This window comes from Cellulomonas sp. GbtcB1 (assembly GCF_019091725.1).
GTDB lineage: Bacteria > Actinomycetota > Actinomycetes > Actinomycetales > Cellulomonadaceae > Cellulomonas.
The window spans coordinates 1-45,200 of record NZ_JAGXJG010000032.1 but is presented as its reverse complement, the minus strand read 5'-3'; the positions used below and the strand labels follow the sequence as shown (position 1 = coordinate 45,200).

The following is a 45,200-nucleotide window of genomic DNA, read 5'->3' as shown; positions in this document are numbered from 1 at the left end:
GCACCGCCCGCCGCGCCGGCGTGCCCGGCCGCGCCCGCGCCGACCCCGGCACCCGCACCAGCGGCGGCACCAGTCCCGCCAGCGGCGCCCGCACCGGCAGTCGCCGCCCCGCCCTGCGCCGGGGTCGTCGTGTCGTCCGCTGCGCGCTTCTGGTCGTCGGTCATCGGGCTGCTTCCCGTCGGAGGTGCGGTGGTGGTGCCGGAGCCGGTCCCGGTCGCGGCGGCCGCCGCGGCGGGCGGCTGCCCCGGGAGGGCGGGCCAGCGCCCGGCGTCGGCGGCACGGAAGATCTCGTCGGCGCGGACGGCGCGCCAGGGCTCGAGCTCGCGGACGAGCTCGCCGGGGCTGTGCGGCCCGTCGTCGTGCGGCCCGAGCGTGACGGCGCAGAGCGTGTCGAGGTCGGCGGGCACGCTCGGGACCAGGTCGACGGGCGGGAGCGGCGCGCCGTCGTGCTCGGGCGCGAGCGGCAGGCCGGCGTCCAGCTCGACCGCCTCGCGCGCGGGCGCCGTCCCGGCGGCGGACCACTCGGCGAAGCTCGGCAGGGACCCGGTCCCCGCGGCGGACACAGCGGGCCACCGGCCGGTGAGGGCGGCGTAGAGCACGCGCACCAGCCCGACCGCGTCGGCGCGGCTCATCGCGTGCGCGGTGCCGCCGGACGCGCCGACCAGCTCCCCGTCGACCGCGAGGCCCTCGAGGACGACGCGCCCGCCCGCCGTCAGCACGACGGCGTCGGGGCGGAGCGCGAGGTGGTGCACGCCGCGGCGGCGCGCGGCCTCGAGCGCGGCGGCGACCTCGCCCACGACGGCGCGCGCCTGGTCCGCCGGGAGGGGGGCCCGGCCGGCGAGCGACGCGAGGCTGCGGCCGTCCACGGCGGCGGTCACGACGTAGCCGGTGCCCTCGGCCTGGCCGACGTCGAGGATCCGGGCGAGGCGGGGCTCGACGACGAGCGCGGCGCGGCGCGCGGCGTCCAGCACCGCCGCGGTCCGTGCGCCGGACACGAGCGTCACGGTCACGGGCCGCGCGAGGATCTGGTCGGTCGCGGTCCAGCGCTCGGCGGACGGCAGGTCGGTGGGGCGGCGCTCGTCCAGCCGGTACCGACCGGCGACGGTGCCGCCGAGCCGGCCGAGCGCGGGGGCGTCGGGGCGTCCGGGGTCGCCGGGGCGGGCCTGCACCACTCGTCCTCCGTCCGGTCGTCGGTGTGCGTCGAGCCCGGCCGGGTGGGGCCGAGGCTCCCCGTCATGCTAGACGGGCGGGCGGGTCCCGCGTCCGATGCGCGGCCGCCCGCGCACCCTTCCGTGGGGGTGCGCCCGACGGCTCACGCGCGCCCGAGCCGCCGCAGCACCGGGGCGGCGAGCGACCGCAGCTCGCGCACGCGCAGCAGGAGCAGGACGCCGACGTACACGGCCGACATGACCACGGCGCCGAGCACGCAGGCCAGCACGGCGCGACCCCAGGTGTCGACCGGGCCGAGCAGGGCGAGCAGGCCGAGGCCCGCACCCGCGGCGAGCACCGCGCCGACCCCCGCCTTGAGGTGGAGGGCCAGCACGCGCCGCCCGTCGAACCCGCCGAGCCGCCGGTGCACGGACACGAGCGCCACGGCCGCGCCGACCGCGTAGGACACCGCCATCGAGAGGCACGCCGCGGCGACCCAGTACCGGTCGTCGAGCGTGGCCCGCCCGAGCTCCGTGCCGCCGACGACCACGACCGCCATCAGCACCTGCACCGGCACCATCGACCGGGCGTCCTCGTAGGCGTAGTACACGCGCTGGCACAGCGACCAGACGCCGAACGCCACCAGGCCGAGCACGAGCGCCACCACCGTCGTCGCGAGCGCGTGCACCTCGCCGTCCGGCGACTCCGGGAACAGCGCCCGGCCGAGCGGGAACGCGAGGACCGCGATGCCCGTGGTGGCGAGCACGGTGAACACGCCGACCGTGCGCAGGCCCAGGGACAGGTCCGACCGGACCGCCGCGGTGTCGCCGGCCGCGGCGCGGCCCGACAGCCGGGTGAACAGCGCGGTCGCGAGCGACACGGTCACCAGCGAGTGCGGCAGCATGAAGATGAGGAAGGCCCGGTCGTAGACCGCGTTGCCCGCCGCGCCCTCCGTCGCCACGGAGCTCGCGACGACGCTGATCCGCCAGACGCCGACCTGCCCGATCAGCAGCCCGAGGAACGTCCAGGTGGCGACCCGCCCGGCGCTGCCCAGGCCGGACCCGCGCAGACCCCACCGGGGCCGGTACCGGAAACCGCTGCGGTACAGCGGGACGAGGAGCACCAGCGCCTGCACGACGATGCCCAGGGTGGCGGCGCCGCCGAGCAGCGCGGTCTGGCCGGCGGTCCAGGATCCGGCGTCGGCGCCGTCGCTGTTCCGCCCGAACACCTGCGCGAGCACGAGCAGCCCGGCGATGAACACGACGTTGTTCACGACCGGCGCCCACATGTACGGCCCGAAGGAGCCCCGCGCGTTGAGCACCTGACCCAGCAGCGAGTAGAGCCCGTAGAAGAACACCTGCGGGATGCACCAGAACGCGAGCGCGGTCGCGACGCGGGTGACCTCGGGGTCCGGGAACGAGGAGTAGAACGCCACGAAGAGGGGAGCGGCCGCGGTGAGCACGACCGTGAGCCCGCCGAGCAGCACGATGCCGACGGTGAGCAGGCGGTCGACGTACTGCTGCCCGTCGGCGCGCTGGTACGCGCGGACGACCTGCGGGACCAGCACCGCGTTGAGCACGCCGCCGGCGATCAGCAGGTACAGCGTGTTCGGGAGCTTGTTCGCGACCGAGAACGCGTTCGCGATGTGCCCGGTGACGCCGATGGCCCAGCCGAGCAGGGCGGTGTTGACGACGCCGAGCACGCGGGACGCCGCGGTGCCCGACGCCATGATGAGCGAGGACCGGCCGAGGCCCGGTGTGCGGACGGCGGTCCCGGCCGGGGCGCCGGTCCCGGCGTCCGTGCCGCCGCCGGCCGTCGCGCCGGCCGCGGTGCCGTCCGGGTCACCGGCGACCGGTCCGGTGGCGGGCGAGGTCATGGCTGGTCCTGTCGGTCGGGGGGCGCGGCCGCGGAGCGGTCGGCGGGGGTGTGCTCGGGCGCGGGCGCCGGGCCGCCCGGCGGGGGCGTCGCGTCGCGGCCGGACGTCGCGTCCCGGACCACCCGGGCCCCGCGCCGCGAGGTCTGGCCGCGGCGCACGGTCCGCCAGATGCCGAAGGCCAGCACCAGGGCGAGCAGCACGCCGACGACGATGCCGCCGACGCTCTCGATGGTCGGCGCGACCCGCGCGGAGAACTGCTGCGGCGTCGCGAGCTGGCGACCCGTCTCGGACACCAGCGACACGTCGACCGTCACGTCGCAGTTGGCGCTGGCACGCAGCGTCATCGTCACGGTGGTGTCGGCGTTCGGCGCGACCTCGGTGACCGGCGACCGCGCGGTGTCCAGGCAGGCCTTCTGCGGGCGCAGCTCGACCCGGACGCGCGCCGGCTGGTCCAGCTCGTTGCTCACCGCGACGCTGATCTGCGCGGAGCTGGAGATGACGGTGAACTGCTCGTTGAGCAGCACGTCGAGCCCGGACTGCCGCTGCTGCGACTCGGCGATGGCGTCGTTGATCGCGGCCGCCCGGCCGTCGGGGTCGTCGCGCCACGCGACCGCCAGCGGGGCGACGAGGTCGGCGTCCAGGCCGCGGAGCAGCGCGGCCGGGTCGGGGACGACCGCCGCGAACTCGCCCGCGGAGCGCCACTGCGCGGCCAGCGCGTTCACCCAGGCGGGGGTGAGCTCCGTGTCGGTGCGCTGCGACTCGGGCAGCGCGGCGCGCTCGGCGTCGTCCCCGTCCGCGCGGCCCGCGGCGTGCGCCGTGAGCATCTCGGCGACCGTGGCCGTCTCGACCCACGGCGCGGACCCCAGCGCGGCGAGCTGCGCCTGGGTGATCGCGGTCGAGGGCTGCCAGTCCCGCGGCGTCGCCGCGAGGACGTAGGTGCTGCGGGCGTCGTCGGACCGGGCCAGCACGGCGGTCTCCGCGAGCACGCGCTGCGCGGCGGTCGCGGGGGTGACGCCGGGCTGGGACGTCGCGGGGTCGGACAGCAGGTCGGACAGGGTCGGGTCCGGGACCAGGGCCGTCACGGAGCCGCCGGGGGTGTCGACGGTGGTGGGGGAGCTCGGGGACTCGGAGCCGCGCGCGGGCATCGCGTCGGGACCGACGACGAGGGGCGTGCCCGGGTCGGACTGCGCCGCGCGGGCCGCGGTCACCTGGTCCGGCACGTCGTCCGCCGCCCAGAGGACCGGGTCGGCGTCGGCCCACAGGTCGGCCCCGGACGTCGACGCGACGCCGCGGGCGAGGGCGAGCAGGTCGGCGGTGCCGTCGGCGGCGCCCGCATGGGCCACCGCGGCGAGGTCGGGGTCCGCCCACGGGAGCCGCAGGACCTCGCGGTCCTCGGCCGCACCGGTCAGCGCCGTGAGCCAGGCCTGGTCCGCCCGGGTCCCGGCCGCGGCGCCGTCCACCAGCGCCGGGTCGACCGCCCAGGACACGAACGGGTGGTCGGCCGTGGCCTGCAGCAGCTTGCTGAGCCGGCCGCCCGCGGCGGTGAGGGCGGTGAGGCGGTCGTCGCTGCCCGCCGTGTCGTCGCCCTGCTCGGTGGCGCCGTCGTCGGCGGACGGGGACGCGGACGGCGACGGGCTCGGGGCGGCGCCCGCGGTGTCGCCGGCCGCGTCGCCGGCCGCCTCGTCGCCGGCGTCGTCCACCGACGGGTCGGTCGCGGGCCCGACCACGGCGGACAGCACGCCGACGTGCGCGCTGGGCAGGTCGTCCGCGGAGTCCCACAGCAGGTAGCTGCGGTCCAGCCCGACGCGGCTGCGCCCGTCGCCGACGTCGAGCGTGAGCCCGCGCGGGCCCCACGCGTCGTCGGTGCGGAGCAGTCCGACGTCGGCGGCCGGCACCGTCACCTGCACCGTCGTGGTGGCGCCGGGCTCGAGCGGGGTGTCGAGCGTCGTCACGGCGGCGACGTCCCCGATCGGGCTGGAGTCCCCGGCGTCGGCCCAGGCGGAGACCTGCTCGCGCGTGGACATCCGGTAGCGGTAGATGCGCACCGACGCGCGGGGCTGCTCGACGACCTCGTCGCCGTCGTTGCGCAGCGTGGCGGTGACCGTGAGGTCCTCGCCGGGCTCGAGCACCTGGGGCGCGACGGCCGTGATCGCGACGGACACGGGCAGGTCGTCCGTCGAGGGGGCGGCGGGAGCCGGAACTCCAGCCGGGACCGCGGTCGACCCGAGTGCGGGCGCGCCGGACAGCGCGACCACGCAGGCGGCCAGGACCGCCGCCGTGACCGCTCGTGCGCGCCCCGCCGTGCCGCGCAGCCTCATGCCTCGCCGACGAGGACCACGTGCGCGGCCTCGGCCAGTCGTCGCTCGTTGGGGTAGGCCAGGCGCCCGGGCAGGTCCACCACCGGTACCCACGCCACGTCCTCCGCCTCGCCGTCCGGATCACCCTCGACGGTCAGCTCGCCGCCGACCGCCCCGAGGAGATAGTGGTGCACCATCTTGTGCACGCGGCGGTCGTCGCCGGTGAACCAGTAGTCGATCACGCCGAGCCGGCGCACGATCCGGCCGACGATGCCGGTCTCCTCGGCGATCTCGCGGACCGCGGCCTGCTCCGGCGTCTCCTCGCCCTCGAGGTGCCCCTTCGGCAGGCACCACTCGAGCCGGCCCGCCCGGTTGCGGCGCGCGATCACGGCCGCGACGTGCAGGCCGGCGTCGAGGCGCACGACCAGCCCGCCCGCGGAGGTCTCCTCGACGACGGGCAGGTGCGGGTGCCGCGTGCGCGTCGACCGGGGGTCGATCCGCAGCGCGTGACCGCCCGGCGGCGCGGGGACGCCCTGCGGGGGCAGGGCGCGCGCGTGCTCAGGCATGCAGGCCACTGTAACGACTCCGTCACGGCCGCCGGACGGACTCGGCGTGGAGGACCTGTGCGCGCCGACCGGCGGCGGAGCGTCCCGGGACCTCGGCGTCGGCGGGCGGCGGCCCGGATCTGGCAGGCTTGGGCGTCGTGCCGTCCGACGACCTGACCCCCCGCACCGCGCCCGACCCCACCCCGGCCGCGGGGACCGGTGCCGCCCCGGCGGGCGCGGGCTCCGCCGTCGACGCCGACGCGCTGCTCGCGCTGCAGAAGCGCGCGCTCGGCGTGATCGCGGGTCTCGCGCCGGCGGCGCTGGAGCTCGGCGACCTCTTCCAGGCGGCGGGGCACGAGCTCGCCCTGGTGGGCGGCCCGGTGCGGGACGCGTTCCTCGGCCGGCCGAGCGCCGACCTCGACTTCACGACCTCCGCCACCCCCGACGAGACGGAGCGGATCCTCGCGGCGTGGGGCGACGCGCACTGGGACATCGGGCGGGCGTTCGGCACCATCGGCGCGCGGCGGCACGGGCGCCGCGGCGCGGAGGACGTGGTCGTCGAGGTGACCACCTACCGCACCGACGCGTACGACCCGTCCTCGCGGAAGCCGGAGGTCGCGTTCGGGGACTCGCTCGACGGCGACCTGTCCCGCCGCGACTTCACCGTGAACTCCATGGCGATCCGGCTGCCGGAGCTCACCTTCGTCGACCCGTTCGACGGTCTGCGCGACCTGGCGCGCGGCGTGCTGCGCACCCCTGTCGACCCCCGGCAGTCCTTCGACGACGACCCGCTGCGCATGCTGCGGGCCGCACGGTTCGCCGCGCAGCTCGGGTTCCACGTGGAACCGGCGACGCTCGCGGCCGCGACGGACATGGCGGACCGGCTCGCGATCGTGTCCGCGGAGCGGGTCCGTGACGAGCTGGTCAAGCTGCTGATGTCCCGCCAGCCGCGACCCGGCCTGCGCGTCCTCGTCGACACCGGCCTCGCGGAGCACGTGCTCCCGGAGCTGCCGGCCCTGCGGCTCGAGATCGACGAGCACCACCGGCACAAGGACGTCTACGAGCACTCGCTCACCGTGCTCGACAAGGCGATCGCGCTGGAGACCGGTCCCGACGGCCCGGTGCCCGGCCCGGACCTCGTGCTGCGCCTCGCCGCGCTGCTGCACGACATCGGCAAGCCCGCGACCCGCCGGTTCGAGTCCGGCGGCGGCGTCTCGTTCCACCACCACGAGGTCGTCGGCGCCAAGCTCGTCGCGAAGCGCCTCCGCGCGCTGCACTTCGACAAGGCGACGGTGCAGGCCGTCGCGCGCCTCACCGAGCTGCACCTGCGGTTCCACGGGTACGGCGAGGGCGCCTGGACCGACTCGGCTGTCCGGCGCTACGTCACCGACGCCGGACCGCTGCTGGAGCGGCTGCACCGGCTGACCCGGTCCGACTGCACCACGCGGAACGTCCGCAAGGCGCGCCGGCTCTCCGAGGCCTACGACGACCTCGAGGAGCGGATCGCCCGGCTGGCCGAGGAGGAGGAGCTCGCCGCGATCCGCCCGGACCTCGACGGCACCCAGATCATGGCGGTGCTCGGCATCGGGCCCGGCCGCGAGGTCGGCGAGGCGTACAAGCACCTGCTCGAGCTGCGCATGGAGCACGGCCCGCTGGGGGAGGAGCGCGCCCGCGCCGAGCTCGAGTCGTGGTGGGCGGCCCGCCAGGCCTGACCGGGCGGGGGTCAGGCGGTGACCGGGACCTCGGCGGGCTCGGTGGCGCGGGTGCGGTAGACCACGGCCGCCGCGAGGTAGGCGACCGCGATCAGCGCGAACACCCCGCGCGACCAGCCGGTGTCCGGCAGCGCGACCGCGGCCAGCGCCGCCGCGCCGACGAACGCGGCGTTGTAGAGGACGTCGTAGAGCGCGAACGCCCGGCCCCGGAACTCGTCGGCGGTGTCCCGCTGCACGATGGTGTCGACCGCGATCTTGGCGCCCTGCGCCGCGAGGCCGAGCACGAACGAGCCGGCCAGCACCGCGGGGTAGGCCACCGTGATCGCGAGCAGCACCTGCGTCGCGGCCGCCAGGACCAGGCAGATCGAGATCCAGCCCTGCGGCCCGACGAGCGGCGACACGATCGGCGTCGCGACGATCGCCAGCGCGAAGCCGACCCCGGTCACCGCGGCCACCGTGCTGAAGGTGACCAGCCCGGCGCGGGCGTCGGCGGGGTCGGACAGCAGGTTGCGCGAGATGAGCAGGCTCGCGATGAACACCGCGCCGTAGAGGAACCGGTGCACCGCCATGACGCCGAGCGCCCGCGCCGGCGTGCCGCGGCGGACCAGGTAGCGGGCGCCGCCGACGAGACCGCGGGCGAGCGTGCCGAGCGCGCGGCGGACCTCGGACGCGTCGGCCCGGGCGTCCGGCCCCAGCAGGTCCTTGCCGAGCCGGGTCGCCACGAGCGAGGCCGTCGTCATCAGCACGGCGGCCGCGACCAGCGACGCCACGTCGCGGGTGGTGCCCGACGGCAGGACGAGCCCGAGCAGGAACCCGATGCCCCAGCCGACGCCCGACGACACCGTGCCCAGGGTCGGGGTGATCGAGTTGGCGGTGAGCAGCAGCGGCCCCGCGACGACCCGCGGCTGGGACGCCGACAGCGCCGACAGCAGGAACCGGTTGACCGAGAGCGTGACGAGCGCCAGGACGTACACCGCGGGCCCGACGCCGGCCGTCGCCATCACCAGCGCCGTCAGCAGCGTGAGACCGGTGCGCACCAGGTTGCCCACCAGCAGCACCTGGCGACGGCGCCAGCGGTCGAGCAGCACGCCCGCCCAGGGGCCGACGACGGTGAACGGCAGCAGCAGGACCGCGAACGCCGCCGCGACGCCGGTCGCGGTGGTGGCGTTCTCGGGCGAGAAGAAGAACAGCGTCGCCAGCCCCGCCTGGAACAGGCCGTCGGAGCACTGGCTGACCAGGCGGACCGTGAGCAGCCGCCGGAAGTCCACCAGGGGCCAGAGCTGCTTCAGATCGGAGACCACCTGCACCGGGTCAGGCTATCCGGGCGCCCGACCTAGACTCGACGGAGCCCCGGACCCGAGGAGACGCATGACCACCGACCCCCAGGACGCCGCCCCGCTGCCCGAGGGCTGGCACCTGATCCCGCCGGAGACGCTCGGCACGCCCGGCATCGCGTTCGCCGCCGCGCACGAGACCCCCGACGCGGGGTTCACGGCCAACGTCACGGTCGGCGTGCAACGCTCGGACGACCCCGGGCTGGTCGTCGCGCTCGGTGCGGAGGCGGTGCGGGCGATCGAGGCCACCGAGCAGGAGGTGGTGGTCGTGCGTCGCGAGCAGCAGGGCGAGTCCGCGGTCGCCCAGGAGGTGCACTTCACCACCACGGTCGACGGCGGCGCGGTGCCGATGACGCAGGTGCAGGAGTTCGCGGCCGTGCCCGTGGTAGACGGCGGCCCCGACCGCGTGTGGACGGTGTCGGCCACAGCGACCCGGGCGCAGGCGGAGGCGCTCGCGGACGGGCTGGCGACGCTGCTCGACCAGCTCCGCGCGGAGATCGCGGGGGGCTGAGGCACCCGAAGGGCCCGGCACCGTGGGGTGCCGGGCCCTTCGTCGTGGTCGCCCTGGAAGCAGCGCGCCGTACTTCTGGTCGCGCCGATCCCGCGTTCCGCTACGGGCGGATCAGCGCTCGATCTCGCCGCGGATGAACTTCTCCACGAGCTCCCGGCCGTGCTGGTCCTCGTGCTGGACCGGCGGGGACTTCATGAAGTAGGTCGACGCCGACAGGATCGGGCCGCCGATGCCGCGGTCCTTGGCGATCTTCGCGGCGCGGACGGCGTCGATGATGATGCCGGCCGAGTTCGGGGAGTCCCAGACCTCGAGCTTGTACTCGAGGTTCAGCGGCACCTCGCCGAACGCGCGACCCTCGAGGCGGACGTACGCCCACTTGCGGTCGTCGAGCCAGGCGACGTAGTCCGACGGGCCGATGTGGACGTTGCGGTCGTCCTTCTTGCCGGCCAGCGGGCCGTCCTCGAGGTTCGAGGTCACGGCCTGCGTCTTCGAGATCTTCTTGGACTCCAGGCGCTCGCGCTCGAGCATGTTCTTGAAGTCCATGTTGCCGCCGACGTTCAGCTGGTACGTGCGGTCCAGGATGACGCCGCGGTCCTCGAACAGACGGGCCAGCACGCGGTGCGTGATGGTCGCGCCGACCTGGGACTTGATGTCGTCGCCGACGATCGGCACGCCGGCCGCCTCGAACTTCGCCGCCCACTCCGGGTCGGAGGCGATGAACACCGGCAGCGCGTTGACGAACGCCACGCCCGCGTCGATGCAGGCCTGCGCGTAGAACTTGTCGGCCTCTTCGGAGCCCACCGGGAGGTAGGAGACGAGGACGTCCACCTTCGCGTCCTTGAGCGCCTGGACGACGTCGACCGGCTCCGCGTCGGACTCCTCGATCGTCTGCGCGTAGTACTTGCCGACGCCGTCGAGGGTCGGGCCGCGCTGGACGGTCACGCCGAGCGGCGGGACGTCGGCGATCTTGATGGTGTTGTTCTCCGACGCGACGATCGCCTCGGACAGGTCGAAGCCGACCTTCTTGGCGTCGACGTCGAACGCCAGCACGAACTCCAGGTCGGAGACGTGGTAGTCGCCGAACTGCACGTGCATGAGGCCGGGCACCTTGGTGCTCGGGTCGGCGTCGGCGTAGTAGTGCACGCCCTGGACAAGCGACGAGGCGCAGTTGCCCACGCCCGCGATCGCAACGCGGATGGCGGTCATCCTCGCTCCTTCTGAGGGGTTGGTGCCGCGACGATGGAGTCATCCTCGACAGCGTTCGTGCGGGCGTCGGCCGGCCGGCCGACGCCGCGGGGACGGGCGCCGCGGTTGCTGCGCTCGTGGTCGATGAGGTCGTCGAGCCAGCGGACCTCGCGCTCGACCTGCTCGAGCCCGTGGCGCTGCAGCTCGAGGGTGTACTCGTCCATGCGGACGCGGGTGCGGGACACGGAGTCCTTGATCAGCTCCAGGCGCTCCGTCATCCGGGTGCGCCGGCCCTCGAGGATCCGCAGCCGGGTCTCGGCGTCGGTCTGCCCGAAGAACGCGAACCGGAACCCGAAGTTCTCGTCCTCCCACGCGGCGGGGCCGGAGGAGGCCAGCACGTGCTGGAACTGCTCCTTGCCCTCGGCCGTGAGCTGGTAGACGATCCGGGCCCGCTTGCCGGCCAACCCGTGGGCCGGGGCCTGCTGCGGGTCGGAGCCCGCGATGAGGCCGCGCGCCACCAGCGACTTGAGCGCCGGGTACAGCGACCCGTAGGACAGCGCGCGGAACGAGCCGAGCAGGAGGTTGAGCCGCTTGCGCAGCTCGTACCCGTGCATCGGGGAGTCGTGCAGCAGCCCGAGGATGGCCGACTCGAGCACGTCGGAACGTCCGCGCACCGTGGCCTCCTTTCCCGCTGTCCGCGCACCGATGTATCGAACTGATACATCGGGGAGGGTAGGACGAAGCGGGTGATCCGGGCAACACCTCGGGCTCGTCCGGCGTGGCGGGGCGGTGCACGGCGGTTCGGCGCGCAGGTCACGTGCCCGGCGGGCGCGCGGCTGCCAGGATGCTCATCGGGCCGGGAAGCCGGGCGGGGGGCCTCGTGGCGATCGTGTGCAGGTCGCCGGGAGGGGTCGTCCGCCCGCGGGCGGCAGGCGACCGCTCGCGCATACTGATCCGGGCCCGGACGGCTCCCTGCCGCCGGCCCTCCCCCCAGCAGTCCACAGGAAGGCAGTGCCGTGGCAGGCTCGAACCGACGGTCCGCGACGACCGCCGCGCGCGGGACCGCCGCGTCCGGCGGACGGCGGCGGATCATCGACTACCCCCGGCGGGGCTACCGCGGTCTGCACCGCTGGCTGCCCTCGTGGCGGTTCGTCGTCGGGTCCGTCATCGGCTTCGTCTTCCTGTGCCTCGGGCTCGGGGTCGCGGCCTACGCGCTCACCGACGTGCCGGCGCCGGACGACTTCGCGGAGGAGCAGGCGTCCACCGTCTACTTCGCCGACGGGACCACCGAGATCGGGTCGTACGACGGCCCGAACCGGACGCTCGTGGACTACGAGTCGCTCCCCGCGCACGTCGGCGAGGCCGTCGTGTCGTCCGAGGACCGCACGTTCTTCGAGAACTCCGGCGTCTCGCTGACCGGCATGGCCCGCGCCCTCCTCAACAACGTCCGCGGCGGTGCGACGCAGGGCGGGTCGACCCTGACGCAGCAGTACGTCGAGCGCTACTACGTCGGCGAGACGACGACGAGCTACGTCGGCAAGGCCAAGGAGGCCCTGCTCGCGATCAAGATCGCGCAGACCGAGACCAAGGAGCAGATCCTCGGCCGGTACCTCAACACCATCTACTTCGGCCGCGGCGCGTACGGCATCGAGGCTGCCGCCCAGGCCTACTTCGGCAAGCCCGCCGCCGAGCTCTCGGTGTCCGAGGCCGCGCTGCTGTCCGGCATCATCCCGTCGCCCGGCAACTGGGACCCCGCGGTCAGCCAGGACAAGGCGGAGCAGCGGTGGAACGGCGTCCTCGACGGCATGGTGCGCGACGGCTACCTGACCCAGGCCGACCGCGACGCCCAGACGTTCCCGCCCACCGTCGCCTACTCGCGCAGCGACCGGCTCGGCGGGACCAACGGCTACCTGCTCACCTACGTCCAGCAGGAGCTGGTCGCCACCGGCACCATCACCGAGGACATGCTCGAGCGCCGCGGCCTGAAGATCGTCACGACGATCGAGCCCCAGGTCCAGCAGGACGCCGTGGACTCGGTCATCAGGCTGCTCGACCCGAGCGACAACATGTACGAGCACGCCAACGGCGAGGTCCCGTCGCCCAACCTCAAGGTCGGGGTCGTGTCCGTCGACCCCGCGACCGGCGGCATCGTGTCGATGTACGGCGGCCGCGACTTCCTGGCCGACCAGGTCAACCGGGCGACCAAGGGCAACCAGCAGGCCGGGTCGACCTTCAAGCCGTTCACCCTCATCGCCGCGCTCGAGAACGGCATCCCGCTCACGAAGTCCTACCCCGGGTACTCCCCGCAGGAGTTCGGGACCTGGAAGGTCAACAACTTCGGGTTCGAGGACTTCGGGACGATCGACCTGGTCAAGGCGACCGAGCAGTCGGTGAACACCGTGTACGCCCAGCTGAACCTCGAGGTCGGACCGGAGAAGACCGCCGACGTCGCCCAGCGGGCCGGTGTGAAGTCGCCCGTCAACAGCGAGCCGTCGAACGTGCTGGGGACCGACGCGGTGACCACGCTCGACATGGCCACCGCCTACGCGACCATCGCCGCGCAGGGCGTCTACCACAAGCCGTACATGGTGGCCGAGGCGACGTACCCGGACGGCGACGTGGCGTACACCGGGCAGACCCAGCCGGTGCAGAAGTTCGAGGCCGACGTCATGGCGGACACCACGTACGCGATGACGCAGGTGGTCGAGAAGGGCTCGGGCCGGGCCTACGTGAACCCGCTCGACCGGCCCATCGCGGGCAAGACCGGCACGTCGAACGACAACAAGTCCGCCTGGTTCGTCGGCTTCACCCCCCAGCTCGCCACCGCGGTGTCCCTCAGCCAGGTCGGCGACAACGGCAGCGACCCCGTGACGATCACGCCCTGGGGAGAGGACGCGTCCGGCCGCTCGCTGACGATCAACGACCGCGGCATCACCGGCGCCACCTGGCCGGCGGCGGTGTGGGCCGACTACATGGGCAAGGTCTTCCAGATCGAGAAGTACGCCGCGGTGGTCGACTTCCCCGAGCGCGCGAACGTCAACCGCGCCGCCGTGCCGACCTCCGAGCCGACCACGTCCGCGCCCGTCGAGACCCAGGCGCCCGAGCCGGAGCAGCCGACCACCGTCGCGGTGCCGTCAGGCCTCACCGGGCAGCTGTCCGGCGACGCGCAGGCCGCGCTCCAGAACGCCGGACTCGTCCCGTCGGTCGCGGAGGAGTTCAACGCGGCCGCGGCCGGCACCGTCCTGGGCGTGAGCCCGGGGGAGGGGTCGCAGGTGGCCCCGGGGTCGACCGTCACCCTCCGGGTGTCCAAGGGACCCCAGCCGGCGCCCCAGCCGACCGAGCAGCCGACCGAGCAGGCCGGCAACAACGGCCAGGGCGGGAACAACGGCCAGGCCGGGGGCAACGCCGTGAACCCGAACCCCAACGGCTGAGCCGGACCGCGAAGACCCACGCCGTCCACCCGGACGGGCGGCCCCGAGGGGTCGTGCGACCGGGTAGACTGGTGTGCTGCTGTGCCCGCTCGACCGTCGCCATCGACGGACGGGCCGGGGGCAGCGACGCAACGACACCCTCCTGCCACGGAACGACCGTGGCCGCCGAGACCAGAGGAGGTGGGTATGAGCCTGCGTCAGTACGAGATCATGATCATCCTCGACCCCAGCATCGACGAGCGCACCGTCGCCCCGTCGCTCGACAAGTACCTGTCGGTCGTCAAGACCGATGGCGGCTCCGTCGACAACGTGGACATCTGGGGCCGTCGCCGCCTGGCGTACGACATCAAGAAGAAGTCCGAGGGCATCTACGCCGTCGTCGACTTCTCCTCGACGTCGGACACCGCCAAGGAGCTGGACCGTCAGCTGGGCCTGAACGAGGTCGTCCTGCGCACGAAGGTCCTCCGCAAGGAGTCCTGACGCGTCAGACCGCGCGCGTACCGTGCGGGACACCCCTTCGAGCAACGACGAGAACGAGGAGCTGGCATGGCTGGTGACACCACCATCACGGTGATCGGGAACCTGACCGCCGACCCGGAGCTGCGGTTCACGCCGTCCGGCGCCGCGGTCGCGAACTTCACCGTGGCGTCCACGCCGCGCACGTTCGACCGCCAGAGCAACGAGTGGAAGGACGGCGACACGCTGTTCCTCCGCTGCTCGATCTGGCGGGAGGCGGCGGAGAACGTCGCCGAGTCGCTCACCAAGGGCACCCGCGTGATCGTCAGCGGCCGGCTCGTCCAGCGGTCCTACGAGACCCGCGAGGGCGAGAAGCGCACCGTCTACGAGCTGCAGGTCGACGAGGTCGGCCCCTCGCTCCGCTACGCCTCGGCCAAGGTCACCCGGACCCAGCGGTCCGGCGGTGGCGGCGGCGGGTTCGGCGGCGGCGGTGGCGGCGGCTTCAACGGCGGTGGCGGCGGCGGTGGCGGGTTCAACGGCGGCGGCCAGTCCGCGCAGCAGGACGACCCGTGGGCCACGCCCGCGGGCGGCGGCGGCGCGGGTGGCTACTCCGACGAGCCCCCGTTCTGATCGAGCACCGCTGACCGCCAGGTCGGCACCGGCGCCGCGCGCGCCATCACGAACATCCCATCCCGGGGCATGGCAACGCCCCGGGCTCCGTACGTAGAACAAGGAGCACCACGATGGCCAAGGCCGTTGTCCGGAAGCCCAAGAAGAAGCAGAACCCGCTCAAGGCGGCGAAGATCGAGTCGGTCGACTACAAGGACACCGCCCTGCTGCGGAAGTTCATCTCCGACCGCGGGAAGATCCGCGCCCGCCGCGTGACCGGCGTGTCCGTCCAGGAGCAGCGCGCGATCGCGCGGGCCGTGAAGAACGCCCGCGAGATGGCGCTCCTGCCGTACTCGTCGTCGGCTCGCTGAGAAGGAGCAACAAGATGGCCAAGCTCATCCTGACCCACGAGGTCACGGGCCTCGGCGCTCCCGGCGACGTCGTCGACGTCAAGGACGGGTACGCCCGCAACTACCTCGTCCCGCGTGGTCTCGCGACCGCGTGGAGCAAGGGCGCGGAGAAGGAGATCACGGCGATCCGCCGTGCTCGCAAGACCCGCGAGATCGCGACCCTCGACGAGGCGCGCGCCGTGCGCGACTCGCTGCAGGGCAACCCGGTCACCGTGGCGGCGAAGTCCGGCGACGCCGGCCGCCTCTTCGGCGCGGTCACGACCGCCGAGATCGCCGACGCGGTCAAGGCCGCCGGCGGCCCGTCGATCGACCGTCGCAAGATCGAGGTCGCGCAGCCGATCAAGGCGACCGGCGAGTACGCGGTGCAGGTCCGCCTGCACCCGGAGGTCTCCGCGAAGCTGACCGTCAAGGTCGTCGCGGCCTGACGCCACGCGCCAGCGCGTACCGCGCCCCTGTCCCCGGTCCCCGGGGCGGGGGCGCGGTCGTTCCCGGGGTCGCAGGAGGATCTCCGTCCCGCGGCGGAGGCGACCCGGGGTGCGCGCCGCCTACCGTCGAGGCATGGCCGATCAGCCCGAGCCCTCGAGCCCGCCGCAGCCGGAGCCCGCGTCCGACGACGCGCAGGCCCGGGTCGCCTACCTGCCCATCGGGCTCGTGTTCCTGGTGCTCGGGTTCTCCGGGCTGTTCAACGACAGCCTGCGGTACGGGGCGATCGCGTTCCTGCCCGTCGGGTTCGTGTTCCTGATCCTGGCGCTGCAGGGGCGGTCTGAGGGCGACGCCGAGAGCGGTGAGGGCCAGGGCGCGAGCGACGCGGACCGCCCGCCGGTCGGCTGACGCCGACGACGCCGGCGACGCCCACGACGCGCGCGACGCTGGCGGAGCCCGGTTCGGTGGTCGTCGCCGAGTTCGGTGGCTGGAACCACCGAACTCGGCTGCATGCACCGAAATCAGCGAGCCGCGGCTCGGGGCGCCGCGGCTCGGGCTCGGGCGCGGGGCGGCGTGCGGCGGCGGCGCTGAGGGACCGCCCCCCGGGTCAGGCCCGGGCGAGCGGCCCTGCCTGCGGGACGCCCAGCGACGCCAGGAGCGCCTCGACGCGCCCGCGGATCTCGTCCCGCACGCCGCGCACCATCGCCAGGTCCCGGCCGGCCGGGTCCTCGAGCACCCAGTCCTCGTACCGCGTCCCGGGGTAGTACGGGCACGCGTCGCCGCAGCCCATCGTCACCACGACGTCGGACGCCTGCACGGCCTCGGGGGTGAGGACCTTGGGCTGCTCGGTCGTCAGGTCGATCCCGAGCTCGGCCATCGCCTCGACGGCCACCGGGTTGACCCGGTCCGCGGGCGCGGACCCGGCGGAGCGCACCTCGACCGCGCCGCCGGACAGCGACGTGAGCAGGCCCGCGGCCATCTGCGAGCGGCCCGCGTTGTGCACGCACACGAACAGGACGCTGGGGCGGTGGTCGGTCATCGGTTCTCCTCGGTCGTCGGCGCGGCGGCCGGCTTGGTGGCGCGCACGAGGGCGCCGTGCATGCCGTCGGCGACGGCGTGGGTCAGGGTCACGTCGGCCTCCACGAACCCGGACGCCGCCAGGAGCGCGACGTACTCGCTCTGGGAGAGTGCGCCCGCGATGCAGCCGACGTACGAGCCCCGCTTGGCTCGCTGCTCGGGCGTGAGCCGGTCCTCCGCCACGACGTCGGAGATGCCGAGTCGGCCACCCGGTGCGAGCACGCGGAACGCCTCGGCCAGCACCCGCGGCTTGTCGGGCGAGAGGTTGACGACGCAGTTCGAGATCACGACGTCGACCGAGGCGTCCGGGAGCGGCAGGTCCTCGATGGTGCCGCGGTGGAACGCCACGTTGGTCGCGCCGGCGCGTGCGGCGTTGTCCCGGGCGAGCTCGAGCATCTCGTCCGTCATGTCCACCCCGTGGGCGAACCCGGTCGGGCCGACGCGTCGGGCGGACAGCAGCACGTCGATCCCGCCGCCGGACCCGAGGTCGAGCACGCGCTCGCCGGGGCGGAGGTCGGCGACCGCCACGGGGTTGCCGCAGCCGAGCGAGGCGAGCTGCGCCTCGACCGGGATGCCCGCCAGCGCCGTCGCGTCGTAGAGGGAGGCGCCGAACCGGGTCGTCTCGGCGTCGGCGCCGCAGGTTCCGCCGCAGCAGTCCTGGGCGGGAGCCGCGGTCGCCGCGCGGGTCACCGACGTGGCGGCCTCCGCGTACCGGCGGCGGACCTCGTCGCGCACATCGCCCATCGTCGTCTCCTCGAATCGAAGGTTGTCGATGCGATCGTGACGCGCGCCGCGTCCGCTGTCAACCATCGACAGTCGTCGATGTCTGCGGCACGATGGGGCGATGGCCACCGCGACGCCCGCCCTCCTGCCGCTCGCCTCCGACGGCTGCTGCACCGCGGGCGGCGCACCCGCGCTCGACGACGTCGGGGCGCACGACCTCGCGCGCCGGCTGAAGGCACTCGCCGACCCCACCCGGCTCCGGCTCCTGTCGATGATCGCCGCGCACGACGGGGGAGAGGCGTGCGTGTGCGATCTCACCGAGCCCGTCGGGCTCTCCCAGCCGACCGTCTCGCACCACCTGAAGCAGCTCGTGGACGCGGGCCTGGTGACCCGGGACAAGCGCGGGGTCTGGGCCTACTACGCGCTCCGCCCGGGCGCGCTGGACGAGGTCACGGGCGCCCTCGCGGCGGCGGTCCCGGGACGCTGACCCGGAGCGCACCACCCGGGCTCCTCAGGCCCCGGTGACCATCCACGTGTCCCGCCGCGCACGCAGCCCGGTCGTCACGGCCCGCGCGAGCATGAACACGCCCGCGAACGCCGCCCAGAGCCACGCCAGCCCGGCCCAGCCGTCCGGCGCCCACGCCCGCACCGCCAGCGCGAACGGCAAGTAGACGGCGAGCGTCACCATCCCGGCCGCGGCGAGGAACCGGCCGTCCCCTGCCCCGATGAGGACGCCGTCGAGCACGAACACCCACCCGGCCATGGGCATCAGCACCGCGGCGACCGCGAGGCTCAGGGTGACCGCGTGGCGGACGTCCGGGTCCGAGGTGAACAGCGCCGACAGCCACCAGCCGAGCCCGCCGGTCAGCACGCCGAGCACCACGCCCGCGCCGACGCCCCAGGCCAGCGTCCGGCGCAGCAGCGCGCGCACCAGGCCGGTGTCGCCGGCGCCGAGCGCGTGCCCGATGAGCGCCTGCGCGGCGATCGCGAGCGCGTCGAGGGCGAACGCGACGAAGCCCCAGATCGCGTTGACGACCTGGTGCCCCGCCAACGCCACGGGGCCGAGGCCCGTGGCCACCCACACGGTCAGCAGGATCGCCGCCCGCAGCGACAGGGTCCGCAGCAGCAGCGGGGTGCCGGTGCGGACCCCCGCGAGGATGCCGCCGGGCGCCGGCCGCAGCGAGGACCCGGCCGCCCGCGCGCCCCGGACGACGACCACGACCAGCGCGACGCCCATCGCGACCTGCGTGGCGGCGGTGCCCGCGCCCGAGCCGGCGATGCCGAGGTGCAGGCCGTAGACGAGCACGACGTTGAGCACCGCGTTGACCGCCGCGCCGACCCCGGCCACGACCAGAGGTGTCCTGGTGTCCTGGAGGCCGCGCAGCGCCCCGGTGGCGGCGAGCACGACGAGCATCCCCGGCAGTCCCGGGGCGGACGCGCGGAGGTACAGCACGGCCTGGTGCGCGACGTCCCCGGTCGCGCCGAGCGCCCCGACCGCCCAGGGGGCCACCAGCATCGCGACCGCCGCCAGGACCACGCCCAGGCCGGCCGCGAGCCAGAGCCCGTCGACGCCGACCTGCAGCGCGCCGGTGCGGTCGCCCGCGCCGAGCCGCCGGGCGACGACCGCCGTGGTCGCGTACGCGAGGAACACGCACAGGCCGACGACGGTCACCAGGAGCGTGGAGGCGAGCGACAGCCCCGCGAGCTCGGTCGTCCCCAGGCGCCCGACGATGGCCGAGTCGACCAGCACGAACAGCGGCTCGGCCACCAGAGCGCCCAGCGCGGGCACGGCGAGGCCGAGGATCTGGCGGTCGACGGTGGACGGCACCTGTCCGAGGCGTGAAATGGCGGCCAACTTCTTCCCGTCCACATGGGTTCACGGTGTTTGCGCCGGTGAGAACGCCCTGATCACAGGCGTGCCCGGCTTCATCCACACCTGTGTCCACGACCTGTGGACATCTCACGGTGCGTGTCCACAGCCTTCCACAACCCTGTCCCCACCCCCTGTGGACGTCTCGCTCGACGGACCGTCCCCCGGGGTCCTAACCTCGCGTCGGCGCGCGCACCGGACACGGTCGCCCGCCCTCCGCCGACGTGTCGGAGGGCGGTGCTAGAACGGGTGTTCGACGGCAGTCGCCGGGGGACGAGCGAAGGTGGGGCGGGCAGCAGCGTGACGATCGAGGAGCTCGAGTACGGGGCCCCCGCGGGCCAGGGCCGCGCGGCGTTCGACCGGACCCCCCCGCAGGACCTCGACGCGGAGCAGAGCGTGCTCGGCGGCATGATGATCTCGAAGGACGCCATCGCGGACGTCGTCGAGGAGATCCGGGGCAGCGACTTCTACCGCCCGGCGCACGAGGCGATCTACGACGCCGTCCTCGACCTGTACGGCCGCGGCGAGCCCGCCGACGCCGTCACCGTCGCGGACGAGCTGACCAAGCGCGGCGAGATCGGCCGCGTGGGCGGCGTGCCGTACCTGCACACCCTCATCTCGATGGTGCCGACCGCGGCCAACGCCGGCTACTACGCCCGCATCGTCCGGGAGCGCGCCGTGCTGCGCCGCCTCGTCGAGGCCGGCACCCGCATCGTCCAGCTCGGCTACGCGACCGACGGCGGCGACGTCGAGGAGATCGTCAACAACGCCCAGGCCGAGGTCTACGCGGTCAGCGACCGCCGCACCACCGAGGACTACCACCGCCTCGGCGAGGTCGTCGCCGGCACCCTGGACGAGATCGAGTCCGCCGGGCACCGCGGCGAGGGCATGGTGGGCGTGCCGACCGGCTTCGCCGACCTCGACCGCCTGACCAACGGCCTGCACCCGGGCCAGATGATCGTCATCGCGGCCCGCCCCGCCATCGGCAAGTCGACGCTCGCGCTGGACTTCGCGCGCGCCGCGTCGATCAAGCACCAGCAGGCGTCCGTCGTGTTCTCGCTCGAGATGAGCCGCTCCGAGATCACCATGCGTCTGCTGTCCGCCGAGGGCCGCGTGCCCCTGCAGAAGATGCGCAACGGCTCGATGGGCGACGACGACTGGCAGAAGCTGGCCCAGATCCAGGGCAAGCTCACCGAGGCGCCGCTGTTCATCGACGACTCGCCCAACATGTCGCTCATGGAGATCCGGGCGAAGTGCCGTCGGCTCAAGCAGAAGCACGACCTCAAGCTCGTGATCATCGACTACCTGCAGCTGATGTCGTCCGGCAAGCGCGTCGAGTCGCGCCAGCAGGAGGTCTCGGAGTTCTCGCGTGCGCTCAAGCTGCTCGCCAAGGAGCTCGAGGTCCCGGTCATCGCGCTGTCGCAGCTGAACCGTGGTCCCGAGCAGCGAACCGACAAGAAGCCCGCGATGTCCGACCTGCGTGAGTCCGGCTCCATCGAGCAGGACGCCGACATGGTCATCCTGCTGCACCGCGAGGACGCGTACGAGCGGGAGTCGCCGCGCGCGGGCGAGGCCGACCTGATCGTGGCCAAGCACCGTAACGGCCCGACCGACGTCATCACCGTGGCGTTCCAGGGGCACTACTCGCGGTTCGTGGACATGCAGGCCTGAGCAGCATGCCGCGGCTCGTCGAGTTCGCGAACTGGCACCACTTGTAGGAATCGGTGGGAAGGCTCACCGGTTCGGAGAGCATCTTGGGAATCCGAAGGACGCACGCGGCGGCTGATCGGGTCGTAGCCGCCAGTGCACTCCTCAGTCGTGTTAGGCGAGGTCGCGCCCAGACCGTGACGCCAGGGTGGTACCCAGGCGGTCCCCGCAGGCCCACTAGGTTGTGCCTATGGGTGTCGTCGCGAACTTCCTAGGTCCGCACCTCAAGGCCATGGCTGGCCCGTACCTGTTCGTGGGTTCGGGTGTCTCGAGGCGGTACGCGGGACTGCCCGACTGGGAGGGCCTGCTGCGTGTGTTCGCGCGTCAGACGCCGAACCAGTTCGAGTACTACCGCGGTCGGGCCGGCAGCGATCTGGCACTCACGGCGGCGCTGATCGCGGCTGACTTCTACGACTTGTGGTGGTCCGACGATCGCTACCAGGAGTCACGCGACCAGTACGGGTCGATCGTGGTCGACACCGCCACGCCCCTGAAGATCGAGATCGCGAAGTTCATCACTGAGAAGGTCAGGACGAGGAGTACGTCGGCAGCGCTCGCCGATGAGTTCGAGCTGTTCTCGCACGTCGAGGCCGATGGCATCATCACGACGAACTATGACGGCCTCCTCGGTGAGGTCTTCCCCGGGTACACGCCGTTCATCGGGCAGGACGAGCTCCTGTTTTCCGACACCCACGGCATCGCCGAGATCTACATGATCCACGGGGCGGCCACCGACCCGGAGTCGCTCGTCCTGACGGCCGACGACTACCAGGACTTCCGTGAGCGGAACGCGTACCTCGCGGCGAAGCTGACGACGATCTTCGTCGAGCACCCGGTGATCTTCCTCGGATACTCGATGAGCGACTCGAACGTTCGTGGGATCCTCGACGCGCTGGTCACGGCCCTGCGCGGCAAGAACGTGGATAAGTTGCGAGACCGCCTGATCTTCGTGAACTGGCAGGAGAACGCCACGCCCGAGGTCAGGACTCGGAGCCTGAGCCTCACCTCGGGCGAGATTGAAGGCTTCGAGATCGTCGTCTCCGACTTCGCAGAGCTGTTCACCGTGCTCGCGGAGCGGGAGCGGGCGCTGCCCGCCCGGGTCCTCCGCAACCTGAAGGACCAGGTCTATGAGCTCGTGAAGGCCAACGATCCCGACGGTCGCCTCGTGGCCGTCTCCGACATCGAGAGCGCGGGCGCCGCGGACCTCGACATCGTCTTCGGAGTTGGCGCCAAGATGACGGCCATCGGTCTTGTGGGACTGTCTCGGTGGGACGTCATCGACGACGTGCTCGGGACTCCCGACCGTGGCGTGCCCCCGGAGAACATGCTGACCGCTGTCATCGCGAAGTGGCCCGTGAACTGGTACGTCCCCTGCTTTAAGTACCTGCGGGAGCTTGGTGTTCTCACCGATGACGGCGATCTCGTCGACACCGCCGAGGTGCCCGACAAGGTGGTGAAGAGAGTCGCGCGGGTGCGTGACCGGTTCTTCAAGGCGGCCTCCTCCGATTCGACGATCGAGGACTTGGTCAAGAAGCGCAGCGTCGACTGGCTGTTCGACCACGCCGCCGACCTTCCCACTTTGACTACTGACGTCGACGGCATCCGGACCCTCCTTATGCAGGAGCGCAAGCGCCGGCAGTACCCCAGGTGGGCATCGGGATACGCGATCATGTGTGTGGTGTACGACTGGCTGCACCACGGCCGTCGGGTCTCGAGTAGCGGTACGGAGGCGCCGGCCGTCACGACCGTGTGACCGCTGAGGCCCACACCCAGACGGTGCCTTCGCGGCCGTAGTGGTCGGTGTAGCGGATGTGGACGGTACGGGCGGTCCAGGCGATCGCGGCGCCGGTGATCTGCACGTCCCGACCCTTGGCGTCGATGATCCATGCCTGGACGGCGAGCGGGTGGCTGGGTCGGGTGACGTGGAGGCCGACGGTGGCTTGAGATGGCGCCTGTCGTGCCATGTCGCGCATCGGGATCCGGTCCACCACGAAGTTGGTATCGAACATATGTTCGAGTAGTGACGAACCGGCAGGTCTCCTCACTCGGGCAGCAGTCGCCACCTCCCCTCGAGCGAACCGCCACCATCAGGCGTGCCGCTCGCGAAGAACGACCGCGCGGCGTCCAGTGTGTCCAGCACCAGGTATCCGGCCAGATGATCGTCGTAGAACTGCGCCAACCGGGGCCCGTGCCGCCGGTCACGAGCGGTCAGGTCGTAGGCCAGGTCCGAGCGGGCGCGCCAGTACAAGTTCCGGTCGTCTGCAAACAAGTTCCTGCTCGGGAACGTGCACGGACCCAGGTACGCGAACCGAGCACGGGGGCTCCACGTCTCGCAGGAAGTCGTGCTCACCGGCGCCGCGCACCAACACGATCGCCTCGACGATCCGCGCCGGCACGTGCTGATCGGCCATCGAGTAGTAGCGGTCAAGGTCGGCCACGAGGAGCTGCACCCGATTGCGCAGCCGGTACACGCACCCCATCGCCTCGTTCAGTGCGCGTCGTTGCTCGGCCTCGTCGGCCCACCGCGCCAGGCGCAGCCTGTCGATGGCGGCATCGAGGTCGCCGACCGCGTCGGCGTAGGTCGTGCCCATGCGGGCATCCTGGCAGGCTCCGACCTTCCCGCGAGCTAGTCCGTGAACTCCGACGCCCGCGCCGCGTAGTCCTCCGGGTCATCCGCGAGGAACTGCCGAGGGTGCACGCCGATGGCCCGCGCCAGCTTCCACATCGTCTTCAGTGACGGGTTCGCGCGACCGCGCTCGATCTCACCTACGTACGCTCGGTCCAGGCCGGCGATCATCGCCAACCGCTCTTGCGCGATGCCGGCGTTCTTGCGGGCTGTGCGTACCTGCGTGCCGAGTGCCAGCTGCTCGGGGGTAACTGGAGAACGTGGCACGGCGGGAACGCTAGGTCGGTGCTGGTTCAGGGTCCACGGTCCCACAGACCCCGGGTCATAACCCCACTGGTTATAGTCCACAACCGGCAGTCTGTCACGATGTATAGACAGCCAGAAGGTGAGCCCGCTCCAGACGTGGAGTGCGATCCAGTCTTGCCTGGTCCGGCGAAACACGCGGGCGGCCTACGAGGCTGGCGCGTGCCGCCTACGCGATCAGACTCAGGACTCCCGGCGTCTGCGCACGACGATGCAGCCACGTGTCGAAGTCCACCAACTCGGGCGAACGCCTAGACGACGGCGCCAGGTCGCGCCACGTACGCACGCTCTTGAGTGCGTACGTCAGGTACTCCTCCGCGTTGTCCGCCCATGTCGGGCACCGCTCTGGTAGCTCGGCAGTCAGGTCGTGCGCGCCTCGGTCGGCGAACGCGAACGTGCCTGTCGCCTCGCCGATGGCAGCACGGATGCTTCGACGCAGATGGCCCCAGCCCTCGGGGAGGCGGTGGCTCTCGGCCTCGATGGCATTGAGCGCCCCTTCGGTGGCCTCGAACCACCGGACGACGGCGGCGTCACGGTCCCACTTTCGAACCAGCTGGAGCAGGTCCTGCAGGCGAGGGCAGATCGCGTCGGCGGCCGAGCGTCGCCCCGCAGCTCGGTCTTTAGAGCGGTGCGCCGCGATCGCCGCGATCGTTGCGATCGCGGCTCCGACCAGTGCTGCCACCGATTCCGAAGCCACGTCCATCAGAGTCATGGGCCGGAGTGTGCCGGACAGGTCCGACACGGCCTCCGCTGCGCGGCCGGCCCGAGGTCCGCTTCGCCGGACAAGAGCGCCGTGGCCCCTCTCGAGGAGGCCGGCCCGTCAGCGGGCCGCCCCGTCCGGGTCACCGTGGACGCCCGTGACTGCACAGAATGTTGACTATAACCACCCGGGGTATGACACTCACATGTCAGGGTCGGCCGTCCCATCAGGCCGACCGCGTCACCCCTCGCCGGTGAGGACCGCCGGTCCAGCAAGGGAAGGCGAACACATGGGCACCACCGACAACCGTCAGAGCGCGGGCCGCCCCGGTGCGGCGCGAGCGATGCTCTGGTGGGCCGACACGTACCTCATCTGCGCCCTGTGCTTCACCGCCGCGACGTGGACGCTGCTCGACGGTCAGCCGATCGGTCTTACGCTCGCGCTCTACGCCGTCGTCGTGGTCTGCGGCACCTACGCGCTGCGGTCCCGGCTCGAGTTCCGCCGAGGCTGGCGACACGGCTACGAGAGTGCCGTCCGCACCATGCTCGAGTACCAGTCCGGTCGGACACCAGACGTGGAGGTCCGTGCTGCCGTCCAGGGCGACCCCACGCCCGAACCATGGGACGTTCACCTCCCTGTCGTGCAGCCGCAGAGTCTGTCGTGACCGCCCCGAGCGTCGGCGAGCTCGTGCTTGCGGACGAGAGTGGAGTGTGGGCGATCCGCTCGACGTCGGAGACGGTCTACTACGTCGACGCGGACTCCGACCTGCTTCTGCGCAAGGTCGGGCCCGGCTCGGCACCCGGGTTCGCCGACGACCGGTGGGCGCCCTTGATTCGGGTTGAGGCGGTGTTCGCGAGGGACGCCGGCGTCATCCGCGTCGGAGACCGTCACAAGTACACCTACGACTTCGACCCCGACGGTGACCAGTACGGGTTCTGGTTCCAGCGTCTGGTGACGTCGATCGACTACGTCGAAGCCGAGGAGCTCGCCGGTCTGCCGGCCTTCCCGCAGGACGACCCGCTGTGACCGGGATCGAGCGCCCGTGGTTGTGGTCGTTGCCGACCCGGGTGGAAGTCGCCGAAGGCGCCCTGATCGAGTTCAAGGAGCGCGGGCAGCCCGCGGTCAGGTTCGAGCAGTCGCAGATCGACAAACTGTTCGAGGTCGGCCTGATGCAGCCGCCCCGGACCTCCGAACCGGCCGCTGACGCGGACGCCGGTGTCACGCTGGTCGGAGACGCGAGGTTCCTCGTCGGGGAGGTCGACCTCGGCCGGGAGATCGGCCTCGAAGTCCTGGTGCGCGGCCTTGAGGCCGCGGTCGACGCCTCGTACGGGGAGTCCCGCGAGAGGCACCCGCGGGCCTATGCCACCAGCAACGACGAGGACTCGGGCTCGGGCGAGGGCGCGTTCGACGAGCCGGACCTCCAGGGTCGCTCGCGCGAGAGCGGCGCCGCTGAGCAGCCGCGCGGTTTCGCATGGCAGCAGACCGAGCGTGTCGTGCCGGTGGCTAGCGTGATCCCGAAGTACAAGAAGATCCGCGGCGACGTGACCGCGGGGCTCCCGGTCGTGCTGACCGACGGCGGCACCCGCATCGCCGTGATCGTCGGGTGGGACCTGTGGACGCTGCAGCACGAGCGGTACCTGTACGCCGCCGCGATGTCCTGGGCGTTCTGGCGTAATGGCAGGTTCGACGCTGCAGGTTTCGGCTGGGAGGTGCTGGCTTACTTGCGGCCTCCGATGCAGGAGCGTCTGCACCCCACTGTGCAGCTCGGCGAGGACGGTGGCCCCGATGAGCGACGTCGTTGACCCGATGCACACGCGGGGGCGGTGGCTCGTGACGACCGCATCCGGCGCGATGCACCTCATCGAGTCGACCGGTCCAGGCGGCGCGGTGACCGCCACCAGAGTCACCGCTGGCCCGGCTGGGAACGACCCCAGGTACCCGCTCGGGACACTCCGTCGAGACGACCAGCCACTCCACGTGACGGGCATCCAGCACCTGAACGGAACGACCATGTCGAGCGGCATCGTCGCCGGCCAGGACATGTGGCTGTACCTCGAGCCTCTAGCTCCCGAGGCCGACCTCACGCTCAGGCGGACGACGCCGGTCGTCGCGGTCGACACGCTTCCCGCCGCGGCGAGCGATGCCTGACGCCCAGTCCGACCCGGATGCCGCTCACCGTGCGAGCAGCGCCGAACGGACACGGCTGCGCCGGCGCCTGCTCGACATCGACCCGTCCGGGGTTCGCGCCGACCCGGACGCTGCCGCGAGCTGCGAGTGCAGCTGTCACCCGCGCCCTGGGCACCGGGTGCATCCGGACGGCATCTGCCCGTGCCAACTGAGCCCCGTCGAACGAGTGGCACGGCTGGCCGAGGCCGAGCGCGCGCTCGACGCCATGCACGAACAGAACAGCCGGCAGTTGGCGCAGCGAGCAGCCTCGCTGGAGCGGGCCGCGGCGACCCTAGGCGTCGAGGCGACCGAGGAGCTCCCGGCCGCGCCGTGGGTGATCACCGGAACGGTCGACGGGCGCACCTTCTACATGCGTGAGCGATGGGACTCTTACAGCATCGTCATCGCTCCGGACGACCACCCTGGCTTGGACGTCTGGACGTCCGTCGACGAGCCGGGTGTGGTCGTGCGCGAGGGGGCGATCAGCGACCTCGTCGCAGCGGACGGCGCGACCGACTACCAGGTAGCGCTGCCGTTCGTCGTCTCGGTGATCCGCAGCGAGCTGCGCCGGCGAACTTGTCCGCATCCGACGCGTGCCGGCGACGAGTTCTGCCCTCGCTGCGGAGCTCGGCGGGAGCCCGCCGCGATGGATGGCGTCCGGGGGCCGTCCGACGAGATGCACCAGTCCGTCCGCAGCATCGACCCTGCGACCATGGGTTCCGGTTCCAGGTTGTCCGCCATCAGCGAAGCCCGGATGGCCTACGTGGACGCGCGGCGAGCTCTCGAAGCGAGCGTCGCTGCGGCGCGATCCGGGGGTGACTCGTGGTCGGTGATCGCCGTGGCTCTCGACATGGGCATCCGCGAGGCTCGGGATCGTTTCGAGCGCTGGACGTCCGGCGAGTGACGAACGCGAGCGCGCGATGCACGTCGGTCGTCGTGGTGGCGTCCCGATCGGCCGCTGAACAGCGCGTTCGCACGCTAGCGTGCGGCCCGGCGGCGGACGGGGCAGCGGGTCGAGGCGTGCGTGACGCGATGTCGACCGCGCCGGTAGCGTCCGCACTGTGACCGGGAAAGTGACCCTCAGTGACGTCGCCCGTGCGGCAGGCGTGTCGCTGATGACTGCCTCCCGCGCCGTCAACGGAGGTGCCGATCAGCGCCGGCGCACCCCCAACCAGCAGCGCGTGGTCCAGGTCGCCGAGCGGCTCGGCTACGTCCCGGACGCGTCGGCACAGGCGATCGCGCGTGGACGTACGAGCACCCTGGGCCTCATCATCACCGACACCCACGACTCGCAGATCACGACCGCCGTCTACGACGGAGTCGCAGCGGAGGCGTCCGCACGTGGCCTGAGCGTCTCGATGATGTCCGCGGGCGGCGACCGTGATCAGCTCGTGGCGCGGGTGCGCGACATGCACCGCCTCCGCGTCCGAGGACTGGTGATCGCTGCAGTCGACGGCAGCGACCCCGGCCACGTCCCGGGGCTGCGCACTGCGGTCGATGCGCTCACGCGCAGCGGCTGCGTGGTGTGCACCCTGGGCTTCGAGCTCGAGGGCGTCAGCGCCGTGACGCTGGACGAGCGTGAAGGCGCACGGTCCCTAACGGCCGTGCTCGTCGCCTCCGGGTACAGGCGGCCAGCGATCCTCGCTGGATCTCCAAGCAACCCGGTGCACGACGCACGCTCCCACGGCCTCATCGAAGGGTTCGAGCAGCACGGTCTTGCGGTCGAGGCGGACCGAGTTCGCTGCAGCGGCGAGCGCCGCGCGTCTGCGGCCGCAGAGACGGCTGCCCTGCTGTCCCGGGCGGACGAGCGGCCGGACGTGATCATCGTGGTGTCGCCGTCCGACGTGTCCGAGGTTCTCGACGCGACGCGCGGCGCCGGTCTCGCGGTCCCCGCGGACGTAGCGGTCGCCGTGTGCGGTGACACCAACACGCCTACACATGGTGGGGCGCTCACCCGAATTCTCACGCCGTGGCGGGATGCGTCCGAAGTCGCCGCTCGATACGCGGCGCCGGAACAGGTCGGAGTCGTCACGGTCCAGCGGATGGCCCTGCCTCTGCGCCCGGTCGCTTCTGTGTCGAAGCTCGACGGTGCCCACTAGCAGGTAAACCAGCAGGCGGCGCCCGCATTCGTCTCAAGGATGGATTTCCGAGGTGCGTGACCCAGTGGTCCACATCCGGGTCGCTGCAATCCTGATAGCGCTAACTTGCGGCGATATTGCCGCCCCGACCCTTCGCGGCTCCGTTCGCTGGGTAGCGCCCCTGAACTGGGACGATGATGACTCAGCGTCTATACAGAATGCCATAATATGCACGCAAGTCGGGACCCGTCGAGGCCGGGTAGCGCTACCCGACAAGGGTTGACGACGCCTCGGTGTGGCGAGTAGACCTGACTCACCGGTTCGCGAGACTCCAAGCTCGGGACGCGGATGAGAATTGAAGACGGGAACCCCTGCCGGGTGCCGCTCCAACGGCACGTCAACAGGGGTCCCCACGGGGTCGCTCCAACGACCCACTACCGCCCGTCCGAATGCGACTCGGAAGGAGGGCATGATCATTATGCCCAGAACCACTGACACGGTCACCAACACGCCGCGCGTCGGCACCGCGACCGTCGAGGGCCAGACCATCACCAGCATCGCCCCGGCGCCGACGAACCCCACCGGGCCCGTCGGCAACGCGAGCATCACGCACCCCACGTACGAGCAGCGCCCGTTCGTGGGGCCCCGCAAGGGCCGGCGCAACCTCTACGTCCCCCAGGAGTCCCAGGCGGGCTCGCGCCACGAGCTCGTGACGATGTGGCGGGACCGGCCGACCGACCTGGACGCGATCGCGTCCACCGCGGTGATGCTCGTCCGGCAGGACCGCGACGTCCGACCCATCCAGGCTTCCGAGATCGAGCGCACCCCGTTGCGTGAGTTCGACTCGGTCCTGCGGCCGGCGTCCTACGAGTCCATGCCCAACCGGATCTCCAAGTACGTGTTCCGCAACCCGGACGGCAACCACGCCGTGTGGGCCGGGTCGCGCAACGAGGAGAACCACCTGCGCGAGCTGGACTGGGAGGGACACCACGACGTCAACACCCAGTTCCTCCAGTTCGCGTGGAACCTGCCCACGGGCCGGGTCGTCTACCACTACCCGGACTTCGGCGTCCGGCGCGGTGGGTGCATCGAGGTGGTCGACGTGGCCGCGCAGGTGCGGATGGACCCGGTCCGTGCGGCGGTGTACGAGTTGACCGCCCGCACCTGCGAGCTCCTGGGCTGGACGTTCTCGGTCGGCCTGGACAACATCAGTGTCGCCCGCGAGCGGAACCTGCGGTTCCTGTCCGCGTTCCGGCACGAGCTGCGCGACGTCCGCGTCGAGGAGTGGGGCGACATCCCCCTGCCCCGCACCATGTGGGGCCTCGTGCAGGCCGAGGGTGGCGGCACCCGCGGCTGGCAGAACGCCTGCGCCCGGCTCTGGCACCGCCGGGCCGGGTTCGACCTCGACCGGCTGCTCGACGACACCACCGTGCTGCTCGACCAGCCCGCGCCGACCAAGCGCATCGCCTGGGAGGTGGCCCGATGACCGCCACCCGAGTGCCCCTGACCGTGGGCACACGCATGACCGGCGCGGACGACGCGTTCACCATCGTGCGCTGGGAGTTCCACGACGGGCAGCTGAACGTCGTGGTCGACCGCGGCGGTGAGCGCCACCGCGAGCCCTACGACGAGTTCCTCCAGCAGGCCCAGGACCTGGTCCCGGTCGAGCCGACCGGCTCGTACTACGAGTTCACCCGGGACACCCGGTTCCCGTACCTGGACGACGTCGAGCGCGCGAAGCTCAAGCAGCTGACCGCCGACCTGCTCGAGGTCCTGCACGGTGACCCCGGCGGCATGGTCTGGGACGCCCGGCCCGGGTACGTCCCCCGGACCGAGTACGACCCGGCGGTCACCAGCCAGCGTGAGCGCATCACCGCCAAAGTCAAGGAGATGCGCGGCCGCCCGACCGGGGGCGCCGCGTCGCAGTCCGGGCTGTACCGGCTGCTGCGGAAGTTCGAGGACCGTGGCGTCGAGGGTCTGATCCACGAGTCCAAGCTCGCGAAGTTCAACACCATCGCCCGCCTCGCGGAGGCCGACGTCATCATGGCTGCCGCTCACGACCTCGTCCTCGAGCTCGGTGCGAACACCCGCAGCACCACGAGCAAGAAGAACCAGCTCGCCCTGTTCCGCTCGCGGCTCCTGGACAGCGGGGTCGACCTCGACGGCATCCCGAAGGCGACGCTCCGCACCATCCTGGACGTCGAGGGGGCGAAGTACCGGATCGACAAGCCCGCCGGTGTGCGTCACAACCAGTCCAGCCGGCCCGATGGGTTCTACGGCCGCCGGATCGTCACCCGGCCCGGCGAGTTCTGCCACATGGACGTCGCGACGCTCGACGCGAAGGCGTGGAACCCGGTGACCGGGTGGGTCACGGTCGACGCGATCACCATCATGGACGCGTACGACCGCCGAGTTCGGGCGTTCATGCTGGTGCCCGCGCCGCACACCGCCCGGGACATCTCGATCGCGATCGGCCGGATGCTCATGCCCCCGACGATCAACAGCGGCCGGCACGCCCTGACCGACCACTGGTGGGAGGGCGCCCCGGAGGTCCTCGAGATCCCCGCCGAGTCCACCCCGACGACCATGGAGGGCACCCCCGTCACCGGTCGGAGCGTGGACGCGATCATGATGGACCACGGAGCGCAGTTCGACTCCAAGCTGGTCTCCCTGGTCGCCACGCGCGCCGGCATCCACACGGTGTTCGCCGCCCCCCGCAAGGGGCACCACAAGGGCGTGGTCGAGTCGTTCCACAACCGGCTGAAGTTCTGGTCCCAGCAGTTCCCCGGGGACACCGGCGCCCGCACGCAGCACCGCGGGCGCCACGCCGAGGACCAGGCCCTGTTCACGATCGCCGAGCTGGAGGCGGCGCTGCAGTACCGCATCGACGCGCTCTACCACCAGGGGCCGCACGAGAGCCTGCGCGACCCCGCCAACCCCAGCCGCCGGATCAGCCCGAACGAGGCGTACGCCCTGTACATCGCGAACGGCGGCGCCCCGCACGTCCTGGCGCGCCCGGGAACCGCGTTCGACTTCCTGCCCAGCCGCCTGTGCCGCGCGGACGACGAGGGTATCGACGTCAACGGAATCCGCTACGACGGTCCCGCGCTGACCGAGCTGCGCGACCGGATCCGCGGTCCTCGGAGCCCGCACCTGCGGGTCTGCTGGGACCCGTACGACCCGACCCGCATCTACGTGCAGCACCCGACCAGCGGGACCTGGATGACGGTGCGGGACTACGGCACCCAGATCGGCTCCCAGGTGCCGCTCGGGGAGTCGATGCGCACGACGTCGTGGACCAACCAGCTCAAGCAGTTCACGAGCGCCATCCAGCAGATCGACCTCACCGAGGCCAAGCTCCTGCAGAACGAGCGCAAGGACCAGGAGCGCAAGCTCAAGCGCAAGCTCGGGCTCAACCTCGAGCGCCTGCTGCTCGCCGAGCGTGACCGCGCCCGCCTCAGCATCGCCATGCTCGCGCCCGACCCCTCCACCACCTGGGAGCGTGACGAGCTGCCCCAGTTCGTCGACCCCAACTTCGACGTCGAGGACAACGACAACGATGCCTTCGATGAGGACATCGCCAACGCCGGGAGCGTGATGACATGGAACTGAACCAGACGGGCAGCCTGTGGTCCGACCGGGAGAACTGGGACCGGGTCGCCGCCGCCATCGACGCCCGCGCCCGGCACCACGGTGCCGAGGGGCACGCCGGCACCTGCGTCCTGGACGACCCGAACACGACGTCCACGTCCGCGGCGCTGGCGTGCACCCGGGCCACGCCGTCGGTCACGACCGTGCTGGGCCTGCGGATGCGGCGCCGGATCGACGACCTCGTCACCGAGAACGCCGTCAACCCGCTCGAGCGACGCACCCTGATCCTCGAGGGCCAGGCCACCTACGGCAAGACGACCGCCACGATGTTCGAGGTCCTGCGCCGTCAGCGCCGCGCGATCGCGGAGAAGGGGTCGCTGCTCGGGCCGTACATCCACATGCCGTGGCTGTACGTCGAGATCGGCGCCGGCTACGGCTACAAGGACATCGCCGAGGCCATCGAGATCCACGCCGGCCTGGTGCCCCGATCGCGGGACACCGCCCAGGCCAAGGTCGCGCACCTGCGGTCGATGCTCCCCAAGCTCGGCGTCGAGGGCATCGTCATCGACGACGCCCACAACCTGCGCTCCTCCCCGGAGGGCAAGACCGTCGACGGGCTCAAGAACCTGCTGACCGGTCTGCCGGTGACGCTGGTGTTCATCGGTCTGAACCCGATGAGCAAGAGCGCTCTGCTCAACGGCGCGGCCCGTGGCATGGGTTCGTCGGTGCAGCAGATCGCCCGCCGCGCCGACTTGGTCCGCGCGGACCTGGGTGCCAGCGAGGCCGACCAGCACAAGGCGTGGCAGCAGGTGACCGCGTCCCTCGTCGGGCAGTTCCACTTGCCCGACGACGACGTCCAGGCGACGCTCACGGACACCGGCCTGCTGGGTGACGTCTACGACGTCACCCAGGGCCTGTTCGGCGGGACGTACACGCTGCTGAAGGCCGCGGCCGTCTCGACGATCCGCTCCAGCGGCGGCACCTACGCCGACGCGATCCGCAAGGGCGTCGCGACGACGCGCACGGCGCAGCGGACCGCCAACGGGGCCCCCGTCCACCGCGCGAACATGCCGAAGAACCCGGCCGACGCGATGCGCGCCCAGGACGCGCCCCGCTCGTCCAAGACCACCCAGCGCCGGAAGTCCTCGGCCCCGTGATCGCCGTCCGGATCGATCCGCGCCCCCGGGAGCAGCTCGGTGGCTACCTGCTGCGGATCGGCGGACACCTGCAGCGCCCGCCGCGAGACCTGCTTCTCGCGGCGGGCGCTGCCGCGTCCGGTCGCGTCAGCACCCGCGGGCTGTCCGGCTTCCCGCCCGAGGACAGCGTGCGCGCGCTCGCGCACCTCCTCGGTGTCGAGGAACAGGTGCTCTCCGAGATGACCCTGGCCCGGTTCACCACCGGGCTGTTCGGGTTCGAGCACCGCACCGGGACAGCAGGGGCCACCTCCTCAGCGCCTGCCCTGCTCACCGGCGGCGTCTACTGCCCCGTCTGCATCCAGCACGGCCACTGGGACCTGTGGTGGAAGACCGGCCTCGTCGCCGTGTGCCTCGATCACCGCCGATACGTCTTGGCCCGCTGCCCCTCCTGCGGCACGGGCGTCGCGCCAGACACCGTTCTCACCGAGGACGACGGGGACAGCACCCAGCTGCGTCACGGCAGCTCGCACGTGAGTTCCTGCGCGCACGCTACCGACCTGCTCGGCCCACGCCCGGACGTCGTGCACCTCCACACCCAGGAGCGCATCAACCGGCTCCTGGAGCGTGCGACCACCGAGGCCGACGCAGCCGGCACCTGCCGCACGCTGCTGCGGTGGACCGAGTACCTGCACCGGGCGGTGTCTGACCGGCCGTACCTGGCGGGCAACTACGTCGCCGCCGACGGGCACGCGCTCGGGGCGCTCCTGTCGGACGCCCTCGACCTCACCACCAGCACGGACCCGGCATCCCACCCGACCCTGCTGCGTGCGGTGCACCAGCAGCGCGCTCGGGGTCGCGCCCCTCAGCGTGGCCCCTCGTACCACCCGCTGAGCCCTGACGACACGGACGCGGTCACCGAAGCGATCAGCTCCGCCTGCGCCGCCGCCCGCCCCTCGCTAAGGATCCCCCAGCCAGGGATGGAGGGCGGCACCGGTTGGATGCCGCAGGTCGTGCCGTTGTCCGAGTTCAACCACGGGCTGTCTGACTTCCTCCATCACGTCGGATACGACCGCGCACGAATGTTCGCCGCGCTGAGCGCGGCCGCACCCGCGGGAACTCCCAGATGGGCCCGCATCGGTGCACCCCTGCGACTGCCGGCGCACGTCGCCGCCAAGGCCGGGAACGCGCTGAAGCACATCGAGGACACCGGTCACGCCGATTCGTTCTGGACCGCCATCGACCGGACGCGCACCACGATGGCGAGCAGCGGCGTCGACTTCCAGCGCCGAGCGCACCAGGTCGAGCACGACCCGAGGGTCCTCGCAGCCGCCACGAACAGGTGGCCTGCCCTGGCCGAGTTCCCGACCAGCGCGATCCTGCAGTGGCTGATGGATCGCTGGGCCTGCCAGTACGTGCACGCGCTGCCCTCGTCGATCATGCCCCGGACACACAAGGCACCCGACTACCGTGACCGAATCGACGAAGCCGTAGGTTCGGCGGGGACCATCGCGACGTTGTGGAAGTCCTGGGAGCCTCTCGCAGAACGCGAACCCCGCGATGCTGCCGCTTGACGCCACGCCAGCGCACGGTGAGGCGTTCGCTGGCTACCTCCACCGCATCGCGGCGCTCATCGAGACCGACCCCCACTCGCTGTACGCCCATCTGCGGCTGCGGTCTGCCGGGCGCACCGTCCGGTACGTGCACCTCGCTTTGCCCGATTGGCACGTGCGGGACGTGTCACGAGAGCTGGGCATCGAGCGCGAGCAGCTCGAGGCAACTCTCCTCCGGCACTTCGCAGGTCTGGATCTGGGCGCCCTGACCGGCACACACGCCGACGTAGCGCACCGGACGGTGCAACGCGGACAGTGGCTGTTCCTGTCCGGGACCCGCTACTGCGCACCATGCCTCGACGAAGGACGCCCCTGGCTGAACGCCTGGCAGCTGCCGTGGGCGTTCATGTGCGCATCCCACCACGTGCTGCTCTCCGGGGCGTGCTCGCACTGCGGCCGTCGCCCAGACCTGGTGGCGCGAGCCTCCAGCCGCTCGCAGGGGTGCACACCGGAGCGGTGCGCTTGCGGTCACTCGTGGCGTGACTCGCCGCCCGGGCCGGCTGTGGGCGACGGCCTCACCGACCTCCAACGCCAGCTCGACGGTGCGACCGAGGGACGGCCCGAGCCGCTGTGGGGCTCGGTCACCGGCGGTCGCGAAAGGCTCGCCGCGTGGCGTGCTGCCGGCGCGGCCTCGGCACGCGGCACCGGCATGCGACCGTGGGCGCGCCGGCCGTTCCTCGTGCCGCCTACCGACCCGGCCACGATGGCTGAGGTCGTCACCCGGGCGGCACCGATCCTGACTGCCGAGAGCATGTCGACCGCCGCTGATGCGCTCGGAGCCCTGTTCGCCGAGCGTTCAGGGCTGGGGGAAGCGGCGATCTGGAACGTCTTCCCGCGGAGCTCGCCCCTTGCTCCGGTCGCCCGCATGTGGCTTCGACGCAGCGGCCGAGTGCACTCCAGGCTGGCTCGCAGTCAGGACCAGGCACTGCCGCTCGTGGCGGTCCCGATGGATCGCATCCCGACTCTCGCAGACCCGCGCTGGCTGCCGCCTCGGTGGCGGGACGTCGCGGTGCCCGACGTGACGTTCCGCCGCGTGGTCGTGTCCCTCGCCGTGGCGAGACTCGCCGGCGCCGGCACGTGGCACACCGCCGGACGTGCCCTCGGCCTTGACGGCGACTACGCGGCCCGCACCGTCCGGCACGTCCTCTACCGGCTCGGTGATCCCGCACGGAGCGAGCTCACTAGTGCCGCGCAGGCGTACGCCGCGGCGCTGAACGGTGCGTCACCGGTAGCGACACGACCCCACGATCTCGTGCGCGGCGTTGCCGCGCTCCGCGCGTGCGCGCACATCGAGGACCGAGGGCTCGCGGCGCGCGACTAGCTCTGACGAGCTGACAGCAAGACGGGCCACCGGACCGAAGTCCGGCGGCCCTCGCTGTCGTTCCGGTGGCAGAGGAACTCGAGATGCGCAGTCCGGTCTGCCCGACTCGCTTAAGTGCTTCCAGAGATTGCCTGACTTCCCTAATACGCCCCTGCCCCGGCCACGAGAGCGTCTCGTGGCCACGCGCGGCGCGCTTGCGACGCCGGTGCTTCAGGGCCGTCGAGTGAGATCCTCGAGCAGCGTGCGATGCAGCGCAGTGAAGTCGGGCTCCCAGTCGTTCGCTCCCAGCACGACGTGGTCCTCCATGTCGTCGTACCCGAGAGAGAGGACGGCCCCCGGAGGCGCGCCAGGGGCCTGGTACTCGTCCGTCTTCCACCCTCGGCTGGTCATCACCACGGAGCGCAACGCGCTGCGCGCGAACGTGCGCGTCGTGATGCCGGCCGTTGCGGTGTCGTGGTTGCGGGCGGGTAGCTTGTCCGCCCGGACCTCCAGCAGCCACCGCGGCGACCACGCACGAATCGTGCCGCTCACCGTCCCGAACGACGCGGCCTCCAACAGTGCCTGCACGTACACAGGCGCTTCACCGCCGAGGCCGGCGTGCAGCAGCAACGCCAACGACCGGCGGGGCTCGAACCGCATCGGGTGCGCGGCTGTCACCAGCGCGCACGTCGACTCGAGGGCGTCCTCCACAGCCGCGCTCGCATCCATGGGGCCTTCATACACCTGCCACGGCCGCGGCAACTGGAGTTCTGCCCGGTTCCCCGCCGGAACCGCGGCGTGTGTCGCGGTGAGTCACTCCCGGCCGCCGTCTTCGCGCCCGCGGCGGCGGCGTTCATCCGAGGCTCTCCAACGGCAGCGTCGCCGTGCTCCGACTGACGGCCCGTGCACGTGATTGCGCGTCGGGCGCATCTTCCGACGGTCTCTCGCCGCTGGGCCGTGGCACCCCCGCGTTCAAACTCCGCAGCGACGGCACCGACCCAGTAGTCATCGTTCGCCGCACGCTGGAGGAAGCATGATCAAGAAGACCTTTGCCGCCGTGGGAAGCGGATCGGCCATCTGCGTTCTGGTGACCGGGGGCATGAACTCACTAGCAGGACCCGCACTCGTGGCGTTCGGGGTCGTGCTCGTGTGCGGCTTGGTGGTCTTGGCGCTGGACGTCCTGAGGAGGCTGGACCAGCCGCGCGGACGCCTCGCGGACAACTTCAGCCGTGTGGTGCGAGCGCTCCGAGAGCGTCACTGAACGCGAGAACGTCCTGTCTAGTCGGAGGTCGCGAGCAGCCTTGCGCTTCCGATTCGGGCTCTCCTATGCGGGAGACCAGGCCAACGTTGCGTGCGCGGGCTGGAGTGGCGGAGGGTCACCCTTCGTGCGTACGCGGAAGGTGATGCGCGCACGTGCAGGGTGCATGGTGACGCGTTCGGATGTGGAATCGACGGAGGCAACGTGTGGCATGCGCTGGGCATCGCTGAGAGCCCCGGCCCACCGACCTGTGGTCGACAGTTCGAAGTCGATGCCGAGACGCCTATCGACGTATCCGCTGCTCGCGGAGTTCACGTCCTCGACCGCGACGTCCTGCAGCGGGCGCGCGTCAGAGATGAAGGCGTCGGGGACTGCGAGCGGGCATGGCGGTCGCGCAGACGTGATCTCGGGTTGGGCCAAGCTGCGCGGCCCCGTCGAATCTGACCACGGCCTCCGGGGTGAGGTGTCAGCATGAACGGGTGGATCCGAAGAACAGCGTTGACTACCTGACCTACCTGCAGTCCCAGCTCGACGCGTTCTCGTCGTTGTTCGAAGAGTTCATGACCATGCACGTCGAGTCGAGCGGCTTCGGTGGTCGCGGCATCATGCCGGCGGTGTTCCCAGCAGACGGCGTCGACGCCGACGAGATCGCTGCGGTCACACGGAAGCTCGACCGCACGGTCGGGACGCTGATGGAGTTGGCGAACATCACCGAGGTGAGGATCAACGTCCAGGGCATAGGACCAGTCGACCCGTTCGTGAACTGGAACACGATCCGTCAGCCGAAGCCGGTTCTGGAGCCCGTGAACGTGCGTTCCTGCGTGGATCAGGCGGCGGGGCGCCTCGAGGCGCTGCTGCGTCGCGCCCAGGCGTTGGAGAGCCCGGCGCTGTCGCCGATCCAGTTGCACCCTCTGGTGTGGGCACCCGCGCAGCGCCTGTGGAACGACGGACACTTCCGTCCCGCCGTGGCGGCCGCGGCCGAAGCCGTCAACAGTCAGATGAAGCAGCTGACTGGGCGGAACGACGCCCCGGACACCTCTCTGTGGCAACAGGCGTTCACGAAGACCGACCCCGAGCCGGGCAAGCCGCGTCTGCGTTGGCCCGGTGCGCCGGACGACCGCGACGTCACCACGATGCTCGACGGCCTTCGGCAGTTCGCGCCCGGAACGAACATGGTGATCCGCAACCCCGCCACTCATGAGCAAACCGAACTGAGCGAGCAGGTCGCGCTCGAGTACCTCGCGACTCTCAGTGTTCTCGCACGCTTGCTTGAGCAGTGCGAAGTGCACACTGTGACTCCCTCGTAGTCACCTCGCCCCGCTGCGTGCTGGGATCGAGGGGCGCTCCACGTCTGCACGTGAAACGTAGTCCGCACTCGCAGCACCGGGCGGCACACTCCAGGGGTGGTTCCGCAGCGGCGAGGCTCAGCGCTCTCGTCTGTGCATGCCGCGTCGCTTCAGTCGGGCCACTCGTAGGTTGGTGGGGGTGTGGAACGCGGCGCCCAGCCGGATCGCCGCCCAGACGGCGAGCACGACGAGCACGACGGTGCACTTCAACCAGGCCGGGGTGTCGGCGAGGTCGTCCAGCACGTTGAGCCAGGTGAGGGAAGGCATGGCAGGTCCAATCGAGTCACCGACCACCTAGGTGGGCCACTGCCCTACGAACATGCGCCGAATCGCTTGGACTCGGCTCGCACGACTTTCGCGGCGCCTGACCTGGGAGCGGGCAGGAGTCCTATAGCGCGGGACCGAGGTAGGCGATCGGACCGCCGCTCTCGGCGACGACCCTGCTGTGCATGAGCTGGCGAACGCGGTCGCGAAGGTGACCGGGCATCGTTGCGCTCCACTGGACCTGGGCTCCGTGTCGGAGCCGCGCGAGCAGGTCGCCGGCGTAGAGGTGACGCGGGCGGTCCTCGCCGTCGCGGGTCACCGTCTTCACCTTCTCGGTGATGCGGAAGACCGCAACCGGGAACGATGCGACGGTGACAGCGAACAGCTCGTTCCCGACGACTTTGTCGGGGTCCGAGCGCCAGTATCCGAGCGAAGCAGCGGCGAGCTGCTCGTCGGTCATGTCGACGTGGTATCCGATGAACTCTCGACCCTCGCCGGGGTATGCGGGAGCCCGCGGCGCAGTGCGAAGCACCGTGAGCTCTCCTGCCCTGACCGTGAGCGTGGGCCAGGACGCGAAGTGCTCGACGACGGCAGCCTGCAGAGGGAGGCTGCCGAGGATGCCGGCAGAGATTAGCTTGTCGACGCTGCCCATGCTGATCTTCAGCCGGGTCGCCGCCTGGCTGCGGGAGAGCGTCTGCCGCTCATCGGCCTCTGGACTCGTAGGTGGTGCGAACTCGGGAGCGGGCATGGCAAACCTCTCGTGAGGTGTGAGCCCCAGCTCGACGCTTCTGGGCTCGTTCGTAACGACTGTATCAGTGCCCCAGACCCGACGCACTAAACGCACTTTCAACACGCGCCCGGCCCCGCGGTCAAGCTGCAGGACTGGGTGGCGTCGCCGGCGACGGCTGGACGTTCACGGCCGCTGTGCTCGACCGCGGCTTGACTGCCTGAGGATCGGCCACAGAGGGCGGCTGATCGAACCCCCGCTGTCGGCGGTGGTCAGCCAGGTCCATCAGGTGAGCTCGCGGAGCATCTGACCTGGTATCGATCCGCGTCGCGGGACGTCAGTCCTCAGAGCTACGCAGGTCGTTTCCTGGCGCGATCGGGTCTTTCTGACGGATCTGGCCGTTCTCGCCTCACACCTGCAGCTTCCCGCCGCCGTCGTTTCTGCACGACCTGCACGTTCGGCTGAGCCACGGTGCACGCTCCTCCGTTGGGCGCGACTGCCGCGCGAGCATCTCCCCGTTCGCGGTTTGCGTGGGAGCCGTACTGCGAACGAGTGAAGTTTCGACCGGAGTCCAGGTGTCGTTCAACAGGCTCGAGCCCACCAGCAGGCTCGTCGGTGCGCGGTCTCGACGTGGCGAGACTCATCCCCATTCGATGTTTCGCTACCATCGGCGTCCTTGGCGAGACGACCTTGCCGGCGAGTCGGGGGGCGCAGTGGCAAAGGGGCGGGACAGCGTCCGCGGCGAGTGGGTTTTCCAGTGGTTGCTTCCTGTTCTCGCTGGCGGGCTAGCAGCTGGCGCGCCGATTCTCTGGGACCTGGCATCAGAGGACACGGAGGGCCAATTCGACAGTCCGTGGTTCTACCTGTTCGTCATCGCGACGTTGGGCGCGCTGACGCTCACCATCGTCCAAGGAGTGCTGTCCACGCGCAGAGCGTCGGCCGTGCGGCGGGCGCTCAGCGACTTCAACCACAGCCTCGGTGACACGATCCTGGCGCTCGGTCGTCTCCCGGACGCGCGGAACGGTGTCAGCGCGCGTGATGCCTTCGTCGAGACAGTGATCCGCGAGGCCAAGTCGATCATGCCGCTGCCTTCTCCCAGAGTCTGCGTGTACGAACTGGACAGCAACGACGACGCGGAGGGCAACGGGAACGCGGGGCCTGTGGAGTTCCTGCGCCTCATCAAGTCCGGGGGCCGCAACGACCCGCCCCGCAACCTCTTCACCGTCGACGATGAACACGGGCGCGCTGCGATCGCCAACGCGAAGGGCAACCTCCCGCGATGCGTAGAGAAGCCGAAGAAGTCTCGGTTCCAAGTTCAGCGAGATCCCGAAGCGCTTTGGGAGTCGTTCGTGCTCGTACCACTCAAGGTCGACGGCAGACCTCGCGGCATGGTTACGATCGACACGACGGCGAAGACAACCTTTACCAGCGACCACGTGGCAGTGGCCATGACGATCGCGCGCTTCATCGAGATCGGCATGAAGAGCCTGTTCGACGCCGCCGAGGAGACTGCACCCGAGGTCCGGACAGCCCTCGCGCAACTCGACCAGTCGAAGCGCGACGGCGAGCCCGACTCCGCGAGTCAGTTGTCGCCGGTAGAGTCAGACGGTCAGGAGGGAGGGAACGATGGCAACGATCGATGACGTCGCGGCCTACGTGGTCGACCACTTCGACTCCAGCATCTCGACCATGAAGCTTCAGAAGCTCTGCTACATGGCACAGGGCTGGTCTCTGGCGCTGCGCGGCAGAGAGTTGTTTCCTGAGAACTTCGAAGCATGGCGCAACGGCCCGGTGTCGCGAGACCTCTTCCGTGGGCATCGACGCGAGTACAGCGTGGGCCGTTGGCTGCCTGGCGATTCGTCGTCGCTGACCCGTGACGAGCGCATCGTCTGCGATGCAGTGCTCAACAACTACGGGGCGCTCAGCGGACTCCAGCTGAGCGAACTCACGCACCGTCCAGGTACGCCGTGGAGCAAGACACGTCACGAGGCGGGTGTACCCGACGGAGCCTCGTGCGACCGCGTCATCCCGAAGAGCCGGATCCAGGAGCACTTCAGGACGGCATTGCTCTCGGCAAAGGACTGACTGCCAGTCGTGCACCGGCAGGGCCGGACGGCGCGCATCGCGGACACCGACTAGGCCGTGGGAGACGCACGGCCGGCATCGCTGGGATGCTCGCCGCTCAAGTCGCGACCGCGATGATCACGAAGTTCCACCTGAGGCCAACGGTCCTGCTCGCCCGCCGAGAGATTGCCTCGGACTCGGCCGACCGAGCGGTCATGGGGCCACGCGTGGGCGGGGGCTTGCTACAAGCGGCACCGCTCGTCGTAGCACCCAGTCGCGTTGTCGCGCGCAGCGGTAGTCGGCAGCCTGCTCGCCCACGGGTCGAGCCACTCCCGGATCGCACGATGCCGCGGACTCGGGCCACGCACCTCCTCGAACTGGCGCAGAGGCCCACTTCGATCGCCGCACGGTGGGAGTGACCGACAGCTGAGCGAGCGCTCGGACGACACTCCGAAATGCGACACCACCTCGGGCTGCAGACAGCTTGAGGCTCATGTCGTTCTAGGCGAGGACCGGCGGGAGCCGAGAACAGGCGGCGCGATCAGTCGCTTCGCACACGACCCACGAAGGGCGCCCTGCGGCGCTGTGACCGGTGTGACTGATGAGGCCAGTCGGGTCGTACGAAACGAGCACGCGTCGCCGCGTCCGACCCGGTGCCGGGCTCAGCCAGACCGCCGAACGCTAGACCTGAGACTTCTGGGTCCCGGCGGTATGGAGCGCCCGGAGAAACGGGACGGATGCAGCGGCGGCCGCCGGAAGTAGCGCGCCGACTCCGGTGACCGTGCTGCCGGCCGCGAGGAGCACGGATGCGCCAGTCGCGGCCTGGGCGCCGATGTCGTCGGCAAACGCCCCGAGCAGCCGCCTGCGTCACCACAGGCTGCAGCGACTCCCGGGCGATCCCGAGCCCGGTCCGGTCGGTCATCGGGTGGGCGGGTCGTCTGCTCCAGTGGGGTCTGCTCCGGCGCCGGGCGCGACGCGCTCGCGTGCCCCGCGGATGACGATCGCCACGCATGCGACGCCGCCGAACGCGGCGGTGGTCTCGAGGACGTTGGCGAGTGCGGCGAGGTCACCGGCGGTGCCGACGCCGGTGGCGAAGACGGAGAAGTCCCACAGGGCGTGGAGCAGCATGGCCCACCACAGCGATCCGGTCACGCGGCGCAGGATGTAGAACACCGTGCCGGTGGCGAACGCGAAGAGCACCTGGAGCACCGTCCCGCCGGCGTCGGCGCCCAGCGCGATGTTGATCAGGTGGCTCAGGCCGAACAGGGCCGACGTCAGGAACCACACCCACCCCTCGGCGAGGCGTGCGCGCAGCCCGACCAGCAGCAGGCCGCGGTCGACGATCTCCTCGGTGAACCCGACCAGGCAGAGGACCAGCGACGCGCCGAGGAACGCCCCGCTGTAGGCACCCCAGTCCGTGCCGGCCAGGTTCATCGCAGCCGCCACCGCGACGAGGATGGGGAAGATCAGCATCCAGCGGTGCCGGCTCCGGTGACGTTCGTACAGGGCAGGTCGCCACCACCCGAGCAGCGTCACGGTGATGCCCAGCAGCACCGCGGAGACGACGAGGGAGAGGCCGGCGCCCAGGAAGAGGTTGCCGGCGCTGTCACCCCACTCGTCGTAGGGCACTCCGGCGGCAGCCTGGACGCCCAGGACGAGTAGGAGCTCACCCAGCCAGATCGCCAGCCCGATCGACACCGTCGGCCGTACGCGGAGCCGCTCTTCGGTCACCTGGGACACACCATCTCCTCGTGCTCGCCGTTCTCGCAGAGTAGACGTCCACCGCCCCGAGCGAGCGGTGGAGCTCGTCGGTGGGTCGTGCGTCGTCTCCTCGGGCCGCACGCCCGAGGATCGGCCCGAAGACGGCCTCGCCCGCACCGCGAGCCGGGCGCGCCCACGTGGGATGGTCTGAGCATGAGAGTGCAGTCGGGTCCGCGCCGTGCCGCGTGCCGCGTCGCAGGGTGGCTGCTGATCCTCGGCGCCATCGCCTACACCGGTGTGCCGTGGGAGGCGGTGCTGGGGTTCCCGCTCGACCCGGCGGTGGCGTTCCAGTCCGAGCTCGCGGCCGTCGACCAGCCGACCCGGGTGCTGTTCGCCCTGACCGACGGCCTCGCGGGGGTGGCGGCGGTCGCCGCCGCGGTCCTGCTGTGGTGGGGCCGGCCGCGGGACGCCACCGTGCTGGAGCGTCTGGTACCGGTCCCCGTGCTGCTGTTCGGCGTCGGCACCGTCGCCGACGTGCTCAGCCCGCTGCCCTGCGCCCCGTCCGTGGACCCCGGGTGCGCCGAAGCCGACGGGCTGGCGAGCGCCGGGACCGCGCACGCGGTGACGAGTCTCGTGGCGACCACGGCGCTGGTCCTGCTGGCGGCGGTGATCGCCGGGCTGCTGATCGGGCTGCGACGCCGGGGTGTGCGCGTCTCGCCTGCGTGGTGGTTGCCCGTGCTGCTGTACGCGGCGACCAGCCTCGTGAACGCGGGGCTGTCCCTCGCGGACAACCTGGGAGCAGGCGCGCCCGGGATCGGGTGGTGGCAGCGGGCGCAGACCGCCTCCGCCAGCCTGTGCCTCGTCGTGGTCGTCCCGTTGCTGCGCCGGCACCGGCAGGCGGTGCAGCGGTCCGCGGTATCGGTGGCGCGGGCGGCCGACTAGATGTACTCGGCCAGGACGTTGGTGACGGTGCGGGGCCGTTGACGTGAGGAGAACCTCCGGCTGGGGTGTGGCT

General features: G+C 71.6%; 45 protein-coding genes and 1 pseudogene. 27 read left to right on the top strand and 19 right to left on the bottom strand.

Annotated elements, in window-relative coordinates; genetic code table 11:
* The 4 genes and pseudogenes from KVT14_RS12605 to KVT14_RS12590 form a co-directional block, all read right to left on the bottom strand.
* Positions 1 to 1,169 (bottom strand): annotated as a pseudogene (locus KVT14_RS12605) (hypothetical protein); the annotation flags it as partial.
* A 143-nt stretch (positions 1,170 to 1,312) separates the two neighbouring features.
* Positions 1,313 to 3,025 carry a murein biosynthesis integral membrane protein MurJ gene (murJ, locus tag KVT14_RS12600; RefSeq protein ID WP_217615980.1) on the bottom strand — a complete coding sequence of 571 codons (1,713 nt, stop codon included), beginning with the start codon at positions 3,023 to 3,025 and terminating at the stop codon, positions 1,313 to 1,315.
* A complete protein-coding gene (locus KVT14_RS12595) occupies positions 3,022 to 5,343 on the bottom strand; it encodes a DUF6049 family protein (protein ID WP_217615979.1) in 2,322 nt (773 codons plus the stop codon). Before KVT14_RS12595 ends, murJ begins: the two co-directional genes overlap by 4 nt.
* Positions 5,340 to 5,888 carry an NUDIX hydrolase gene (locus KVT14_RS12590; RefSeq protein WP_217615978.1) on the bottom strand — a complete coding sequence of 183 codons (549 nt, stop codon included), beginning with the start codon at positions 5,886 to 5,888 and terminating at the stop codon, positions 5,340 to 5,342. Before KVT14_RS12590 ends, KVT14_RS12595 begins: the two co-directional genes overlap by 4 nt.
* Before the next feature lie 242 nt (positions 5,889 to 6,130).
* Between KVT14_RS12590 and KVT14_RS12585 the strand changes: the two genes are divergently transcribed.
* Positions 6,131 to 7,579, top strand: a complete 1,449-nt coding sequence (locus KVT14_RS12585) for a CCA tRNA nucleotidyltransferase (protein WP_254630855.1) — start codon at positions 6,131 to 6,133, stop codon at positions 7,577 to 7,579.
* Between the two features lie 11 nt (positions 7,580 to 7,590).
* Here KVT14_RS12585 and KVT14_RS12580 read toward each other — a convergent pair whose 3' ends face one another.
* Complete coding sequence (locus KVT14_RS12580) at positions 7,591 to 8,886, bottom strand: MFS transporter (RefSeq protein WP_217615977.1); 1,296 nt, start codon at positions 8,884 to 8,886, stop codon at positions 7,591 to 7,593.
* A 61-nt stretch (positions 8,887 to 8,947) separates the two neighbouring features.
* Between KVT14_RS12580 and KVT14_RS12575 the strand changes: the two genes are divergently transcribed.
* Positions 8,948 to 9,424, top strand: a complete 477-nt coding sequence (locus tag KVT14_RS12575; protein ID WP_217615976.1) for a hypothetical protein — start codon at positions 8,948 to 8,950, stop codon at positions 9,422 to 9,424.
* 111 nt (positions 9,425 to 9,535) lie between these two features.
* On the opposite strand, the gene KVT14_RS12570 is transcribed toward KVT14_RS12575, so the two are convergent.
* A complete protein-coding gene (locus KVT14_RS12570; protein WP_166941576.1) occupies positions 9,536 to 10,630 on the bottom strand; it encodes an inositol-3-phosphate synthase in 1,095 nt (364 codons plus the stop codon).
* Positions 10,627 to 11,283 (bottom strand): PadR family transcriptional regulator, encoded by a 657-nt coding sequence (locus KVT14_RS12565; RefSeq protein WP_217615975.1) that lies wholly within the window; start codon positions 11,281 to 11,283, stop codon positions 10,627 to 10,629. The genes KVT14_RS12570 and KVT14_RS12565 overlap by 4 nt, the downstream gene beginning before the upstream one ends.
* A 342-nt stretch (positions 11,284 to 11,625) precedes the next feature.
* On the opposite strand from KVT14_RS12565, the gene KVT14_RS12560 reads away from it, so the two are divergent.
* The 6 genes from KVT14_RS12560 (at position 11,626) to KVT14_RS12535 (ending at position 16,346) form a co-directional block, all read left to right on the top strand.
* Positions 11,626 to 14,040: a transglycosylase domain-containing protein gene (locus KVT14_RS12560; RefSeq protein WP_217615974.1), complete on the top strand. Its 2,415-nt coding sequence runs from the start codon at positions 11,626 to 11,628 to the stop codon at positions 14,038 to 14,040.
* A 186-nt stretch (positions 14,041 to 14,226) separates the two neighbouring features.
* Positions 14,227 to 14,520, top strand: a complete 294-nt coding sequence (gene rpsF / locus KVT14_RS12555; RefSeq protein WP_147795064.1) for a 30S ribosomal protein S6 — start codon at positions 14,227 to 14,229, stop codon at positions 14,518 to 14,520.
* A gap of 66 nt (positions 14,521 to 14,586) precedes the next feature.
* Positions 14,587 to 15,126: a single-stranded DNA-binding protein gene (locus tag KVT14_RS12550; RefSeq protein WP_147795063.1), complete on the top strand. Its 540-nt coding sequence runs from the start codon at positions 14,587 to 14,589 to the stop codon at positions 15,124 to 15,126.
* A gap of 113 nt (positions 15,127 to 15,239) precedes the next feature.
* Complete coding sequence (gene rpsR / locus KVT14_RS12545) at positions 15,240 to 15,476, top strand: 30S ribosomal protein S18 (protein ID WP_013772910.1); 237 nt, start codon at positions 15,240 to 15,242, stop codon at positions 15,474 to 15,476.
* Positions 15,477 to 15,490: 14 nt separating this feature from the next.
* Positions 15,491 to 15,940 carry a 50S ribosomal protein L9 gene (gene rplI / locus KVT14_RS12540; RefSeq protein ID WP_147795062.1) on the top strand — a complete coding sequence of 150 codons (450 nt, stop codon included), beginning with the start codon at positions 15,491 to 15,493 and terminating at the stop codon, positions 15,938 to 15,940.
* A gap of 133 nt (positions 15,941 to 16,073) precedes the next feature.
* On the top strand, positions 16,074 to 16,346 hold the full coding sequence (locus KVT14_RS12535) for a hypothetical protein (protein WP_217615973.1): 273 nt from the start codon (positions 16,074 to 16,076) through the stop codon (positions 16,344 to 16,346).
* Between the two features lie 199 nt (positions 16,347 to 16,545).
* Here KVT14_RS12535 and KVT14_RS12530 read toward each other — a convergent pair whose 3' ends face one another.
* Both KVT14_RS12530 and arsM read right to left on the bottom strand, forming a co-directional pair.
* Entirely contained in the window at positions 16,546 to 16,977 is a 432-nt protein-coding gene (locus tag KVT14_RS12530) for an arsenate reductase ArsC (protein ID WP_217615972.1), read from the bottom strand.
* Positions 16,974 to 17,759, bottom strand: coding sequence for an arsenite methyltransferase (gene arsM, locus KVT14_RS12525; RefSeq protein ID WP_217615971.1), 786 nt, complete (start codon positions 17,757 to 17,759; stop codon positions 16,974 to 16,976). Before arsM ends, KVT14_RS12530 begins: the two co-directional genes overlap by 4 nt.
* Positions 17,760 to 17,859: 100 nt before the next feature.
* Between arsM and KVT14_RS12520 the strand changes: the two genes are divergently transcribed.
* Positions 17,860 to 18,225, top strand: coding sequence for a metalloregulator ArsR/SmtB family transcription factor (locus tag KVT14_RS12520; RefSeq protein ID WP_217615970.1), 366 nt, complete (start codon positions 17,860 to 17,862; stop codon positions 18,223 to 18,225).
* A gap of 24 nt (positions 18,226 to 18,249) precedes the next feature.
* Here KVT14_RS12520 and KVT14_RS12515 read toward each other — a convergent pair whose 3' ends face one another.
* Positions 18,250 to 19,566, bottom strand: coding sequence for an MATE family efflux transporter (locus KVT14_RS12515; RefSeq protein WP_308161053.1), 1,317 nt, complete (start codon positions 19,564 to 19,566; stop codon positions 18,250 to 18,252).
* 342 nt (positions 19,567 to 19,908) lie between these two features.
* Here KVT14_RS12515 and dnaB point away from each other — a divergent pair, with 342 nt between their 5' ends.
* A complete protein-coding gene (dnaB, locus tag KVT14_RS12510) occupies positions 19,909 to 21,279 on the top strand; it encodes a replicative DNA helicase (RefSeq protein WP_147795057.1) in 1,371 nt (456 codons plus the stop codon).
* 226 nt (positions 21,280 to 21,505) lie between these two features.
* Positions 21,506 to 23,068, top strand: coding sequence for an SIR2 family protein (locus KVT14_RS12505; RefSeq protein ID WP_217615968.1), 1,563 nt, complete (start codon positions 21,506 to 21,508; stop codon positions 23,066 to 23,068).
* On the opposite strand, the gene KVT14_RS12500 is transcribed toward KVT14_RS12505, so the two are convergent.
* From KVT14_RS12500 to KVT14_RS12480, 5 genes are all read right to left on the bottom strand, one after another.
* Positions 23,055 to 23,324, bottom strand: a complete 270-nt coding sequence (locus KVT14_RS12500; protein ID WP_217615967.1) for a hypothetical protein — start codon at positions 23,322 to 23,324, stop codon at positions 23,055 to 23,057. The two genes, KVT14_RS12505 and KVT14_RS12500, sit on opposite strands and share 14 nt — an antisense overlap.
* Before the next feature lie 32 nt (positions 23,325 to 23,356).
* On the bottom strand, positions 23,357 to 23,494 hold the full coding sequence (locus tag KVT14_RS12495) for a hypothetical protein (protein ID WP_217615966.1): 138 nt from the start codon (positions 23,492 to 23,494) through the stop codon (positions 23,357 to 23,359).
* 19 nt (positions 23,495 to 23,513) lie between these two features.
* Entirely contained in the window at positions 23,514 to 23,906 is a 393-nt protein-coding gene (locus KVT14_RS12490) for a hypothetical protein (protein WP_217615965.1), read from the bottom strand.
* Positions 23,907 to 23,941: 35 nt separating this feature from the next.
* Entirely contained in the window at positions 23,942 to 24,208 is a 267-nt protein-coding gene (locus KVT14_RS12485) for a helix-turn-helix domain-containing protein (RefSeq protein ID WP_217615964.1), read from the bottom strand.
* Between the two features lie 205 nt (positions 24,209 to 24,413).
* Positions 24,414 to 24,956 carry a hypothetical protein gene (locus KVT14_RS12480; protein WP_217615963.1) on the bottom strand — a complete coding sequence of 181 codons (543 nt, stop codon included), beginning with the start codon at positions 24,954 to 24,956 and terminating at the stop codon, positions 24,414 to 24,416.
* Between the two features lie 277 nt (positions 24,957 to 25,233).
* On the opposite strand from KVT14_RS12480, the gene KVT14_RS12475 reads away from it, so the two are divergent.
* From KVT14_RS12475 to KVT14_RS12425, 11 genes are all read left to right on the top strand, one after another.
* Entirely contained in the window at positions 25,234 to 25,608 is a 375-nt protein-coding gene (locus KVT14_RS12475; protein ID WP_217615962.1) for a hypothetical protein, read from the top strand.
* On the top strand, positions 25,605 to 25,970 hold the full coding sequence (locus KVT14_RS12470; RefSeq protein WP_217615961.1) for a hypothetical protein: 366 nt from the start codon (positions 25,605 to 25,607) through the stop codon (positions 25,968 to 25,970). Before KVT14_RS12475 ends, KVT14_RS12470 begins: the two co-directional genes overlap by 4 nt.
* Complete coding sequence (locus KVT14_RS12465; protein WP_217615960.1) at positions 25,967 to 26,746, top strand: hypothetical protein; 780 nt, start codon at positions 25,967 to 25,969, stop codon at positions 26,744 to 26,746. The genes KVT14_RS12470 and KVT14_RS12465 overlap by 4 nt, the downstream gene beginning before the upstream one ends.
* Positions 26,730 to 27,092, top strand: coding sequence for a hypothetical protein (locus KVT14_RS12460; protein ID WP_217615959.1), 363 nt, complete (start codon positions 26,730 to 26,732; stop codon positions 27,090 to 27,092). Before KVT14_RS12465 ends, KVT14_RS12460 begins: the two co-directional genes overlap by 17 nt.
* Positions 27,085 to 28,014, top strand: a complete 930-nt coding sequence (locus KVT14_RS12455) for a hypothetical protein (protein WP_217615958.1) — start codon at positions 27,085 to 27,087, stop codon at positions 28,012 to 28,014. Before KVT14_RS12460 ends, KVT14_RS12455 begins: the two co-directional genes overlap by 8 nt.
* Positions 28,015 to 28,171: 157 nt before the next feature.
* Positions 28,172 to 29,209, top strand: coding sequence for a LacI family DNA-binding transcriptional regulator (locus KVT14_RS12450; RefSeq protein WP_217615957.1), 1,038 nt, complete (start codon positions 28,172 to 28,174; stop codon positions 29,207 to 29,209).
* A 457-nt stretch (positions 29,210 to 29,666) separates the two neighbouring features.
* A complete protein-coding gene (locus tag KVT14_RS12445) occupies positions 29,667 to 30,674 on the top strand; it encodes a hypothetical protein (protein WP_217615956.1) in 1,008 nt (335 codons plus the stop codon).
* Positions 30,671 to 32,800, top strand: coding sequence for a Mu transposase C-terminal domain-containing protein (locus KVT14_RS12440; RefSeq protein ID WP_217615955.1), 2,130 nt, complete (start codon positions 30,671 to 30,673; stop codon positions 32,798 to 32,800). Before KVT14_RS12445 ends, KVT14_RS12440 begins: the two co-directional genes overlap by 4 nt.
* Positions 32,791 to 33,936, top strand: coding sequence for an AAA family ATPase (locus KVT14_RS12435; protein WP_217615954.1), 1,146 nt, complete (start codon positions 32,791 to 32,793; stop codon positions 33,934 to 33,936). The genes KVT14_RS12440 and KVT14_RS12435 overlap by 10 nt, the downstream gene beginning before the upstream one ends.
* On the top strand, positions 33,933 to 35,486 hold the full coding sequence (locus KVT14_RS12430) for a TniQ family protein (RefSeq protein WP_217615953.1): 1,554 nt from the start codon (positions 33,933 to 33,935) through the stop codon (positions 35,484 to 35,486). Before KVT14_RS12435 ends, KVT14_RS12430 begins: the two co-directional genes overlap by 4 nt.
* Positions 35,473 to 36,846 (top strand): TniQ family protein, encoded by a 1,374-nt coding sequence (locus KVT14_RS12425; protein WP_217615952.1) that lies wholly within the window; start codon positions 35,473 to 35,475, stop codon positions 36,844 to 36,846. Before KVT14_RS12430 ends, KVT14_RS12425 begins: the two co-directional genes overlap by 14 nt.
* Before the next feature lie 210 nt (positions 36,847 to 37,056).
* Here the strand turns inward: KVT14_RS12425 and KVT14_RS12420 are convergent, their stop codons facing one another.
* Positions 37,057 to 37,554 (bottom strand): hypothetical protein, encoded by a 498-nt coding sequence (locus KVT14_RS12420; protein WP_217615951.1) that lies wholly within the window; start codon positions 37,552 to 37,554, stop codon positions 37,057 to 37,059.
* A gap of 304 nt (positions 37,555 to 37,858) precedes the next feature.
* On the opposite strand from KVT14_RS12420, the gene KVT14_RS12415 reads away from it, so the two are divergent.
* Both KVT14_RS12415 and KVT14_RS12410 read left to right on the top strand, forming a co-directional pair.
* The gene (locus tag KVT14_RS12415) at positions 37,859 to 38,086 is read left to right on the top strand and encodes a hypothetical protein (protein WP_217615950.1); all 228 of its coding nucleotides are present in this window, start codon (positions 37,859 to 37,861) and stop codon (positions 38,084 to 38,086) included.
* 476 nt (positions 38,087 to 38,562) lie between these two features.
* Positions 38,563 to 39,390 carry a TIGR02391 family protein gene (locus KVT14_RS12410; protein ID WP_217615949.1) on the top strand — a complete coding sequence of 276 codons (828 nt, stop codon included), beginning with the start codon at positions 38,563 to 38,565 and terminating at the stop codon, positions 39,388 to 39,390.
* Positions 39,391 to 39,507: 117 nt separating this feature from the next.
* Here the strand turns inward: KVT14_RS12410 and KVT14_RS12405 are convergent, their stop codons facing one another.
* Both KVT14_RS12405 and KVT14_RS12400 read right to left on the bottom strand, forming a co-directional pair.
* Entirely contained in the window at positions 39,508 to 39,696 is a 189-nt protein-coding gene (locus KVT14_RS12405) for a hypothetical protein (RefSeq protein ID WP_217615948.1), read from the bottom strand.
* Positions 39,697 to 39,817: 121 nt separating this feature from the next.
* Positions 39,818 to 40,441 (bottom strand): hypothetical protein, encoded by a 624-nt coding sequence (locus KVT14_RS12400; protein ID WP_217615947.1) that lies wholly within the window; start codon positions 40,439 to 40,441, stop codon positions 39,818 to 39,820.
* Between the two features lie 692 nt (positions 40,442 to 41,133).
* Between KVT14_RS12400 and KVT14_RS12395 the strand changes: the two genes are divergently transcribed.
* On the top strand, positions 41,134 to 42,063 hold the full coding sequence (locus tag KVT14_RS12395; protein ID WP_217615946.1) for a GAF domain-containing protein: 930 nt from the start codon (positions 41,134 to 41,136) through the stop codon (positions 42,061 to 42,063).
* Entirely contained in the window at positions 42,047 to 42,505 is a 459-nt protein-coding gene (locus tag KVT14_RS12390; protein WP_217615945.1) for a Panacea domain-containing protein, read from the top strand. Before KVT14_RS12395 ends, KVT14_RS12390 begins: the two co-directional genes overlap by 17 nt.
* A gap of 897 nt (positions 42,506 to 43,402) precedes the next feature.
* Here KVT14_RS12390 and KVT14_RS12385 read toward each other — a convergent pair.
* Positions 43,403 to 44,224, bottom strand: coding sequence for a CPBP family intramembrane glutamic endopeptidase (locus KVT14_RS12385; RefSeq protein ID WP_308161052.1), 822 nt, complete (start codon positions 44,222 to 44,224; stop codon positions 43,403 to 43,405).
* Between the two features lie 174 nt (positions 44,225 to 44,398).
* Between KVT14_RS12385 and KVT14_RS12380 the strand changes: the two genes are divergently transcribed.
* Entirely contained in the window at positions 44,399 to 45,127 is a 729-nt protein-coding gene (locus KVT14_RS12380) for a DUF998 domain-containing protein (RefSeq protein ID WP_217615944.1), read from the top strand.
* Positions 45,128 to 45,200: the final 73 nt, after the last annotated feature.

What these genes read in the sequence shown, in the direction of transcription:
- KVT14_RS12575 (WP_217615976.1), top strand. Translation starts at nt 8,948, where the DNA reads ATGACCACCGACCCCCAGGACGCCGCCCCGCTGCCCGAGGGCTGGCAC.
- KVT14_RS12425 (WP_217615952.1), top strand. Translation starts at nt 35,473, where the DNA reads ATGCTGCCGCTTGACGCCACGCCAGCGCACGGTGAGGCGTTCGCTGGC.
- KVT14_RS12535 (WP_217615973.1), top strand. Translation starts at nt 16,074, where the DNA reads ATGGCCGATCAGCCCGAGCCCTCGAGCCCGCCGCAGCCGGAGCCCGCG.
- KVT14_RS12480 (WP_217615963.1), bottom strand. Translation starts at nt 24,956, where the DNA reads ATGACTCTGATGGACGTGGCTTCGGAATCGGTGGCAGCACTGGTCGGA.
- KVT14_RS12415 (WP_217615950.1), top strand. Translation starts at nt 37,859, where the DNA reads ATGATCAAGAAGACCTTTGCCGCCGTGGGAAGCGGATCGGCCATCTGC.
- KVT14_RS12400 (WP_217615947.1), bottom strand. Translation starts at nt 40,441, where the DNA reads ATGCCCGCTCCCGAGTTCGCACCACCTACGAGTCCAGAGGCCGATGAG.
- murJ (WP_217615980.1), bottom strand. Translation starts at nt 3,025, where the DNA reads ATGACCTCGCCCGCCACCGGACCGGTCGCCGGTGACCCGGACGGCACC.
- KVT14_RS12590 (WP_217615978.1), bottom strand. Translation starts at nt 5,888, where the DNA reads ATGCCTGAGCACGCGCGCGCCCTGCCCCCGCAGGGCGTCCCCGCGCCG.
- rpsR (WP_013772910.1), top strand. Translation starts at nt 15,240, where the DNA reads ATGGCCAAGGCCGTTGTCCGGAAGCCCAAGAAGAAGCAGAACCCGCTC.
- KVT14_RS12405 (WP_217615948.1), bottom strand. Translation starts at nt 39,696, where the DNA reads ATGCCTTCCCTCACCTGGCTCAACGTGCTGGACGACCTCGCCGACACC.
- KVT14_RS12490 (WP_217615965.1), bottom strand. Translation starts at nt 23,906, where the DNA reads ATGGGCACGACCTACGCCGACGCGGTCGGCGACCTCGATGCCGCCATC.
- rpsF (WP_147795064.1), top strand. Translation starts at nt 14,227, where the DNA reads ATGAGCCTGCGTCAGTACGAGATCATGATCATCCTCGACCCCAGCATC.
- KVT14_RS12435 (WP_217615954.1), top strand. Translation starts at nt 32,791, where the DNA reads ATGGAACTGAACCAGACGGGCAGCCTGTGGTCCGACCGGGAGAACTGG.
- KVT14_RS12420 (WP_217615951.1), bottom strand. Translation starts at nt 37,554, where the DNA reads ATGGATGCGAGCGCGGCTGTGGAGGACGCCCTCGAGTCGACGTGCGCG.
- KVT14_RS12440 (WP_217615955.1), top strand. Translation starts at nt 30,671, where the DNA reads ATGACCGCCACCCGAGTGCCCCTGACCGTGGGCACACGCATGACCGGC.
- KVT14_RS12380 (WP_217615944.1), top strand. Translation starts at nt 44,399, where the DNA reads ATGAGAGTGCAGTCGGGTCCGCGCCGTGCCGCGTGCCGCGTCGCAGGG.
- KVT14_RS12595 (WP_217615979.1), bottom strand. Translation starts at nt 5,343, where the DNA reads ATGAGGCTGCGCGGCACGGCGGGGCGCGCACGAGCGGTCACGGCGGCG.
- arsM (WP_217615971.1), bottom strand. Translation starts at nt 17,759, where the DNA reads ATGGGCGATGTGCGCGACGAGGTCCGCCGCCGGTACGCGGAGGCCGCC.
- KVT14_RS12445 (WP_217615956.1), top strand. Translation starts at nt 29,667, where the DNA reads ATGCCCAGAACCACTGACACGGTCACCAACACGCCGCGCGTCGGCACC.
- KVT14_RS12550 (WP_147795063.1), top strand. Translation starts at nt 14,587, where the DNA reads ATGGCTGGTGACACCACCATCACGGTGATCGGGAACCTGACCGCCGAC.
- KVT14_RS12455 (WP_217615958.1), top strand. Translation starts at nt 27,085, where the DNA reads ATGCCTGACGCCCAGTCCGACCCGGATGCCGCTCACCGTGCGAGCAGC.
- KVT14_RS12505 (WP_217615968.1), top strand. Translation starts at nt 21,506, where the DNA reads ATGGGTGTCGTCGCGAACTTCCTAGGTCCGCACCTCAAGGCCATGGCT.
- rplI (WP_147795062.1), top strand. Translation starts at nt 15,491, where the DNA reads ATGGCCAAGCTCATCCTGACCCACGAGGTCACGGGCCTCGGCGCTCCC.
- KVT14_RS12390 (WP_217615945.1), top strand. Translation starts at nt 42,047, where the DNA reads ATGGCAACGATCGATGACGTCGCGGCCTACGTGGTCGACCACTTCGAC.
- KVT14_RS12460 (WP_217615959.1), top strand. Translation starts at nt 26,730, where the DNA reads ATGAGCGACGTCGTTGACCCGATGCACACGCGGGGGCGGTGGCTCGTG.
- KVT14_RS12530 (WP_217615972.1), bottom strand. Translation starts at nt 16,977, where the DNA reads ATGACCGACCACCGCCCCAGCGTCCTGTTCGTGTGCGTGCACAACGCG.
- KVT14_RS12520 (WP_217615970.1), top strand. Translation starts at nt 17,860, where the DNA reads ATGGCCACCGCGACGCCCGCCCTCCTGCCGCTCGCCTCCGACGGCTGC.
- KVT14_RS12500 (WP_217615967.1), bottom strand. Translation starts at nt 23,324, where the DNA reads ATGTTCGATACCAACTTCGTGGTGGACCGGATCCCGATGCGCGACATG.
- KVT14_RS12475 (WP_217615962.1), top strand. Translation starts at nt 25,234, where the DNA reads ATGGGCACCACCGACAACCGTCAGAGCGCGGGCCGCCCCGGTGCGGCG.
- KVT14_RS12570 (WP_166941576.1), bottom strand. Translation starts at nt 10,630, where the DNA reads ATGACCGCCATCCGCGTTGCGATCGCGGGCGTGGGCAACTGCGCCTCG.